At 39.7% G+C, this 47,803-nt stretch carries 38 protein-coding genes, 1 tRNA gene and 1 pseudogene; 15 read left to right on the top strand and 25 right to left on the bottom strand.

Going from position 1 to position 47,803, the window contains the following annotated elements:
- The 20 genes and pseudogenes from LLF28_00710 to LLF28_00615 all read right to left on the bottom strand — a co-directional run.
- Positions 1–360 (bottom strand): hypothetical protein (locus tag LLF28_00710; GenBank protein MCE5193972.1); only part of this gene is annotated, 360 nt, incomplete at its 3' end.
- Between the two features lie 124 nt (positions 361–484).
- Complete coding sequence (gene guaB, locus LLF28_00705; protein MCE5193971.1) at positions 485–1,954, bottom strand: IMP dehydrogenase; 1,470 nt, start codon at positions 1,952–1,954, stop codon at positions 485–487.
- 134 nt (positions 1,955–2,088) lie between these two features.
- Complete coding sequence (locus LLF28_00700; GenBank protein ID MCE5193970.1) at positions 2,089–2,463, bottom strand: SWIB/MDM2 domain-containing protein; 375 nt, start codon at positions 2,461–2,463, stop codon at positions 2,089–2,091.
- 150 nt (positions 2,464–2,613) lie between these two features.
- Entirely contained in the window at positions 2,614–4,044 is a 1,431-nt protein-coding gene (locus LLF28_00695) for an NADH-quinone oxidoreductase subunit N (protein ID MCE5193969.1), read from the bottom strand.
- A complete protein-coding gene (locus LLF28_00690) occupies positions 4,041–5,564 on the bottom strand; it encodes an NADH-quinone oxidoreductase subunit M (protein ID MCE5193968.1) in 1,524 nt (507 codons plus the stop codon). The genes LLF28_00695 and LLF28_00690 overlap by 4 nt, the downstream gene beginning before the upstream one ends.
- A gap of 30 nt (positions 5,565–5,594) precedes the next feature.
- A complete protein-coding gene (gene nuoL, locus LLF28_00685; protein ID MCE5193967.1) occupies positions 5,595–7,523 on the bottom strand; it encodes an NADH-quinone oxidoreductase subunit L in 1,929 nt (642 codons plus the stop codon).
- On the bottom strand, positions 7,520–7,822 hold the full coding sequence (gene nuoK / locus LLF28_00680; protein MCE5193966.1) for an NADH-quinone oxidoreductase subunit NuoK: 303 nt from the start codon (positions 7,820–7,822) through the stop codon (positions 7,520–7,522). Before nuoK ends, nuoL begins: the two co-directional genes overlap by 4 nt.
- A gap of 22 nt (positions 7,823–7,844) precedes the next feature.
- On the bottom strand, positions 7,845–8,354 hold the full coding sequence (locus tag LLF28_00675; protein ID MCE5193965.1) for an NADH-quinone oxidoreductase subunit J: 510 nt from the start codon (positions 8,352–8,354) through the stop codon (positions 7,845–7,847).
- Positions 8,355–8,918, bottom strand: a complete 564-nt coding sequence (gene nuoI, locus LLF28_00670; protein MCE5193964.1) for an NADH-quinone oxidoreductase subunit NuoI — start codon at positions 8,916–8,918, stop codon at positions 8,355–8,357. It lies immediately after the preceding gene.
- On the bottom strand, positions 8,915–9,961 hold the full coding sequence (nuoH, locus tag LLF28_00665; GenBank protein ID MCE5193963.1) for an NADH-quinone oxidoreductase subunit NuoH: 1,047 nt from the start codon (positions 9,959–9,961) through the stop codon (positions 8,915–8,917). Before nuoH ends, nuoI begins: the two co-directional genes overlap by 4 nt.
- On the bottom strand, positions 9,958–12,534 hold the full coding sequence (locus tag LLF28_00660) for a molybdopterin-dependent oxidoreductase (GenBank protein MCE5193962.1): 2,577 nt from the start codon (positions 12,532–12,534) through the stop codon (positions 9,958–9,960). Before LLF28_00660 ends, nuoH begins: the two co-directional genes overlap by 4 nt.
- 9 nt (positions 12,535–12,543) lie before the next feature.
- Positions 12,544–13,797, bottom strand: a complete 1,254-nt coding sequence (gene nuoF, locus LLF28_00655) for an NADH-quinone oxidoreductase subunit NuoF (GenBank protein MCE5193961.1) — start codon at positions 13,795–13,797, stop codon at positions 12,544–12,546.
- A 15-nt stretch (positions 13,798–13,812) separates the two neighbouring features.
- Entirely contained in the window at positions 13,813–14,283 is a 471-nt protein-coding gene (locus LLF28_00650) for an NAD(P)H-dependent oxidoreductase subunit E (protein ID MCE5193960.1), read from the bottom strand.
- Between the two features lies 1 nt (position 14,284).
- Positions 14,285–15,475 carry an NADH-quinone oxidoreductase subunit D gene (locus LLF28_00645; protein ID MCE5193959.1) on the bottom strand — a complete coding sequence of 397 codons (1,191 nt, stop codon included), beginning with the start codon at positions 15,473–15,475 and terminating at the stop codon, positions 14,285–14,287.
- Between the two features lie 111 nt (positions 15,476–15,586).
- On the bottom strand, positions 15,587–16,120 hold the full coding sequence (locus LLF28_00640; GenBank protein ID MCE5193958.1) for an NADH-quinone oxidoreductase subunit C: 534 nt from the start codon (positions 16,118–16,120) through the stop codon (positions 15,587–15,589).
- A complete protein-coding gene (locus LLF28_00635) occupies positions 16,102–16,629 on the bottom strand; it encodes an NADH-quinone oxidoreductase subunit B (protein ID MCE5193957.1) in 528 nt (175 codons plus the stop codon). Before LLF28_00635 ends, LLF28_00640 begins: the two co-directional genes overlap by 19 nt.
- Positions 16,620–16,991, bottom strand: coding sequence for an NADH-quinone oxidoreductase subunit A (locus LLF28_00630; protein MCE5193956.1), 372 nt, complete (start codon positions 16,989–16,991; stop codon positions 16,620–16,622). Before LLF28_00630 ends, LLF28_00635 begins: the two co-directional genes overlap by 10 nt.
- Positions 16,992–17,140: 149 nt before the next feature.
- Complete coding sequence (locus tag LLF28_00625) at positions 17,141–18,931, bottom strand: O-antigen ligase family protein (GenBank protein ID MCE5193955.1); 1,791 nt, start codon at positions 18,929–18,931, stop codon at positions 17,141–17,143.
- Between the two features lie 266 nt (positions 18,932–19,197).
- Positions 19,198–19,296 (bottom strand): annotated as a pseudogene (locus LLF28_00620) (prepilin-type N-terminal cleavage/methylation domain-containing protein).
- Positions 19,297–19,482: 186 nt separating this feature from the next.
- Complete coding sequence (locus LLF28_00615) at positions 19,483–20,880, bottom strand: hypothetical protein (GenBank protein MCE5193954.1); 1,398 nt, start codon at positions 20,878–20,880, stop codon at positions 19,483–19,485.
- Positions 20,881–21,013: 133 nt separating this feature from the next.
- Here LLF28_00615 and ftsY point away from each other — a divergent pair, with 133 nt between their 5' ends.
- Entirely contained in the window at positions 21,014–21,919 is a 906-nt protein-coding gene (gene ftsY / locus LLF28_00610) for a signal recognition particle-docking protein FtsY (protein ID MCE5193953.1), read from the top strand.
- Here ftsY and LLF28_00605 read toward each other — a convergent pair.
- Positions 21,882–23,714, bottom strand: a complete 1,833-nt coding sequence (locus LLF28_00605; protein ID MCE5193952.1) for a penicillin-binding protein 1A — start codon at positions 23,712–23,714, stop codon at positions 21,882–21,884. The two genes, ftsY and LLF28_00605, sit on opposite strands and share 38 nt — an antisense overlap.
- A gap of 34 nt (positions 23,715–23,748) precedes the next feature.
- Between LLF28_00605 and LLF28_00600 the strand changes: the two genes are divergently transcribed.
- From LLF28_00600 to LLF28_00565, 8 genes are all read left to right on the top strand, one after another.
- Positions 23,749–24,177: an RDD family protein gene (locus tag LLF28_00600; GenBank protein ID MCE5193951.1), complete on the top strand. Its 429-nt coding sequence runs from the start codon at positions 23,749–23,751 to the stop codon at positions 24,175–24,177.
- A gap of 20 nt (positions 24,178–24,197) precedes the next feature.
- Complete coding sequence (locus LLF28_00595) at positions 24,198–25,226, top strand: rod shape-determining protein (protein ID MCE5193950.1); 1,029 nt, start codon at positions 24,198–24,200, stop codon at positions 25,224–25,226.
- Positions 25,226–26,008: a rod shape-determining protein MreC gene (gene mreC, locus LLF28_00590; GenBank protein ID MCE5193949.1), complete on the top strand. Its 783-nt coding sequence runs from the start codon at positions 25,226–25,228 to the stop codon at positions 26,006–26,008. The genes LLF28_00595 and mreC overlap by 1 nt, the downstream gene beginning before the upstream one ends.
- Positions 26,005–26,454: a hypothetical protein gene (locus LLF28_00585; GenBank protein ID MCE5193948.1), complete on the top strand. Its 450-nt coding sequence runs from the start codon at positions 26,005–26,007 to the stop codon at positions 26,452–26,454. Before mreC ends, LLF28_00585 begins: the two co-directional genes overlap by 4 nt.
- Positions 26,447–28,204 (top strand): penicillin-binding protein 2, encoded by a 1,758-nt coding sequence (gene mrdA / locus LLF28_00580; protein ID MCE5193947.1) that lies wholly within the window; start codon positions 26,447–26,449, stop codon positions 28,202–28,204. The genes LLF28_00585 and mrdA overlap by 8 nt, the downstream gene beginning before the upstream one ends.
- Positions 28,205–28,216: 12 nt before the next feature.
- Entirely contained in the window at positions 28,217–29,335 is a 1,119-nt protein-coding gene (gene rodA, locus LLF28_00575; GenBank protein MCE5193946.1) for a rod shape-determining protein RodA, read from the top strand.
- 137 nt (positions 29,336–29,472) lie between these two features.
- Positions 29,473–29,549, top strand: a tRNA-Met gene (locus tag LLF28_00570).
- A 274-nt stretch (positions 29,550–29,823) separates the two neighbouring features.
- The gene (locus tag LLF28_00565; GenBank protein MCE5193945.1) at positions 29,824–31,197 is read left to right on the top strand and encodes a hypothetical protein; all 1,374 of its coding nucleotides are present in this window, start codon (positions 29,824–29,826) and stop codon (positions 31,195–31,197) included.
- Between the two features lie 14 nt (positions 31,198–31,211).
- On the opposite strand, the gene typA is transcribed toward LLF28_00565, so the two are convergent.
- The 4 genes from typA to LLF28_00545 all read right to left on the bottom strand — a co-directional run bounded on the left by typA (position 31,212) and on the right by LLF28_00545 (position 35,624).
- Positions 31,212–33,020 carry a translational GTPase TypA gene (gene typA / locus LLF28_00560; GenBank protein ID MCE5193944.1) on the bottom strand — a complete coding sequence of 603 codons (1,809 nt, stop codon included), beginning with the start codon at positions 33,018–33,020 and terminating at the stop codon, positions 31,212–31,214.
- Between the two features lie 196 nt (positions 33,021–33,216).
- The gene (locus LLF28_00555) at positions 33,217–33,855 is read right to left on the bottom strand and encodes a peptidylprolyl isomerase (protein ID MCE5193943.1); all 639 of its coding nucleotides are present in this window, start codon (positions 33,853–33,855) and stop codon (positions 33,217–33,219) included.
- Between the two features lie 97 nt (positions 33,856–33,952).
- Positions 33,953–34,318, bottom strand: a complete 366-nt coding sequence (locus LLF28_00550; GenBank protein ID MCE5193942.1) for a hypothetical protein — start codon at positions 34,316–34,318, stop codon at positions 33,953–33,955.
- Between the two features lie 7 nt (positions 34,319–34,325).
- On the bottom strand, positions 34,326–35,624 hold the full coding sequence (locus LLF28_00545) for a tyrosine-type recombinase/integrase (protein MCE5193941.1): 1,299 nt from the start codon (positions 35,622–35,624) through the stop codon (positions 34,326–34,328).
- 514 nt (positions 35,625–36,138) lie between these two features.
- On the opposite strand from LLF28_00545, the gene LLF28_00540 reads away from it, so the two are divergent.
- The 6 genes from LLF28_00540 to LLF28_00515 form a co-directional block, all read left to right on the top strand.
- On the top strand, positions 36,139–39,102 hold the full coding sequence (locus LLF28_00540; GenBank protein ID MCE5193940.1) for a DEAD/DEAH box helicase family protein: 2,964 nt from the start codon (positions 36,139–36,141) through the stop codon (positions 39,100–39,102).
- A gap of 27 nt (positions 39,103–39,129) precedes the next feature.
- Positions 39,130–43,080 (top strand): Eco57I restriction-modification methylase domain-containing protein, encoded by a 3,951-nt coding sequence (locus LLF28_00535; protein ID MCE5193939.1) that lies wholly within the window; start codon positions 39,130–39,132, stop codon positions 43,078–43,080.
- Positions 43,081–43,085: 5 nt separating this feature from the next.
- On the top strand, positions 43,086–44,948 hold the full coding sequence (locus LLF28_00530) for an ATP-dependent helicase (GenBank protein ID MCE5193938.1): 1,863 nt from the start codon (positions 43,086–43,088) through the stop codon (positions 44,946–44,948).
- A complete protein-coding gene (locus LLF28_00525) occupies positions 44,945–45,766 on the top strand; it encodes a three-Cys-motif partner protein TcmP (GenBank protein ID MCE5193937.1) in 822 nt (273 codons plus the stop codon). Before LLF28_00530 ends, LLF28_00525 begins: the two co-directional genes overlap by 4 nt.
- Positions 45,766–46,917: a hypothetical protein gene (locus LLF28_00520; protein ID MCE5193936.1), complete on the top strand. Its 1,152-nt coding sequence runs from the start codon at positions 45,766–45,768 to the stop codon at positions 46,915–46,917. Before LLF28_00525 ends, LLF28_00520 begins: the two co-directional genes overlap by 1 nt.
- Before the next feature lie 7 nt (positions 46,918–46,924).
- Positions 46,925–47,803, top strand: an 879-nt coding sequence (locus tag LLF28_00515; GenBank protein ID MCE5193935.1) for a serine/threonine protein kinase, incomplete at its 3' end; no start/stop codon positions are given.

Genomic DNA, 47,803 nt, shown 5'->3' with positions numbered 1-47,803 from the left:
CATCTTCTGCGGTGTGCCAAGATGGTCATTGTGATAGAAATAATAATTTCCATTTTCAAGCATAAAGACTGGGTTTGTTCCCCAGATGCTGTTTGGCATCCAGCCATATGCTTTTTTGATGTTTCCTGTTGAGTCATATTCACCGATTAATCCTTCATCAGCATAGAGATAATAAGTGACTTGTCCGTTTATATCTTGCTTTATTCTTCTTCCAAATGGGTCGTAGGTGTAGGCTGCGATTCTGCCGTCAGGGAGTTCTACTTTTTCAAGTCTGTCTGATGAGTTGTATGTGTATTTTGTTATCTGGCTGCCATTGGTTTCCTGAATTGTGTTTCCATTTGCATCGTATAAATATGTTATGGCGTCTGTTGCAGTCAGTTCGTTATTTGCATTGTGGGTGTAGTTTATTTGTGTGTCTGTGCCTTTTGTCTCTGTTAAGCGATTGCCTCTGGAATAACTTTAATTACAGAAACAAATAACTCATCTACATCTCTGTCTGATAATTAGGAGCTTCTCTTGTGATTATGACATCATGAACATGGCTCTCTCTGAGCCCTGCATTCGTGATCCTTATAAATCTTGACTTCTGTCTCAGCTCAGACAGATTTTTGCATCCGCAGTAACCCATTCCGGATCTCAATCCGCCTATGAGCTGATTTACACTCTGGGATAACGGTCCTTTATATGGAACTCTTCCTTCAACGCCTTCAGGAACAAGCTTTTTGCTCTCGATTCCGTGCTGAAGATATCTGTCTTTTGTACCCTGCTCCATCGCGCCTAATGAACCCATGCCTCTGTAAACTTTATAGCTTCTGCCCTGATAGAGTATCATCTCACCCGGAGATTCATCTGTCCCGGCTAACAAACCTCCGATCATAACAGAATCAGCGCCGGCAGCAAGCGCCTTGGTTATATCGCCTGAAAATTTTATTCCGCCATCAGCTATCAAAGGAACTTTATATCTCTTTGCAGCCTCGCAGCATTCCATTATCGCAGTTATTTGAGGTACGCCTGCACCAGCAACTATTCTTGTTGTACAAATAGAACCCGGGCCTATCCCAATCTTCAAGCCGTCTGCGCCTGCCCTTATCAGATCCAGAGTTCCCTGCTTTGTTGCAATATTTCCAGCAATTACTTCTATACTGTAGCGTTTCTTAATTGCAACAAGCATATTTATCACTGATTTTGAATGGCCATGCGCTGTGTCTATTACAATCACATCAACTCCAGCCTTAACAAGCAGCTCAGCCCTGTGAAGCGCGTCTTCTCCGACACCTATTGCTGCGCCGACTCTAAGCCTTCCTACTTTATCTTTGCATGCATGCGGATATTTGCGTCTCTTCTCAATATCTTTTATTGTTATAAGCCCCTTTAAATTAAAATCCTTATCAACAATAGGGAGCTTTTCTATTCTGTGTTTATGGATGATCTTTGTTGCTCCATCAAGGTCTGTGCCGACACCGGCAGTAATAAGATTTTCTCTTGTCATTACCTGTGAGACTTTCTTGTTAAAAACTGTCTCGAATTTTAAATCTCTGTTTGTCAGCACTCCGACAAGTTTTCCATTGACTGTAACAGGCACACCCGAGATTTTATATTTTTCCATCAGAGCCATTGCCTCTGAGATGGGCTTGTCAGGAGAGATTGTTATGGGATCGATTATCATTCCGCTTTCGGATTTTTTTACTCTATCAACTTCCGAGGCCTGTCTCTGCTGCGACATTGCCCTGTGAATTATTCCTATTCCGCCTTCACGCGCTATTGCTATTGCCATATCTGATTCCGTGACTGTATCCATTGCAGAGCTGACAAGCGGAATATTTATCTTTATCTTTTTTGTAAGGTTAGTTGATATATCGGCTTCTCTTGGAAGTATCTCTGATTTTGCAGGCAGCAAAAGAACATCATCGAATGTCAAACCTTCAGGTATTTTATATTTGGATTTAGGAATCATTGATTATCTTTCACCTTATGAAAATTTTAAACATTTTAGCATTTATTTATAAGACAAGGCAAATCAATAGAATAAAAAAGGCAGGCAAACCATTTAGTCTGCCTGCCCTGCTAAAAACAAATTAATAAAACTTTTTAGCTCAGGTGTTTGTTGACCAGCTTGGTCATCTCGAACATTGATACTGAACCTTTTCCTCCGAATACTTCTCTCAGGTTAGCATCAGCATTGATCTGTCTTCTGTTTACTGAATCCTGGAGTTTATTCTTCTTGATATATGCCCAGAGTTTCTTTGTTACTTCTGTTCTTGGAATTGGAGCAGAACCAACTACCCTTGAAAGGGCAGTACTAATATGCATAGGCTTCATGAATGCTGCATTTGGTTTTCTCTTGGTTTTTGCTTTTGCAGGTTTCTTTTTCGCGACTTTTTTCTTTGCTGCTTTTTTTGCGGTTTTCTTCTTTACAACTTTTTTCTTTGCTACTTTCTTCTTCGCTGCTTTTTTCTTTGCCATATTCCCCTCCTCTATTTTTCTGCAGCATCATCATGATGCTTTTGAAATTATCAAAATTCTATTCTAGTGAAATCCTACCAGAGGAGAATGATATTGTCAATAATTTTTCTGCACTTTTTAAAGATTTTTTAAGAGTGATTTTTGTTGATTTTAAATAATCAGCAGTGCTGCTTGCGCAAGATTGATAAAATAGGATGGAAAAATTCCGATGATTATAACTGCAGCAGCTGTTATCATCAAAGCAAAACCCAGTGCAGGCGACAAAGATATTTTCTGAATTTCTATAGGATCTCTCATATACATCAGCATGACAATTCTCAGATAAAAATATGCCGACACAACACTGAAGATAACTGCGATTATAACAAGCCATGTGTAGCCTGCATTAACAGCAGATATGAAAATATAAAATTTTGCCATGAATCCGGCGGCAGGAGGAATTCCTGTCAGGGAAAACATAAACACAAGCATCAGAGCTGCTGCCACAGGATGAGTCTTTGCAAGTCCTTCGTAGTCTCTTATATTATCGCCTTTGAATCCTTCAGACCTTAGCATTACGACTACAGCGAATGCTCCAAGATTCATGAACGCATACACAAGCAAATAAAAGAGTACGCTTGATATCCCGTCAGCAGTGCCGGAGACTATTCCTAAGAGGATATAGCCTGCATGTGCTATTGAAGAATATGCAAGCATTCTTTTTATGTTCGTCTGCGACAGGGCAAGTATGTTTCCTGCTGCCATCGTGAGTATTGCTATGGGAATTAAAACAGCAGTCCATTCAACCTTTAAGCTGCTGAATGCAATAAAAAATACTCTTCCTATCACAGCAAATCCTGCTGCCTTTGGACCAACTGACATAAATGCCGTTACAGAGGTGGGCGCTCCTTCGTAAGCATCAGGAGCCCACATATGAAAAGGCACAGCTGCTATTTTGAATGAAAAGGCAATTACAAAAAAAATCATCGCGAGGATAAGCACAGGATTACCTGCGATGTTGTTTTTCTCTATGTAATTTGCTATCCCATTAATATCAGTCGTTCCCGCAGTGCCGTATATCATCGCAATTCCGTAAAGAAGAAATGCCGATGCAAAAACTCCAAGGAGAAAATACTTTATCGAAGCCTCATTTGACTTTATATCGTGTTTAATAAAACCTGTAAGCACATATACGCTTAAAGCCATGAGTTCGACACCAAGATAGAGAACCATAAGGTCTCCTGCCGATGCCATGAGCATCATTCCTATTGTGGAAAAAAGCATAAGACCATAATATTCGCCGTGATTTATATTCTCTATCTTTACATATCTGACTGACATGAGAATTGAGACTATTACATTCAGAATAAAAATCACTTTAAAAAATATGCTGTAGCCGTCTGAGATAAACATCCCGTTGAATAATTTCCCTCCAGAGCCTGCGAGAAAATAAGCGGCAAAGACAGCGCCTATTATGCCTATGAATCCAATCGTCTCTTTTCTCTTAACAAAAACCTCCAGAAGAAGAACAACCAGAGCAAGACATGTCATCAGCATTTCAGACAAAATCGGTCTTAGTTCAGCAATAAAATTCAATGTCATCTAATAATCTCCAGAATATTTTTTTCAATCATGGCAGAATTTCCTGTATGGGAATTTATGTGACTGATAAGATTTCTTACAGACTCATGCATTACAGAGAGAAATGCTTCGGGATAAATCCCGATCCAGAATATCAAAATTATCATAGGCAGCAATGCAACCGCTTCTCTGAGATTTATATCGTTTAATCCTTTAACCTTCCTATTGGTCTCCATGAAAAATATTCTCTGATAAAACCAGAGCATATATGCTGCGCCAATTACTACTCCTGATGCTGCTAATATGCCAATCAATTGTTTTGCCTTGAAACCTCCCAGAATTATCAGAAATTCTCCTATAAATCCGTTTGTTCCTGGAAGAGCTATGGCTGCAAGAGTTAATACCATGAATACTCCTGAATATACAGGCATCACTGATGCAACGCCTCCATATTCAGATATCTGTCTTGTATGCGTCCTGTCATAAATAATTCCTACGCTGAGAAACAGTCCTCCTGTAATTATTCCGTGATTAATCATCTGAAGTATTCCGCCTTCCATCCCCTGGAAGTTCAATGCAAAAATTCCTAATGTTACAAATCCCATATGACTTACAGAGCTGTACGCTATCAGTCTTTTCAGGTCTGTCTGTGCAAGGCATATAATCCCTCCGTATATTATCGCTATCACAGAAAGTATCATCATTGCAGGAGCCATTGCCTTTGATGCCTCTGGAAAAAGCGGAAGAGAAAATCTCAAAAAACCGTATGCCCCCATTTTTATCAGCACAGCAGCAAGTATAACGCTTCCTGCCGTAGGAGCTTCTGTGTGTGCATCAGGAAGCCATGTATGAACTGGGATCATCGGCACCTTGACTGCGAATGCTGCAAAGAATGCCCAGAAAAGCCAGAGCTGAAGTTTATAAGGATAAGTTTTTTCGATAAGTTCAAGAAGGTTGAATGTGCTGCCTGAATGGAAATAGAGGACTATTATCCCGACAAGCATCAGAACGCTTCCTGCCAATGTGTAGAGAAAAAATTTGATCGCAGCATAAATTCTTTTCTCTCCTCCCCACACGCCAATCAGCAGATACATGGGAATAAGCATCGCTTCCCAGAAAAGATAAAAGAGAACTAGATCAAGAGAGCAGAAGACGCCTATTATTGCGCCCTCGATTACCAGCAGAGATATATAGAACTCTTTTACTTTCAATGTAATAGAATTCCATGATATTAGAATACATAGGATTGTGATTAAAGCAGAAAGAAGAACGAAAAGTATGCTGATCCCGTCAATACCAAGATGATAATTTATATTCAGAGACTTGATCCATTCAGTATTTTCAACAAACTGCATAAGATAAGTGCCTTTGTCAAAATTAGTAAAAAGCGGGATCGAGATAATAAATGTTGCGATGCTGGTTACAAGACTCAGCCATTTAATCAAATTCTCTCTCGACCTGTTGATGAGAAGCAGCAACAGCGCTCCTGCAACAGGCAGGAATATAAGCACGCTGAGTATTGGATAACCCAGTTTATTCATCATCTCTCCTGTAAAAATTTCTTGCATGATCTACTTTAAGAACATGAATGCGGTAATAATGAGCATTCCCAGGACCATCATGACTGCATAATGCTGTATGAATCCTGTTTGTATTTTTCTCAATCTTTGGCTGAATGCGCCGATTGCATTCGGCAGACCGTTGACTACTGCCTCTATAATCCTTGCATCAGTAATATTGACAAGGATATTTTTTGCAAACCATATGCAGGGTCTTACAATTATCAAATCATAGAATTCATCAATATAATATTTATTGAAAAAAACTCTGTATGTAAATCTGAATTTCACGGCAATTCTTTGAGGCATATCTGTCTTGACAAGATAAAATAAAAATGCCAGCCCAATACCTGCAAGCCCTGCTATGACGGATGCACTCATAACGAACCATTCTTCCAAATGCGTTCCATTTGATGCTGAATGTCCCAGCACCGGCTTTAGAAACTCGGCAAATCGATCGCCTCCTCCGAGCAGATGCGGTATCCCGAACCAACCTGCTGCAACTGCACCGATGCAGAGCAATATAAGAGGGATTGTCATTGTCTTTGGCGACTCATGAAGATGATGCTCCTGTTCGTTCGTTCCCCTGAATTTCCCGTGAAATGTGAGAAATATAAGTCTGAATGAATAAAAGGCAGTCAGAAATGCAACTGCAGTTCCTGTAATCCAGACAAATTTTCCAACAGGGCTTGTGCCTGAATATGCAAGCCAGAGTATCTCATCCTTACTGAAAAATCCCGCAAACCCCGGAACACCTGCAATGCTCAGTGATGCTATCAGCATAGTAATGTACGTAATAGGCATGTGTTTTTTTAAACCGCCCATTTTCTGTATATTAAGTTCACCTGACATTGCATGCATCACACTGCCTGCGCAGAGGAATAGTAGCGCCTTAAAAAATGCATGGGTGTACAGATGGAAAACTCCCGCTGAAAAAGCTCCGACACCGCATGCAAAAAACATGTAACCAAGCTGGCTTATCGTTGAGTAGGCAATAATCCTTTTTATGTCATTCTGCACAAGGCCGATTGTTGCAGCAAAGAGCGAGGTTATCGCGCCTGTTAAAGCAACTATTATCATCGCTGTCTCAGAGAGATTAAATATCGGACTGCATCTTGCAACAAGAAACACTCCTGCTGTGACCATCGTTGCTGCATGAATAAGAGCGCTTACAGGTGTTGGGCCTTCCATTGCATCAGGCAGCCAGACATGCAGAGGCATCTGCGCTGATTTTCCAATTGCGCCGCAGAATAAAAGAAGCGCTATTAATGTCATAAGATGAATGTCGTATCCAAGAAAGCTAATAGTCGTTAATGCAAGACCGCTGGATTTTGCAAATACAGGTTCATAATAAAGAGTCCCAAATGTCAGAAAAATTATTATCACGCCCAGCCCAAATCCAAAATCGCCGAACCTGTTTACTATGAAAGCTTTTTTACCGGCATCAGATGCAGATTTTTTATTAAAGTAATATCCAATGAGAAAATATGAGCACAAGCCTACTGCTTCCCATCCAAGATAAAGCTGGAGAAAATTATTTGCCATTATGAGCATTAGCATTGAGAATGTAAAAAGACTCATGTACGCGAAAAATCTGTAATAGCCTCTGTCATCATGCATGTAGCCCACTGAATATATATGAATTACAGCGCTGCAGGTTGTCACCACAAACAACATCACTGCTGTTAACTGGTCAATTAAAAATCCAATAGAAACTTTGAAACTACCTGAGACTATCCAGGAATACAAGTCCTGGTTAAAAGTTTTTCCTGACATGACATCAATAAGTGTCATCACAGACACTATCCATGAACCAACAACCGCAGGTATTGAGATCCAGTGAGCTTTATCTCTGATAAACCATCTGCCAAAAATGATATTTACCGCAAAGGCTGCCAGCGGCAGAAGCGGTATAAGCAAATAACTCTGCATAAAGTTCATCCCTTCATCTCATTCATTTCATCAACATAAACTGTCGGCTTATTTCTGAACAGCGCCATTATTATTGCAAGACCAATTGCTGCCTCTGCAGCTGCAACAGCAATAATAAAGAAAACAAAAATCTGCCCTCTCATGTCCTGCATATAGTGGCTTATAGCTACAAGGCTGATATTTACTCCGTTGAGCATAAGCTCTATTGACATGAATATTATTATCAGATTTCTTCTTGTGAGAAACCCGATCATTCCTATTATGAATACTGCTGTGCTGAGTATCAGATACCAGTTTAACGGCACCATCCTGCCTCCAATCTATTCTTGGTCATTTCTTAGCAAGAACAACCGCTCCCACTATTGCAACCAGAAGTATCAATGATGCTATTTCAAAAGGAAATAAAAATTCTGAATAAAGCAATTGTCCGAGAATTTTTGTATGTGTTTCCTTTTTTATAAGTTCGATCGTATATTGCCCTGAAGGAGCCAGTTCAAATGACCTCAAGACCGTCAGCATTATTACGAATATGCTTGATGAAAAAATAAGCGTTATCGGCCATAATTTAATATAGCTTTTGCCTCTTATCTCTTGTCTGAGATTGAGAAGAAAAACAACAAAGAGGAAAAGAACAAGTATTGCGCCTGCATATATGATTATCTGTATTGCAGCAATAAATTCTGCATTAAGGAAAAGATAAAGTCCTGCTATATGGAAAAACAAAAACAGCATCCATATAACACTGTGAACGGGATTTTTCCTCGTAATAACGACCACAGAAAGTATCAATATCACTGCTGAAAAATATGCAAAAAATAACTGAGGAGCTGTATTGAACATTTATTTCCCCTCTCCCTTTTTTATTCCTTTGAATACAGCCTGTCCTTCATATCCTGAAAAATCATCTTTTTTAGGACGCCATATTTTTTCAAAATATTTTTCAGCCTTATCGCCTGAAAAATACTTGTTCCAGTTTTCAAGGAGTTTTTCTTTTGTCATGTAGAAATCATCTCTGCAGTAACCTGAATATTCGTAATGCTCGCTCATTGCTATAGCTCCAAATGGACATGCCTCCACGCAAAAGCCGCAATAAACACATCTGAGGACTTCTATCTCATATCTGTCAACAACCTTATTATGATCTTCCCCGTCTCTGGTATATATGTATATGCACTTTGACGGACAGTATGAACTGCATAAACCGCATCCAACGCATTTCATTTTTCCATTCTCATCTTTTGCAAGCGCATGCAGACCCCTGTAGCCAAACTTGACCGGTCTTTTTACCTTGGGATATCTTCTTGTAACAGCATGCCTGAACATTGTTCTGAAGGTCAGCAGCATTCCCTCGGCTATATCGATGAATAATACTTTTCTTAAAATTTTTTCGAAGCCAGTTCTCATATAAGCCCTTTAATCTTCAGCACTGCTGTTATTAAAATATTAAATAGCGCCAAAGGAATAAGCATTTTCCATCCGATAGCCATAAGCTGGTCATATCTGTATCTGGGAAGTGTTGCCCTTACCCAATAATAAAGGAACATGAATGCATATACCTTTAAAAGAAACCACACAATTCCTGGAATGCTCAGAAGAAAAGGAAACATATCAGTTATAAATCTTGGGATCGTCCAGCCTCCCAGAAAACATATGGCTGAAATGGAAGCCATTATTATCATTGCTGTATATTCGCCCAGAAAAAAAAGCGAGAATCTGAAGCCGCTGTATTCTGTAAAATATCCTGCAACAAGCTCGCTCTCAGCCTCAGGAAGATCAAAGGGAAGCCTGTTCGTCTCAGCAAATGCAGCAACAACAAAAACACAAAAACCCAGTATCTGAGGTATCGCAAAGATACCAGTCGGATAACTGTGCTGAGCCCTCACAATATCAGAAAGATTAAGAGAGCCTGCCATTATCATCACGCCTACAAGACTTAGTCCCATAGCAATCTCATAGCTTATAACCTGTGACGCTGATCTTAATCCACCGAGAAATGCATATTTTGAATTAGACGCCCATCCGGATATCACAATGCCGTATGCGCCCAGAGATGACATTGCAAAAATGAATAGCAGTCCTATATTTATATCTGCTATAACAAAATCCTGAAAGAACGGGATAACGGATAAGGATGTAAGCGCTGAGACTGTAAATACAACAGGCGCAAAATAAAAAAGCGGTTTGTCTGCATTAGCCGGTATTATGTCCTCTTTAAAAAAGAGTTTTATTCCGTCAGCAATCGGCTGGAGCAGGCCGTGATATCCTACTTCCATAGGGCCGATTCTCAACTGCATGTGTCCTATGACCTTACGCTCGAAATATGTTGCGTATGCAACATGAATCAAAGCTGTAACAAGAACAAAAACAGCCTTAATAAGTATCAGTCCAATACTTATGATGAAATTCAGGGTTTCTACTCCGATTAGGCCTTCAAAAAATCCGCTCATCTTCCTGCCTTTTCTATCTTTATATCATTGGCATCAATACATGCTGCGCCTGTAACAGAGTCAACTGAATACTCCACAAGACTATACGCTCCCTTGTCCTCAAAATTATTCGACAGCATAATGCAATTATCATCAAGCGAAGAATCAACATTCAAAGGCAGCTCTATAGAATTAACCTTAGTCGTGATCCTCATCATGCCGCCTGCTTGCAATGAAAGCCTATCAGCAGTTCTCTGATTTATCTTTACCGATGCATTCGGATAAATTTTTAAAAGAGCAGGAGCCTTTCTCGAAAGCGTGCGTGAATGGAACAAGGGTTGTTCAACTTTAATATATAATCCTTCCCTTACGGATATTTCATGTTTAGACGCATTAACATCCACAATAGCCATGTCAGAGGAACTGTTATACGGATACATCACATTCCCTCTCTCTATATACTTGTACTTTAACCCCTTATATAACGGGGAGACTCTGCTTATCTCGTCAAATACAGATTCAGTGTCAGGATAAATAAAATCATATCCGAGTTTTTCCGAAAGTTCGCAGATAATCTTCCAGTCATCCTTCCCGTCTCTATGAACCGCTTTTTTAAGACGCTGTATCCTTCTCTCAAGATTTGTGAATGTGCCTTCCTTCTCACCCCAGCTGAGCGCAGGAAGAACAACATCCGCCATCTTTGCTGTCTCAGAAAAAAAGATATCCTGCACAACAAGGAACTCGACATTTCTTATAGCTGCCTCAACATTTTTAGAATCAGGGATATTGAATACTGGATTTTCTCCCATCACGTATAATGCCTTTAACGAACCTTTTTTTGCAGCATCTATCATCTCAAAAATCGTAAGCCCCTTTTCATTTGGGAGCATGCTCCCCCAGTCACGTTCATATTTTTTTCTCTGCTCTGAATTTGCAACCTGTCTGTATCCCGGAAGCATATCAGGCATACAGCCCATATCCAGAACACCCTGTTCATTCGGAAGTTCCGAAAGCAGATATATTCTTGCATTTAAGATATAGCTTATTGCTGCCAAGAGCAGCAGATTATATGCCCCGTTTTTTGTCTGGACAATATCCCTGCCTATTACTACACATGCTGATAAAGACTGCGAGAGAGAATCAACAAATTTCCGAAGTTCATCTTTTGAGATACCAGATGTTTTTTCAACATCATTAATTGATGCATTAATATCAGCAATCTTTTTCTCAAGAGATGAATTTGTATTGTAAAGCTCTTTTTTCTTTTTAAGCTCTGTGAGAATAAATTCCAGAACAAAAGTATCTGTTAAATATGCAGGATTAAGTGTTATTGGATTAAAATATTGAAAGCCTTTAATATTACCCAGCGTAAAAATCTTTCCGCCTTTTTTAGAACATGCCCTTATCTGAAGACCTAGCACAGGATTGACTGACAAAGGGTCTCCGCCGGCAATAAATACAGCATCGGAATTTGAAAGACCTGATATGATATTTGCCGTTGATCCCTGCCCTAGAATATTTTCTATAAATCTCTGAGCCCCTGCGTACCATGATCTTGCAGTGCTGTCTATATTATTCGTCTTTAGTGCCACTCTCATGAATTTCTGGAAAACATAGTTGTCTTCATTTGTGCACCTTGGCGATGCAATACCGCCTATTGACTTGGAGCCGTATCTTCCGCTGATCTCTGAAAGCCTTCTAGCAACTAGACTTATAGCTTCTTCCCATGTGCTTTCAAGAAGCACGCCTCTTTTTCTTATCAAAGGCATTCTGAGTTTTTCAGGGTTCCTGACAAATTCATAACCGAACATGCCCTTAGAACATATTAATCCGTCATTAACGCCTTTCCCTGCTTTTGCTATAACACGTCCGATCACATTAGAACGAACCTGTAGCGTAAGCGTGCAGCCTACACCGCAATAAGGGCATATTGTCTCCACAGTATCTGATATGAACCACGGTCTGTAATTATGTCTGTGAAGTCTGGACATCATTGCGCCTACAGGGCATACTGCAATGCACAGACCGCAGTATTCGCAATCATATTTTCCGCCTGAGAAAGGTTCAATACATGAAAGGCCTCCCCTGTTCACCACAGAAAGAGCTGATGCTCCCTGAACGCCTGCGCACATTCTCACGCATCTGGTGCACATTATGCATCTATCAGTATTTCTTACAATGAGTGGATCTTCTAGGCTCTCAGTTTTTTTTCTTTTTTCTTCTTTGAATCTGCTCGATGAAGCCCCGTATTTAACAACTAAATCCTGCAGTTCACACTCGCCCGCCTTATCACAGACAGGACAATCAAGCGGATGATTGATGAGCAGAAATTCCAGAACGCCTTTCCTCGCCTCTGCAATCTTTTTTGTCTCTGTATTTATAACCATTCCGTCTGCTGCCATCAGGGTGCATGATGTTTGAAGCCTTGGCATTTTCTCCACTTCAACAAGACAGATCCTGCAGCCTCCATATTTTTCCAGCCATTCATGACTGCATAGCGTAGGGATCTTAATGCCGGCAGACTTTGCAGCCTCCAGCACTGTCACAGGCTTTTCAATTTTTATCTCTTTACCGTTTATAGTAATGGTTATCATTTTATTGAATTAAATCCTTACCGAACATTTCTTTTTATTTATGTGATCTTCAAACTCCGGCCTGAAATGTTTTATAAAATTCTGGATAATGGATGCAGCGCCTTCTCCCAACGGGCAGAAAGTCTTTCCCATCATATTGGATGAGATTGAAAGGAGAAGTCCGATATCCTCCTGTGATCCATTGCCATTTTCAATTCTTTCAAGTATTTTTCTGAGCCACCCTGTGCCTTCGCGGCACGGAGTGCATTTACCGCATGATTCATGTTCAAGAAATTTTAAAGCCCTCCAGCACACCTTTACAAGGCATACTGTCTCATCCATGACAATCACAGCACCAGAGCCGAGCATGCTTCCGTATTTTGGCATGCTTGCAAAATCCATCGGACAATCAATCTTGTCAGGAGGAAGTATTGGGGTTGTTATTCCTCCGGGAATAACTGCCTTTAATTTTCCGTTGTCTTTAATTCCCCCGCAGTGAGTGAATATTATTTCACGGAGAGTCGTTCCCATTGGCAGTTCGTATACGCCTGGCTTTTGAACGTGCCCGCTTACACAATAAAGCTTTGGCCCCGGGCATTCAGGAGTTCCTATTTTAGAATAAGCCTCTCCGCCTATCTCCAATATATAAGGAAGATTTGAAAGCGTTTCTACATTATTTATAACCGTAGGTTTTGCCCATACACCTGCATTGACAGGAAAAGGCGGTTTTATTCTCGGTTGTCCTCTGTCGCCTTCTATTGATTCTATGAGCGCTGTTTCTTCTCCGCATATATAAGCGCCAGCGCCAAAATGAACTGAAAGATGAAACTTTTTATTTTTGCCTAAAATATTATTTCCGAGAAATTTATCGTCATATGCCTGCGCTATTGCCTTATTAAGAATATCTCTTGATTTTGGATACTCGCCTCTCAGATATATATATCCGCATTCAGCTCCAAGCGCATATCCGGAAATTATCATTCCCTCTATTAACAAATGAGGGTTTTTCTCAAGAATAATTTTGTCTTTAAAAGTTCCTGGTTCGCCTTCATCAGCATTGCAGAGAAGATATTTGGGAAACTTAGGGTCTGCTGCTGCAAAAGACCATTTCATTGCAACCGGAAAACCTGCCCCGCCTCTTCCTTTTAAACCTGATTTTTGTACCTCTTCGATAATATCCTTGGGCTGCAATTCAAGCGCTTTTAAAAGGCTGCTGTATCCTCCAGAGTTCTTGTAAACATTAATGTCTGCAGAATCCGGATTATCGATATTTTTTAAAAGCACTTTCCCCATATAATTTTATTTGTATTTCTCCAGAATATCCTCTATGGATTTCTCTGACAGATTTTCGTGAAGATCATCATTTACAAGCATTGCCGGCGCTGTTCCGCATGCACCGATGCATTCCATTATCATGAGTGAAAATCTTTTGTCAGTAGTCGTGCCTCCCGGTTCAAGGCCATATTTATTTTTTAAAAAATCAACAAGCCTTTCAGCGCCTAGTATCATGCATGAAACATTTGTGCAGAGCTGAATCAGATTTCTCCCTGCAGGCTCGTGCCTGTACATTGCATAGAATGTTCCAACACCTTTTACTATTGTCCGAGGCAGGTTAAGCGCATTTGAAACAACTTCGTAAGCATCAAAAGAAAGATAACCGAACTCTCTTTGGACAATGTAAAGCGCAGGCATAACAGCGCCCGTTGCCTCAGGATACTTTTTTCTTACTGAAACAATTTCCTTTAATACATCTTCGCTTAAAACAGTCATCTTATCTGTCGCACTCTCCCATAATTATGTCTATTGTGCCGATATTTGCTATTGCATCTGCAACAAGATGCCCTTCGCAGAGTTTCGGCAGTACTGAGGCATGGATAAAAGAAGGGGCTCTTACCCGCATTCTGTAAGGTGTTCCTGTCCCGTCACTGACAAAATAAAAACCCAGTTCTCCTCTGGGGGTCTCTGTTGACATATAGACTTCGCCTTCAGGCACACTAGGCCCTTTTATTATTAAGACAAACTGGTGTATAAGATGCTCCATGTCTTTTAATATCATTTCTTTATCAGGAAGAATATATTTGGGAGAATCCGCAAGAACAGGACCAAGCGGAAGTTTTTCTATGCACTGTTTTACTATTTCATTTGACTGCCTCATCTCCCCTATCCTCACAAGGTATCTGTCATAACAGTCGCCTTTTTCACCAATGGGCACATCAAACTCTATTTTGTCATAAGCATCATAAGGAGCAAATTTTCTTACATCATAGTTGACTCCTGATCCTCTTAACGTAGGACCTGTAAGCCCCCAGTTTATCGCCTCCTGAGCAGTTATAATGCCGATGCCCACTGTTCTTTTTCTCCATATCCTGTTTTCAGTAATAAGAGTCTCATAATCATCAATCTTAGAAGGGAACTCAAGGACAAATTCATAAAGAGTATCAAGAAATTCCTGCGTGACGTCATTTCTTACCCCGCCTATTCTCGGATAACTCACAGTGAGTCTTGCACCGCAAAGCATCTCGAATAAATCGAGAATGCGCTCTCTTTGCCTGAATGCATATAGAAACGGGGTTGTTGCTCCGATATCAAGCACATGCGTGCCCATCCAGATAATGTGGCTCGAGATTCTCCCCATCTCACAAACCATCGTCCTTATGAACTTTGCCCGCTCAGGCGCCTCTATTCCAAAGAGCTTTTCTACAGCATTCACATATCCGACATTGCTGTTCATCGAAGCTATGTAATCCATACGGTCAGTAAGTGGCAGCGCAGAAAAATATGTCCTGTTTTCTCCTAGTTTTTCAACGCCGCGGTGAAGATATCCGACATAAGGAGTGCATTTGATAATAGTTTCTCCTTCAAGGTCAAGGACAAGCTTCAATACCCCATGTGTCGCTGGATGTTGTGGTCCCAAGCTCACTGTCAATTCTTTTGTTTTTACTGTCTTTTTCTTTTCTTTCATCTCTGCCTTTAAATTTAATTCAGCATGCTTTAACAGGACATAACTTAGATAAAACTCAGATTAATTCAGAAAAATAAAAAAAATTTGTCAAAAAATATTAGCGTGCTTTATCTATTTATGCCACTCGAAATTCTTAAATCTCTTTGCCCTGCTTAGAACATCCAAGAAACCTGACCAGTCTTTTTCATGCCCCTTTACAGGATAATCTTTTCTCAATGGATAACCTTCCCAGTCATCAGGCATTAGAATTCTCCTCATATCCTTATGTCCATTAAAAAAAATGCCGTACATATCAAAACACTCCCTCTCGTACCAATCAGCGCCAATCCACACAGACACAACACTGTCAGTATAAAGCTCGCTCTGCGCTATCGGAGTTTTGAGTCTTATCATGTGTCTGTGTTTAAGAGAATATAGATGATATACAATCTCAAATCTCGTGTTTCTTTTTCCAAGATAATCAACACCGCACAGATCAACAAGATAATTAAAATAAAGATCAGGGGCATCATTCAGATATCTGCATATTTCTGTTATCTTATCTTTGTTAAGAGTAACAGTGGCCTGCCCTCTGAATTCAGATATATTACTGACTTCATTTGGAAATTTATCTTTTACCTTTTCTGCTATCTCCAACGGCTCCACCTGAAACGCTCCTTCTTTATTTTCTCCTGAAGTTTGATTATTCCTTCCATCAATGCCTCAGGTCTTGGCGGACAGCCGGGGATATAAACATCAACAGGCAGAAAACTGTCGCATCCCTGAACAGTACTGTATGTATTGAAAATTCCTCCGCTGCACGCGCAGCTTCCCATTGATATCACATATCTGGGTTCAGGCATCTGGTCATAAACCCTTCTGACAATTGACGACATTTTTTTTGTCACTGTGCCTGCCACGATCATCACATCTGCCTGACGCGGAGAGCCTCTGAATATAATTCCCATTCTATCAAGGTCATAATGGCTCGAGCCTGTTGTCATCATTTCTATTGCACAGCACGCCAGTCCGAAAGTAACCGGCCACATGGAGGAGCTTCTTCCCCAGTTAATAATTTTATCCATCGAGGTGATAATGATATTCGGAGCAAGTATCTTTATCCCTTCCTCAACCTCAATGAGCTTGCCTGAACATTTCTCATCAATTAATCCCAATCAAAAGCCTCCTTTTTCCAAGCATACACATAACCGACGAGAAGTATCGCTATGAATATGAGCATCTCAATTAATGCGTATAATCCAATCTTATCAAATACAACAGCCCAGGGATACAAAAACACTGCCTCAACATCAAATACAACAAAAAACATTGCGATAATATAAAATTTTACAGAGAAGCGCTGTCTTGGCTCGCCGATAGGAGGATTTCCTGATTCATACGGCATAAGTTTTTCAGGATAACTTCTTCTTAATCTGAATAATAAGCCTATTACCAATGTCCCCAACCCAAAAGCTGTTGAGATCATCAGAAAAATAAGGATAGGCAGATATTCTGTCGGCAAATATGTTCCTGGCATCAGAACTTTTTATACTTCAAACTTAAAGGTTATGTCAAGAAAAGAAGATGAAAAACAATGAATACTGTGATTGTATTTTTTTATGAGGTTATAATTTTATTTTTACTCGCCATGAATGCAAGAATATATACTTGCATTATCTGAAAAGTTTAAAGAATTTTTTTGCTCTTAAGATCTTTTATTAGCTCTTGAACCATTTTCTCGTCAGGATACTTTTCTTGTAGTTTCTTAGCTGCGACAGCAGCTTCTTTTTTCTGGCCTAAAAAAACAAGGGTACGAGCATATTCAATATTTACAATTCCTGAATGCGGACTCCACAGGTAGGTATGATTAATCCAGTCTGATATTTCCTTGTTATCTGCAGGTTTCTTCAGAAGATTACGATGGTCTCGGTTTAATCTTATGCCATCTAAAAAATTATCCATAAAATATGGATTTGCTTTCATACCTTTTCTGAAAATTTTATCAGCCATCTCTGCTAAATCGTTTCTTTGCATATCAACAGCCTGGGCACGCAATATTATGCCTTCTGAGAAACAATAAAATGCTTCATATGGAGCAAGTCTTTGAGCAAAAGCCAAATACTTGATTGCAGATTTTGTTTCTCCCTTTTTAAGCAGGTCATTGCTATAGCGAAAAGCATATTGCGCGATTACTGGCTGTAAAAGCCAGAGAAGAAAAATTCCTATGACTAATGTTTTAAATACACTATATCTGATATTAATACGCTGAAATATTTCTTTAACAGGAATTCTCAGATGCTCCATAGCATCCTTGTCCCTAAAAATCCCGTTAATAGTTCCGAGATATGCTCCGAGTAAAAACTGTAATGCTGGAATATAAAGCGGAAAATCCACGAGGGCATGAACAAACATCGATGAAACAGCAGCGCAGCACGCATATATCCAGAATGATTTTTTTGAGTTGTCAAAAAATTTCCTGTTCCTGAAAATAGTGATATAAAAAACTGCGATCAATGCTAATAATGATAATAAACCTAAAATTCCTGCTTCAAGCCATATCTGAAGATAGTCATTATGCACGAACAAAGTATTCCACTCATGAAGCGGCGGTGCCTTATATCGCTGGAAAAGAATTCCAAAATTTAAAAATCCATATCCAAACACAGGGTTTGTTTTTATAACTTTCCACGCAATCGAATACAGTTGAGTTCTATAAGTGTTTTCCAATAAAAAAGTCTCTGCTTTAAGCCTGTCTACATTCCAATGTGGAGACAGCTGAAATATTAAAAAAACTATTAAAAACCCGAGAATAATTTTCTGCCATTTTATTTTAAATTTTCGGATGTTAATGAAATAAGCCAGAAAAAACAGTCCAGCTGCAAATCCAAGATATCCGCCTCGGCTTTGAGTAGCAAGAAGTCCTGCAAAAAATAATATTGCCAAAATATAAACATATTTGGAATAAAATCCGAGTAAGTACGCCGCTATTAAGGGAAGAAGAAAAAAATTTATTCCAGTAGCAAAGGTATTTGGCGTATAAAAAATCGCATTTGCCCTCCTATACATCTCAACCATATATCCAAATCCTGTGAAATGCTGGACAAGTCCCCATATAACTAAAAGTGAAAAAACAAATAAACTGCCCTTAAAAAATCTTTCTATGGTCAGAGTGTTAAGACGTGAAAAAATAATAAAAGCCAGTGTAAAAAAAAGAAGATTAAAAATAACTTCTATTTTGAAAGTCAGACTTACGAGATAATAATGTATTCCCAAAAAGATAACAAATGATAAAAAAGTTATTGATAAAAATGTCAGCGGAAATGGATTATCAGGTTTTTTAAAGAAAAATAAAACCAGACATGCTGTCCCAGCCCACCATAATAGCATCTCCCGAGTGAAAACAGATATAGGAATGATAAAAAAAAGCGCCAGCAAAAGAAAAGAAGGAGGCCCAAAGCCTCCTTCTTTTCTAAACACAACTAGATACTCAAAAGATCTTCTTATCCTGAACAAAATGCGCTGTCAATTGTGAAAGATTTTGTAGTTGTTGCTGCATAACCTGAATAAAATGCTGAACCATTACATGAGCTGCCTAGGTTTACCTTATTAGCATCATAAACTAAATTAGCTAATATTGTCGCAAAGGTTGAACTTGTTTTTTTAGAAGCATAAAGTATAGTCGCTGATGACTGAAGTCCGCCGATTGTCCCGTCCACAACAGCTACCTGCGCATCGTGCTGCAGATCAGCATATTTTGGTATTGCAACTGCAGCCAAGATACCAAGAATTACGATGATCATAACAAGCTCGATAAGTGTAAATCCGCTTTTGTTCTTTAACATTCTTATTCCTCCTTTTTTTAAAATTTAAACACTGCTGTCTTAATATGATAGCAATGTTTATGCCAAAAAATAACGCTTTAAAATCAGCATGTTATTTCTAAAGTTCCTTTTTCTGGGTAATATTTTACCCAAAATGTTACAGTTAAAGTTTATTTAAAATATATCTTAATCTCAACAATATCATAATTATAAGAGTTCTGCAACTGCAGACTGCGCAGAATCCGAGCTCCAGTAAGCAGATATTTTTGTGCAATTAATATCATTGAACAGATACGGGTTTCCAAAAGATATAAAAGCATCTGCCTTGCCTTCTAATTTTTTTATGCTCTCAGAAAGCCACCTGCTCCGGCCGCCTTTCCATGCCTTTACGCTCGAAAAAACAGCAGCAATTATATATCTTCCTGTCAGATCATCTAATGAAAAAACTTCATCTCTTTTATAACTCTTACAGATAATGTTTTTATACTTTGTTTTTAATCCTGAGGTTAATACATTCCCTTTATCATCCATATCATCATTCAGGATTATCAATGCAGGGTTTTTAACAGGCTTTATTGCACCTGATATTTTTACAGCCATTTTTGCAAGTTTCCTTGAAAGCTCTCTGTTTTTTTTGAATTGCAGCCTCGAAAATCTAAAAGGCACCGTGTTTAATTTATTTCTCAAGCGTGAAATCCTTTCGGCATTAGCAGAAAAGTTTTTCTCCTCAAGATAATATGCTGTTTTTTCAGGATCAGAAGGATGGAGCAGGATATCCACGCCTGCCTTAAGCGCTATAAGCGATGCCTCTTCTTCGGAATATTCTCCGATGCCCCCCATATTAAGAGCATCAGTTATTATTATTCCATTAAACTTCATTTTTTCTCTCAGGTATAAAACAGTTTTTTCAGATAAAGAAGCAGGCAGACCTGAAGAATCAAGCGCAGGCGCTCTGAGATGTCCGAGCATTATCATCTTTACTTTTTGTTTTATCGCATCTCCAAATGGAATAAATTCCAGCTGTTCAAGAGCAGATAAACCTTTTGATATTGTCGGAAGACTTATGTGGGAATCGACCTTTGTGTCACCGTGTCCTGGAAAATGCTTTCCGCATGAAATAATCTCGTTTTCCTGCAATACGTTAATCATTTCCAAGCCAAAAAATGATACTGTCTCTGGGTCTTCGCCAAATGCCCTTGTTGAAATTATAGGATTTCCTGGATTGGTATTAATATCGAGCACAGGCGCAAAAATCGTATTAATGCCTGCATATCTTGCCTCTAGTGCAATCGCCCTGAATGCTTTTCTGAGCAGTCTTATGTCTGATTGATTCTTCTTTATTGCTGATGCAACACCCATTGCAGGAGGGAATAACGTGCCGCCCTCAAGCTGCTGTCCCAATCCCTGTTCCAGGTCCGAAGAAATAATTAACGGCTTTGCAGAATTTTCCTGAAGTTCTTTAATCCCTTTTCTTACATTATCAAGTCTTCCGCCAAAAATAATGAAACCGGCAATCCCTTTTTTAACAAGCCTCAGATAATAATCAAAATTGTTTTCGATCTCTTTGCCGTTGAGTCTTGCAATCATAAATTTATAAAAATTCATATGATATTATACCAAGACATAGTCCATGTTATGCCTATATAGTTTTAGAGCGGATTTATCCTGTAGACGTTCAATATTGATAATTGATTAATATTTACAAAAAATTTAGAATCAGGATTCTAAAGGAGAGATAATGGCTATTTTCGAAAAACTTAAAAACGGGTTGACTAGAACAAAAAAAGGGCTGATTGAAAAAATAGAATCTGTATTTACCAGAGGAAAAATCAGCAGGGAAGAATTGGAAGAGCTTGAAGAAATACTTGTCTCAGCAGATGTAGGAATTCATGCTGCTCAGGAAATAACCGCCTCTCTAAGAGAAACGCTTTTAAAAGATGAAAATGCAAAAGAACAGCCATTAATGAAATTCCTTAAAAATAAAATGTCTTCTTTGTTAGGATCAGCTTCAACAATACAATTATCAGGAGAAAAACCTTTTGTAATTATAGTTGCAGGAGTAAATGGGACAGGCAAGACAACTACAATAGGAAAACTTGCGCACAGATTTATTTCAAACAACATTTCAGTCATGCTTGCAGCATCTGACACATTCAGGGCTGCTGCAATAGAACAGTTGGAGATATGGGCTGAGCGAACAGGCGCATCAATCGTAAAACATCAAAGCGGAGCTGATCCCGCTGCTGTTGCTTTCGATGCCATAGAATCTGCAAAACACAAAAAAATTGATGTAGTTATTATTGATACAGCAGGAAGACTCCATACAAAAAGTCCTCTTATGGAAGAGCTGAAAAAAATCAAACGCGTATCCGGCAAGGCAATGCCCGGCGCTCCGCACGAGGTGCTTCTTGTTGTTGATGCAACAACAGGGCAGAACGCATTAAGACAGGCAGAGTTATTTAATAAGGAAATCGGGATAACAGGAGTGATACTTACCAAGCTTGACGGCACAGCAAAAGGCGGGATTGTTTTTGCAATAAAAAAAGATTTAGGAATTCCCGTAAAGATGATCGGCATAGGCGAAGGAATGGATGATCTTCATAACTTTAATCCTGAAGAATTTGTTGAGGCGCTTTTTTCATAAATTCTATCCACATTGGCAAGGCTGTTCTTGATCCGGCCTCGCCCTTGCCGATTGGCGTGTGGTCGTCTCTTCCAACCCAGACACCTACTGCAAGCGTGTCATCAAATCCAACAAACCACGCATCTGTATAAGCATTGGTGGTTCCTGTTTTCCCGTAAATCTGCCGCTTGATTACCTTTGCCTTCTGCGCTGTCCCTTCAGTAACAACTGCTCTGAGAAGCTTTTTTATCTCCTTTACATCGTCTTCGCTAAGGAGATTTTCTACAACAGGCTTTGTTTCTGCAATAACCATTCCATTACGATTAAGTATCTTTTCATACAGCAAAGGTCTTGCCCTGTTCCCGGATATAAAGGCTGAATATGCTGAAACCATATCTTTTAATGTAACATCAAAAGATCCTATTGCAAGCGAGATATACGGCTTAAGCTCGCTTGTTATTCCCAGTCTCTTTGCCATCTTGACTACATTATTTATTCCAATGTCTGAGGCAAGCCTGATAGTCGCTGAATTAAGCGATTGTGCCAGCGCAGTTTTCAGAGTTACTGTCCCATAGTATTTGCCGTCATAATTTTTGGGGATCCATACACTGTCAGGAGTCGAACCTTTAAATGTTATAGGCGAATCTTCCACCTCATCGGAAGATGTCATTCCATTTTCTATTGCAGTTATGTAAACAAACGGCTTGAATGCAGAACCCGGCTGTCTTAATGCCTGAACTGTCCTGTTAAATTGATTCTTCCAGAAATCAGCTCCGCCCACCATTGCCTTTACATGACCTGTTCTCACATCTATCGCTATAAGCGCTGCCTCTATAGGAGGCTTTGCCCTTTTTTCAATAGCAATCAAGCCTTTTCTAACTTCCTCTTCTGCGATCTTCTGCATTTCCATGTTGACTGTAGAATATATTTTATATCCTGCTATATAGAGATCATTCCCATATTTTTCCTCCAGCTCCTGCCTGAGAGTTTCGATAAAATACGGCGCATCGTATTTCCTGAAATTAGGAACTGTCGGCAGAGGCGTATTTTCTGCCTCTTCGCATTCAGCTTTTGTTATGAAGTTGTTTTTAAACATTTCCTTTAGAGCTACCGACCTTCTCTCCTTTGCCTTCTGCGGATTCTTAAAAGGAGAATAAAGGGACGGCGCTTTGGGAAGAGATGCAAGAAGAGCTGCCTCTGCTACATTCAACGCTTCTGTTGATTTTCCAAAATATGTCTGGGCTGCTGCTTCAATGCCATAGGCCCTTGTTCCAAAATAAATCTGGTTTAGATAAAGCCCAAGTATTTCATCCTTTGTGTAATAACGTTCTATCTCTATTGATATAGCAGCCTCTTTTATCTTTCTATCAAGACTCTTTGCAGGTTTCAAAAAAAGCATTTTAGCAAGCTGTTGTGTTATGGTGCTTCCACCCTGAACAATGCTCCCTGATTTTATGTCCTGGTATAAAGCCCTGAGGATCCCAATTATATCAATTCCGCGGTGACTGTAAAATCTTATATCCTCAACCGCTATAAATGCATTTTTAACACGCTCAGGTATCTTCTGGTTAGGAACAAAAGTTCTTCTTTCCAGATAGAATTCTGCGATTAGTTTACCGTCTGACGAAAATACCTGGGAGGATTCAGCAGGAGCATATTCCTCGAGAGATTTAATATTTGGCAGATCAGAGAGGACCCAGAAAAAAAATCCTACTAAAATACCTATTAGGATAGAGAGAACAGCAAGGGCTGTCAAACCCCAGCGTTTTTTCGTGCTTTTTTTGAAGAATCCCAAGTTGTTTTTTGGATATGTCATACTCCTTTATTATAATTGAAAAATAGGGTACATTTTGTTAAAATCACGGGTGTCTGAAGAAATAAAAAAAGCTGGACTTCTTCTTAGAAGCATAGCAAAAACCATTGACTTAATCGTGGTAGCCGCTGCTGCTGAGATAATTCCAAATACAGGTTTTTTTGCCGGGCTTGTATATATACTTATAAGCGACGGGCTTTTCGAAGGAAGAAGCATTGGCAAATATTTAACAGGCTTGAGAACAATTTCAGTTTCTTCAAACAAACCATGTACTATTAAAGAGTCGATACTAAGAAATTTCATACCCGGCATTGGCGTAATGCTTTTCAAACTTCCTTTTGCAGGGTGGATATTGATGCCTGTTATTTTGCTGCTGGAATTTATAGTTCTTCTGGGAAGCAAAGAAGGAATGCGCATAGGCGATGAAATAGCAGGCACGACAGTTATAGAACAAACAACAATTTAATTTTCAGATAAGGAGATAAAATGTTTTTTAATAATGTACTCGGATGGTTTTCGAATGATCTTGCAATAGACCTTGGCACAGCAAACACATTGGTATTCGCCAAAGGCAAGGGAATAGTCTGTGACGAACCTTCAGTTGTAGTTATAAGAAAAGATACAAAAAAAACCATAGCAGTCGGTGTTGATGCGAAAAAAATGCTTGGAAAAACTCCATCAAACATAATGGCAATAAGGCCTATGAAAGACGGTGTTATTGCAGACTTTGACGCTACTGGAGAAATGCTTAAGTATTTTATTGCGAAAGTTCATAACCGCCACAGCTTTGTATCACCCAGAGTAATAATTGGTGTTCCTTCAGGAATCACACAGGTAGAACAAAGAGCTGTAAAAGATGCTGCGCAGGCATCAGGCGCACGCGAGGTCTATCTTATAGAAGAACCAATGGCAGCAGCAATCGGAGTTGGTCTGCCGATAGGAGAACCTTCAGGGAATATGATTGTTGACGTAGGAGGAGGGACAACTGACATAGCTGTAATATCTCTCGAAGGCATTGTATACAGCAAGGCTGTAAGAGTTGGCGGCGATAAGATGGATGAATCAATAATCTCATACATGAAACGCAGATACAATCTGATGATAGGCGACAGGACCGCAGAACAGATAAAGATGGAGATAGGTTCCGCATTTCCGTCCAGCGGAGAAACACGCGAGACAGAAATAAAGGGCAGAGACATAATAACAGGAATTCCAAAAACCATACTGATAACAGAGGACGAAATAAGAGAGGCGTTGAGCGAACCCGTGACAATAATAATGGATACAATAAAAGTTTCACTCGAAAATACCCCTCCAGAGCTTGCAGCAGACATAGTTGACAGAGGGATTGTACTTGCTGGAGGCGGAGCTCTATTGAAAGGGCTAGATCTGCTCATCAAGGAAGAGACAGGGCTTCCTGTTATTGTTGCAGATGATCCCCTTACTGCTGTTGTAAGAGGATGCGGTAAAATGCTTGATGAAATCGAACTCCTGAAAAAAATATCAATTAACTGATGTCTAAAAAAAGAATTGCGCTCGTTGCTTCCATTATTCTTTTCTCATTCGTACTGATGACATATCAGACAAGAATGGGAGGAATCAATCCGCTTAAAATAATAAGTTATCCTGTCAACTATGCAAATGAAATAATCAGTTCTGTTTCTTTGGACATAAAAGATTTTTTTAGGAAACTGAAGCTGACTGGCGAGGAAAATAAAAAATTAAAAGAACAAATTGACGCGCTCCTCATAGAGGAGCAAGGATACCAGGAGATACTGCTTGAAAATTTCAGACTGAGAGAGATCCTTAATCTTAAAAAAACCGAAAAAAGATCTGTTGCTGTTGCAAAGGTTATTGCAAAAGGAAGCAACAGATGGGTTAATACGCTCGTTATAAATAAAGGCACTGCGCACGGGATAGAAAAAGATATGATAGTGATAACGCCGGAAGGGCTTGCAGGAAAAATAATCTCTTCCACTGAATCATATTCATCCATATTGCTTTTAAACGATATTAATTTTTCAGTATCAGTAAGACTTGAAGACAGCAGAGTTGAAGGGATACTTTCAGGCACAGGGTCGAAAACATGCGTATTGAAATACATTTCTCATGAGATTGAGGCAGCTGAAAATGATACGGTTATAACCTCGGGGCTCGACGGGATTTTTCCTCCAGGCATACCTGTAGGAACAGTCACAAAAATTTCAAAAAACAGTCCAGGACTTTTTCAGGATATAACAGTCATTCCGTTCCAGGACAACTCCAAGCTTGAAGAGGTGTTGGTAGTAAAAAAATGAGAATAATCTTCAGCCTCTGCGCAATTATCCTTGTATATGTTTTTGAAAGCCGTATAACAATACTAGATGTATCGCCAAATCTTTCTGCAGCCATAGCATACTTCTTTGGGCTGAGAAATGGAGAGACAAAAGGGATTTTTCTCGGCTCTTTTGTGGGACTTCTGGGCGATACGCTCACTGGAAACTTTCTAGGCCCGAATATTTTAAGTAAAGGGCTGGTTGGATTCTTTGCATCATTTCTATCAGGCAGTTTTTTCAGGTGGACACCAGTTCTGGGAATAGCAGGCATTTCAGTCCTCACAGCAATTGATGGGATTGTTGTTTTTATAACAATGTCCGCATTTCAATACACTCCAACATCAATTGTTAATGCAGGTTCAATAATACTTATATCCTCAGGAATTAATTCCATACTAGGGTTACTGCTGCGACCAAGACATGGATAACACATCAAGACAAAGAATCATTATATCTGCTTTTATTATTTGCGGTCTTTTTTTCTTCTCTGTTGTAAAACTGTGGCAGCTTCAGATAATACAGGGCAGTGAATACAAAAAAATATCCATAGAAAATATGATCCGCATTATCAGATCACCTGCGCCGCGCGGAATAATCTATGACAGAAACGGCATCCCCCTTGTTAAGAATACGCCTTATTTTTGCGCTTTGCTTATGCCCGAACATCTCGAGAAAATAGACATTTCTACTCTTGCGCAAATCCTTAGCATGGATAGTGACGATATCAATTATATTATTGATAAGAGCAGTCTCAGTCCTTTTGAACCAATAAAAATAAAAGAAAGGCTTACATTCAAAGAAGTAGCTTCACTAGAAGCAAGACGTTCTGATTTCCCAGGGCTTGTCATATCAACAGAAATGAGCAGAGAGTATTTGTACGGAAATGTCGGAGCGCATGTCATAGGTTATCTTGGGAAACTGAACCAGCAGCAGGCAAATGATCCTGAATACAAGGAAGTTCCCCAGGATGCATTCATCGGGCAGTGGGGAGCAGAGCATCTTTTTGATAAGACACTAAGAGGCAGCGCAGGAGAAAAAATAATTGAGATTGATGCTCTTGGCAGAGAAATAAGGCTTCTACAGGAAAAAGCTCCTGTAAAAGGCGAAGACTTAAATCTCAGCATTGACATTAATGTACAGAAATCAACTGAGGACGCTTTTGAAGGCAAGGCAGGTGCAATGGTTGCTATGAAACCTGACACAGGAGAGATACTTGCTCTTGTGAGCAGGCCATCTTTTGACCCGAATATATTTGCAAAAGGGATCTCATTCAAAGAATGGCTGGCCTTGAATCAGGATAAAAAAGTTCCGATGCTTAACAGGGCGCTTCAGAGCCAGTATCCTCCTGGATCAACTTTTAAGATAATTACAGCAATAGCCGCGCTCAGCGAAAAGGTTATAACTCCAGAAACAAAAGTCACATGCACAGGAGGAATTAAATACGGCAGCTGGGAATTTGGATGTTGGAAAAAAGGAGGACACGGAACCATATCTTTTCACCGAGCTATTGTTGAATCATGCGATGTTTATTTTTATGAAGCTGGAAAGCGTGTCGGCATAGACAAGATTGCAGAGTATGCAAAAAAACTCGGACTTGGCAGCCCTACAGGTCTGCCTTTAGTAAAAGAAAGGCCTGGCCTTATCCCAGACACCAAATGGAAATATGAAAATAAAAAACAGCCATGGTATCTTGGAGAAACATTCCATTCGTCTATCGGCCAGGGATATGTAGCTGCAACTCCGATACAGATGGCTCAGTTAATGAGCATTGTTGCCAATGGCGGATATATTTATAAACCAACCATACTCAAAATGGAAAAACCCCCTGAACAGGTACCATCTATTGGAATAAGTCAGAAAATCCTGGAACTTGTAAAAAGCGCTTTATATGGCGCTGTTTCTGAAGGAGGAGGAACTGGCGGAGCTGCAAAATCATCACTCATAAGTGTAGGTGGAAAAACAGGAACTGCACAGGTGGTTGGCATTAAAAAAAGCTCAAGCAGTCTTCCTGAGAAATACAGAGACCATGCATGGTTTGTTGCATTTGCTCCTGTTGAAAAACCTGAGATTGCCCTTTGTGTATTCGTAGAACACGGCGGTCACGGAGGCGGAGCAGCAGCTCCAATTGCCAAGCGTGCAATAGAGAGTCTATACAAAGAAAATAAGATTAAAAAATAGAGGCATATCTCAATGCAGATAGACAGAAGATTAATTAAAAATTTCGACTGGGTAAGTTTTTCCATAGTGCTTATGCTTTCAATAATAAGCATCATGACAATATTCAGCACAACCCGCGCAGTTATTCCAGGCGAAGAAACCAGCTTCTACATAAGACAGATCATCTGGCTGATAATAGGAATTGCAATACTCTTCCTTATCGTATCCTTTGATTACATATGGCTTAGCAGATATGCATACCCATTATATATTATCGGCATATTGCTTCTTATTTCTGTTCTTATTGCAGGCAAGGTCGGCATGGGTGCAAAGAGGTGGCTTTATCTGGGTTTCTTCTCATTCCAGCCTTCTGAATTTTTTAGAATTATCTTCGTTATTTTTATCGCAAGGTATTTTATTGGCATATCTGAAAACATGGGACTCTATTCTTTGTTTAGTATTTTTATAATATTCGTATTTATCCCTCTCATAATGATATTGAAGCAGCCAGATCTCGGGACAGCGCTCATGATCCTTATAATCTTTCTCTCTCTAAGCCTTATAAAGGGGTTGCAGAAAAAAGTTGTAACGTTTCTTCTCATTGTAAGCATTGTATCAATTCCTTTTATTGGGAATATCGTATGGGATGGCTTGAAAGACTATCAGAAAAACAGGCTTGTTGCATTCATTGACCCTGATATTGATCCCGCAGGTATCGGCTATCATATAAATCAGTCAAAGGTTGCAATCGGCTCGGGTGGATTTGCAGGCAAAGGCTATATGCAGGGAACTCAAGGGCCTTTCAGATTTCTTCCTGAAAAACATACTGACTTTATCTTTGCTGCATTTGCAGAGGAATGGGGATTTATCGGATGTTTTTTATTGCTTTTGCTTTATCTGGCTTTCATACTTCGAGGCATTGACACTGCAATCAAGGCAAAGGATGAATTCGGCAGGCTGCTTGCTGTTGGGATAACATTTATGTTCACGGTTTATATAATAATCAATATAGGAATGACACTCGGATTAATGCCTGTTGTCGGCATCCCCCTTCCATTTATGAGTTACGGCGGCACAGCGCTTCTTTCAAACTTTATTGCTGCAGGCCTTCTTATAAATGTCCGCACAAGACGCTTTGAACTCTTTTACTAACTGAAAAAGTTAAGAAAAATATTCGACATAGAAGTACAGGCATTGCTCGGGCTGAGTATACTTCTTTAAAAATCTTTCACATCAGCAGTTGTCATTAGAAACGCCACTTTGATATAATTCATCTCTGCTTTAAACCAGGCGGTGTAGCTCAGTTGGTTAGAGCATGCGGCTCATATCCGCAGTGTCCGGGGTTCAAATCCCTGCACCGCCACCAATATCTCGATAGCATTACTGGAAATCTTAGCAGTCAATTCATCTTTTTAATTCAATTCTCCTATTCGTTATTCAAACATTCTCCTTGTAAACCTGGAAAAAATTCTCTATACTTTTCATTAATTCAATCACTTTTATTTTAATGAACAAATTTTGCAAAAAATAATATGAAAAACAAATTAATTTTAAAAACTTTTATCTTTATTTTAGTTTTGACTTTTTCTTTTATTCCTAATATCTCCGCAGAAGATAAGAATCAGGAATTGCTTCAACAGATGGAGGATTTAAAAAAAGCGGCTGAGGAGATGAAGAAAGCAATGGAACAAATGGGAATAGGCTTGCCTAAAACCCCTCAGGAAAAAGTTGACATAGTGATAGAAAATACAAACAGGGCATATCGCGATCTTATGGCAGGGTTAAGTAGAATTGAACCTAAAGAAGGTTTGGTGATCCCTGTTCTTATGGCTACAAGAATCAAGGGATATGTTATTGTCAGCGGAAAAGATTATGATCCTCTAAGACATGGCTGGAGGCCATTTGAGCTAGAGTATAAAATAAGAGAAGACTTTATCGGATGGATGATAATCACTGATTATTATGATACCAAGGCTCGGCGTTTCACAGGCAAGAAAACATACATGATAGGTTCTGTCTCCACTGACATTAAAGTAATGTCTCAAAAAGGAAAACAATGCGTGGAAACCGACCATCTTCTTCCTCCAACTTGTAAAGAGTGGCAACAAATCACAACACATGATATTGACAAGGGTGATGTATATCCTGCTATGCACGATTGGACAATACTGGCTGACTCTGATGAAAAAAAGATAACTATTGAAGTTGAATCACCTGGCATTTATTTTCATTCTCCTGATAAACAGGCTGGCAGATCGCTTGGCTGTTTTGGAACTAAGATTGAAAGAACTATGGAAGAATTTAAAAAAGATATGGAGGCTCACAAACTGAGTGTGGCAAAAAAAGTCGGTGTTGTTTCAGGCGGCACTCCGAGATGTGATATAGGCTCTGAGATCGAACTGAATATGGAATTATGCGATCCGAAAAACTTTGCTGATATTGATAAATGCAAACAAACAGAACTGCTTCTTGAAGACCTGAAGGTGATATTAAAGATCCGCGATGCATTCAAAGACATGGCTCCAGGAGCAAAAGACGTGGCCCATCTTCTGGATCTGGTGGGTCTTGAGATAAAAACCGCATACCCCGGCATGGATATACAGAATGAGGAATTTCTAGCAAGATACAGCGCTTCATATAATATATGCACAGGCGAGACAGTGATCCCTGACACATGCAAAGAATGCGCACCAAGCCCCTTATGTAAGTGGCGGAAAAAAGGACTTGAGATACACGAACAAATTCATGACAGCGATATTCAAAATAATCCAAAGATCAGGCAGCTATTCTGCGATACCCAATATCAGCTTGAAAACTTTCCTGATGTGAATTTCTGGGAACGCCTGCTGGCAAAGACATATGCAAAGATGGACTATGATGCTTACAATGAACAGGCAAAATATCTCAGGGATATTATTCAGGAACAGCTAAGCGGGAATGTTGACTGTACATTCAAGCCGGAATTTTTCTCAGAATTCCAAGAGGCTATCAGCAAAATAGATAAGAACAGATAAAAATAAAAGTCTTTTTACTCTTTCTTTGCCTTTGGTCTTTTGTTTACATCCAGAATTTTTTTCCTCAGACGTATTGACCCCGGTGTTACTTCAACGAGTTCGTCATCACGAATGAACTCGATTGCTTGCTCAAGGCTCATGAGATGGGGCGGAATAAGCTGGAGCGATTCATCAGAACCAGATGCCCTCATGTTAGTGAGTTTCTTTTCCTTTGTGACATTCACATCAAGGTCATTGTCCCTCGAGTTCTCGCCTATGATCATTCCTTCATATACAGAAGTATTGTCATTTATAAACAGCACGCCTCTCGGCTGCAGATGAAAAAGTGCATATGTTGTTGATCTGCCTGTTCTGTCAGAGACCAGCGCACCTGTCTGGCGTTTTGTTATCAGTCCCTGCCACGGTTCATATCCGTCAAAGAGATGATTAAGAAGTCCCGTTCCTCTTGTGTCAGTCAAAAACTGCGAGCGAAATCCAATTAGACCGCGAGAAGGGATTCTGAATTCGAGCCTCACCCTGCCAAAACCGTTGTTCTGCATCTTCTGCATTTTCCCGCGTCTCATACCGATCTGCTGTGTAACAACCCCGACAAATTCTTCAGGAATATCTATAACCAGAAGTTCCATCGGCTCATGCATAACGCCGTTTATTTTCTTGGTTATAATCTCAGGCATCGAGACTGCAAGTTCGTATCCTTCACGCCGCATCATCTCTATAATGATCGCAAGCTGAAGTTCTCCCCTGCCCATTACTGTGAATGCATCTGTATCAGAAAAATCAACTTTTATCGCAACATTATAAAGAAGCTCTTTTTCGAGTCTCTCTCTCAGATTTCTTGATGTAACGTATTTGCCTTCCTTGCCTGCAAATGGAGATGTGTTTACCATAAAGACTATTGCAATTGTTGGCTCGTCAATTTTTATTCTTGGCAAAGGCATTGGAGTTTCAGCGCTTGTGATCGTATCCCCGATCGTAACGCCCGGCAATCCTGAAAGAGCAACAATGTCACCGGCGTATGCTTCTTTGACATCAGCGCGATTAAGCCCCTTAAAAGCATAGAGCCCTGTAATCTTAGTGCGCTCTATTGTTTCATCAGACTTTATCATTGCTACCTGATCAGCTGTCTTGACTCTGCCTGAGAATATCCTGCCGATTGCGAGTCTTCCTACATAATCGTCATAGTCAATGTTTGTTACGAGTATCTGGAGCACTTCATCGCCTTTCTCCTCTGGCGCTGGGATTGTGCTTAGTATTGTCTCGAACAAAGGCTTGAGGTCTTCTGATGGATCGTCAAGCTCGCGCTTTGCCATGCCTGTTTTGGCATTTGTGTAGATTATAGGGAATTCAAGCTGGTCTTCAACAGCATCAAGGTCTATGAAAAGATCATACACTTCATTAAGCACTTCCTGTATTCTCGCATCCGGTCTGTCTATCTTGTTTACAACTAGAATTGGAACCAGCTTTAACTCAAGGGCTTTTTTAAGAACAAATCTTGTCTGGGGCAGAGGGCCTTCTGATGCATCAACGAGCAGAAGAACTCCATCCACCATCTTCAGGGTTCTTTCTACCTCGCCTCCGAAATCAGCGTGTCCCGGTGTGTCAACAATATTTATCTTTACGCCATTGTATTCAACCGCTGTATTTTTTGCCATGATAGTAATGCCTCTTTCTTTTTCAAGGTCATTGCTGTCCATGACGCGTTCTTCAATTTTCTCATTTGCACGGAATATCCCTGCCTGTCTTAACATTCCGTCAACAAGCGTAGTTTTTCCGTGGTCAACATGTGCGATTATCGCAATGTTGCGGATATTTTCACGTTTCATTATAAAACTCCTCTTTCTGATTCTGCTTTGATGCGAATCCGGTCATATTAGGCAATGCCACATGGTGGGACAATGCTGATGTGTATATAATAATCCATCTAAGGCAATAAAAGCCAGCTGACCATTTTTAAATAAGAAAAAAATCATCCAGAACAGAGACAAAATCTCGATCTATGCAAAAAAACCAGTCTTGCAATTATTTCTCTACAATGCTTACCTTTATATCTATTCTATCCAGCGGATTATCTCTTGCATCTCTTGGCTGATTCACGATTTTATCGACAACATCCATTCCTGATACAACTTCACCGAATGCAGTATATTGTCTATCAAGGAAAAACGCATCAGCAGCGCAGATAAAAAACTGTGAGCCGGCGCTGTCAGGATGTCCAGACCTTGCCATAGAAAGAACACCTTTTTTATGCTGCTTGTCGTTAAACTCTGCCTTCACAGTATATCCCGGTCCTCCCATTCCGTGAGTTGATTTGTCAGGATTTTTAGAATTAGGATCTCCACCCTGGATCATAAATCCTGGGATGACTCTATGAAATGTTGTGCCGTCGTAAAATCCTTTTTTTGCAAGCGTGATAAAATTACTCACGTGATTTGGAGCTGCATCAGGGAAGAATCTGAGTTCTATTTTTCCTAATTTTGTCTCGATAATTGCCTTTGTCTCAATCATTTTTTTCTCCTTTGAAGTAACTGTCTTGTTTTCTGAAGAAACAACTGCCTTGTCTTTAGTAGAATCAACTGTCTTATTTTTTATTCCAAAATAAACATAAACACCAGCCGTTATTATTAATACTGTCAACAGAGCTATTTTAAAAAATTTCATCAATCCTCCGTTTTTTAATTGCAAAAATTTAAAGTCATTAAGTTTAAGATTTTATCTTAAAACTTTCAACTGTTAATTTGAAAACTGAAGAATAATTCTACTTAAATCCCTTCTGTACTTTGCGAATCCTGTCTGCAAGTTGTCTTATTGCATCAATCATGGACACGCCTTTATGCATCTGGCTTTTTACGAATGACGCCTTGGATAAAATATTTACCACATGATCATGTGAGTCATGTATGAGACAGACATTCTTGCCTTCAGCAATCTGCTGTGTTATGCAGCTTTCAATCTGCTCTGGCGTGAATTCCTTTGCAAGAGCGCGTATCTCTTTTATCTGGCTTGCATCTTTTTTCTTATGTCCGTGGCTGTCAGGCATCTTCAATTTTTGGCGGGAGCGCGTGGGAATCGAACCCGCACACGCTACTTGCAACTCATTGATATATATAGATAATATTACCACTTAGAAATCATTGTTGACGGTCTGTTGACGATTTTCTCTTGGCTGCCTTTATATTAACCACCTCCGCAGGTTTTCTCAATGACAGCTTTGAAATGGCTAACCTCTTATTTTCTATCTCTATATCGTCGGCATGATTGTATACATTCTCGGTTATCTTTTCTGAGCTGTGCCCTACGAGTTTGCTGATCTCGCTGACAGGAAGACCAGCTTTTCTCAACTGAGTAACGAATGAATGACGAGACACATCATATAACCTGACTTCCTGAGGTATATTCAGCTTTGAACGAACGCTCACAAAAATATTTTGGAAAGCGTCTATCATGTAAGGTCCGCCAGTCTTCGGTTTAACAAAGATGAAAGCTTCGGGATGGTTCTTAACTCTTTTTTTGAAAAAATCGACCATCTCAGGATGTATAGCGATTGAGTAGGGTTTAGATTTTTTCCCTTTTCGACGCAACCTAAGAGTATTTCTTGAATATGTAGACTTGATAGTTATGCTCAGGGTTTCAATATTTACATCTGCTACTCGGAGCGCCCTGGCTTCCCCAGGTCTACATCCGTGAAGCATGAGAAACCTTACGATCTCCCTATCCTCTTTGCCTTCAATTGCATCCAGAATACTCATCTGATCTTCAGGCTTAAACCAAACATAATGAAAGGGTTTCTCATTCAATATAATCTCTTCCATCCTTCTTTCTACCTCTTTTTCTGTCGGGAAGTCAGGCACAGCGTTGATTAGTTGCCGTTCTTCTTTCAAATACATCATGAATGTCTTGAAGTTTGCAAAGTTATTAAGGACGGTCTTAGACTTAAGCGGTACAGCTCGCACATTTTTCTCATTCTTTAGAAACTCAAGGTATTTGACAACATCGTCCTTTCTCATTTCTCTGACATCTGAATTGCCGAAATGCTGCTTGGCTCTTTCTACCTGTTTCTTATATCCCGAGTGATATGAAGGTGCTATCGATTTCAACTTGTCCTGTAGGAATTCCTTAAGTAGGGTTGATGCATAAAATTTTCTTCCTTCAGCGGCTACATACTTCGTTGGGTCAAAAATGTGCTGGTCAACTTCATGTCTGATATTTGAGAGCAAATCAGTGGCTCTCCGATAAGTATCTAAAGGCTGACTTTGCTTGTCAGAGCATATACGGGTACGCTGCCCTTTCCAGTGCATATCTATGACAAACTTCCTAGGAACAGTCTGACAGTCAGGACAAATATAGCCGATTTTTATAATGTGATGGAAAGCCTTAAAACACTTGGGGCACTTACTTTCTCTTGAAGTTGGACGTATGGTTCCATTCATCTTCTCATCCTCACGCTCAAAAGAAGATAAGCGATACTTTAGATATTTGTCAAGGCTATGCACTGGTTTGTGAATCTTTATTTCAATTGAAATTACGACCCGTGAAGGCCTCCCGAAGTCTGCAACGATTTAGAGGCTCAATAACTGCGAAGTACCTCTCCGAGTAAATAGATTTGAGCACTCGGAACGGTTATTTATTTCTCACAGAAGTCAACAGCCAAGAGCATACCGAGCATTCTGCGGAGTACAAGCGGAAATCGATACATAATCACATCTAAATCTTCGCGCCTCCGATGTTCTTGTTTCTCGCTTTGCAACGAATGCGAGCTTCAGCAACTCACGGACAATCTCCTTGAAGCGACAGTTTAATCCTTGAAAAAATGCTATGAACCTGATACTTTAATCCATGTCTGAAAAAGAGGCAGGAAGACATAAACCAATCACAGACCTTACCTTTTTTACAAACGAGCTAAATGCAATTTCCCTTTATAGATTCAAAAAAACCTGAAAATTTATGAATGGCCCTCAATTACGTAATATCTTCGTCCCCCCATTCCATCAAAAAGTCCTTGCCCACGAACTTACACTAAAGCGCCCGTCTCATGAATTAAAAAAACTTAGTCAAAGCCTTGCGTCTTCCGCAGTTGATCTTAACCCTCATCAGATAGAAGCAGCTCTATTCGCTTTTAACAGTCCCCTTTCAAGAGGCGCAATACTTTGTGATGAAGTGGGGTTGGGCAAAACAATCGAGGCAGGGTTGATTATAAGTCAGCTATGGGCAGAGGGGAGAAGAAAGATCATCATTGTTGTGCCTGCATCCCTTCGGAAGCAATGGCAGAATGAGCTTATAGAAAAGTTCGATATCCAGAGTGTAATTGTAGACGGTCTTGAATATAAGATAATAAAGAAGGAAGGCAACTACAATCCTTTTGACAGGGAGAACCTTATTGTTATTGTTTCACTTCCTTTTGCCTTTTCTAAAAGATTTGAAATAAAAGCTATTGCCAAATGGGACTTGATCGTAATAGATGAGGCCCACAGGCTGAGAAATGTCTATAAGAAAGGAAATAAAACAGCACAAGGCTTGAAAGAACTATTTGAGAACCAGCCAAAGGTACTTCTTACTGCAACTCCTCTCCAGAACTCCCTTATGGAACTCTACGGACTGACAAGTTTCGTTGATGATAAACTCCTTGGCACAGATTATTCTTTTAAAAGTAAATTCATGAGCGATAGGCGGGGGCTTGAGGTGGACAATCTCGATGAACTCAAGTCCAGGCTGTCTGCCCTCTATATAAGAACACTCAGAAAGCAGGTACAGGAGTATATTCCATATACAAACCGAATTAGCATGGTGGAAGACTTTACCCCTTCAGATGAGGAATACAGGCTTTACGAAATGGTATCAGAATATCTGCAAAGGCCTGAAGTGGCCGCGATAAAACACAGTCAGCGTGCTCTCATGGTTCTGATATATAGGAAAATTCTTGCAAGCTCAAGCTTTGCTATTGCACAGACCCTCGAAAGTCTTATAGGCAATCTTGACAGGCAAATAAAGGGGCTTCAGCCTGAATCGGTAGAGAGTTTTATTAAAGACGTTGACGGCTATGAAGAAGAATTAGAAGAGATTGCAAAGCAGGAAAACGGCGAAGCCATAGAAAATGACAGCGAAGTGCCTGAAGAAAAAGAAGCAGATTTTACGCCTGAAGAGATCGAAGCTGAAAAACAGGAATTAGTCGGTTTTAAAAATCTTGCGAAATGCATCAATAAGAACTCAAAAGGCGAAGCGCTGATTATTGCCCTCAGAAAAGCATTTGAACATAATAAGAAGATGGGGTGGCCTGAAAAGGCGGTTATCTTTACAGAATCAAGAAGGACGCAGCAGTATATTTTTCATTTGCTCTTGGATGCCGGCTATAAAGACAGAATAACCCTTTTCAGCGGAACCAATGAGGGTCCGATTGGCAGGCGCGCGTATGAGCGATGGCTGAAAGAAAGGGTCCGGCATGATAAAGAACTCAGACTCTCTAAAGATGCTTCTATCCGGGAAGCCCTCATTCATGAATTCAGAAATCACACCAACATACTTATCGCTACAGAAGCAGGGGCAGAAGGCATCAATCTTCAGTTCTGTAATGTTGTAGTCAACTACGACCTTCCATGGAATCCGCAGAGGATAGAACAAAGGATAGGCCGCTGCCATAGATACGGACAGAAGCATGATGTTGTTGTCCTGAACTTCCTAAATAGAAAAAATGCCGCAGATAATCGCGTATTTGAATTGCTTGATAAAAAACTCAGGCTCTTTGACGGTGTATTCGGAGTTTCGGATGAAGTTTTGGGAGTTATAGGCTCAGGTGTGGATTTTGAGAAACGCATTCTCGATATATATCAATCGTGCCGTACAGCGGAAGAAATAAATAAGGCTTTTGATGCTTTGCAGTCTGAGTTGGCAGAGCAGATTAAAGAGACCATGCTTCATGCAAGGTCAAAACTTCTTGAAAATTTTGATGATGAGGTAAGGGCAAGGCTCAGAACAAGAAACGAGGAGATAAAGAAGGAGCTTACAGCATTTGACGTGATGCTTTTAAAGTTCATATGCAGCAGTCTTAACGTAAATGATTACAAATATGAAGACAGCACATATTATTTCGATATTCCCTCTTTCCCGCCGTGGATTATCATGAATATGCCCGGGGATGTTATGCCCGGAACCTTTTATATTGGAAAGGGAAAGGGCGAAAAGGAATCAGCTGCAAGACTTCATCTCGGACATCCTCTTGTAAGGACTGCGATCAGGGCAGCTAAAGAACTCCCTACTGAAAAGACATGTTCTGTAACGCTTGCTTATTCAGCAGCAGGTCACAAGATTTCGCCCTTAGAGCATCTTCTTGGCAAGTCAGGTTATTGCATGTCCTATAAGCTCTCATTCAAGGGACTGGAGGAAGAAGACCATTTAAGTCATCTGTTTTTTATCAGGGAAGATGAGCGATGGGAAGCTCTTTCCAATGATCTCTGTGAAAAAATGATGACAGTAACAGCTTTTGAGTGCAAAGACATAAAGCATGAAGTACCCCCATCTGAATTAGTGGATAGCGCCTTAAAGACTTTTACTGATGAGCTATTGAAGGAAATCGGCCTCCGTAATGAAGATTACTTTGAAAGGGAAATGGATAAACTGGAGACCTATTCTGAAGAAGCAGTTCTAAAAATGCAGGATGATTTAAAGAAGCTTGAGGATGCATGGAAAGAGGCAAAGAAGAAGAGACAGAAATCTCTGTCGTTTGAAGAGCGCATGTCTGCAAGAAAAGAAGTTCAGCGGCTTGAACAGGAATATAGTAAAATGGTTGATAAAATAGCAGTTGAAAAGAAGAAGCTGTTTGAGGAAAAGAATCAGGAGTTAAAGAGCTTGGAGAAGAAATTGAAGATAAAGGTTGAGCGGGAGTTAATAGCTCAGGCAATATGGAGGATGGAGTAATGCCAGAACAGGCCAATCTCTTTTTTTTTGAACAATCAGAACCTTTTCTCAAAGAACTACCTTGAACATCGCCTGCCGAATACTGATTTATGGAAGGAACAAAAAGAAAAGGTCTCAGATGTTTTTGATGTTATAAAAAAGGCGTATAACGAGACTAAGACTTTAAAGCTTGGCCCGGGAGAAGAAGCAGGGCTTGAGGATAAATTCATAAGGCCGGTTCTTCAGGTTCTCGGTTACGAATGGGACGTACAGCCAACTACCAAAAGAGGGCTGAAAAAGAAAAGACCGGATTACGCCTTATTCAAGGATAAAGCTTCCCTTACAGATGCGCGGAATGAGAAAGATAATTTAGTTAGATTCTTCAAACATCCTGTAACTATTTTAGAAGCAAAGTACTGGCGCAGAAGACTCAATGATACAGAGCCGAAGGACACTCTCGACAAGCGAGACCCTACAGCGCAAACAGTAAAATATCTCGATGATGTGTACCATGCCTCTGAAAGCCGTATTCAATGGGCAATCCTCACCAATGGAAAACACTGGCGCCTATTCTATTACAAGGCGGCATCCCGCTCCGGCAATTTTTTTGAGATTGATCTTGAGGAAATAATCACAAGAAACGACAAAGAAAAGTTTCTCTATTTTTATCTTTTCTTTTCAAAAGATGCCTTTATCCCTGATTCAATTTCCGGAAAGACATGGCTTGACCAGCATCTAAAAGGGACTGAGGATTATGCCTCAAGAATAAGCACAAAACTGAAAGACCTTATTTTCGACAAGGTGTTTGAAGGTCTCGCAGAAGGTTTTGTTCATTACAGGATGTCTGAACTTTCAGCAACAAAAGAAACTGATGAAAGCAAAAAAGCTATTTTCAGAGGATGTCTCACCCTTCTTTATCGCCTGCTTTTTGTGCTTTATGCCGAAAGCAGAAATCTCCTGCCTGTTAATGAAGACCCTTACTACAGGGTAAGCCTTTCAAAGCTCAGGAGGGACATTAATAAAGATATTTCTGGCACAGGGCTTGATAAAATGAGTAAGAGGTCTTATACCTACTGGGCGAGGCTTCAAGGACTTTTTGACATTATTGCAAAAGGCGATCCTGCGCTGAATGTCCCTGTGTATAACGGCGGTTTGTTTGAAACCCCGAAGGATGGTTTTCTTTCAATTCATAAACTGCCCGACCCTTTTCTTGCAGATGCAATAGAACTTCTTACTGTTGACCATGAAAGCATACACACGCCTGATGCGCCTGCCTTTATTGACTATTCATCCCTCAGCGTCCGTCATCTCGGCGATATATATGAAGGCATACTGGAATTCCATATTCAGGTTGCAGAGGAAGACGTGGTTGAAATCAGGAAAGACGGGAAGTCTTTATGGGAGAAGGCATCAGCAATTAAAGAGGGGTTTAGGATTTACGGCAAAAGGACAAAAGGCGAGGTTTACATAGAAAACTCCAGGCATGAACGGAAGGCAACAGGTTCCTTTTACACGCCTCATTTCAGTGTCGAATATATCGTGGGCAATACAGTCGGGCCTGTGCTTGACGAAAAACTGAAAATCGCCGATGGGTTGCTGTCACTATTTGTCGGTATGCAAAAAAAGTCATTGAATAACCAATTGTCGGCGGATAGTATTCGGGGTTACAAAGCGAAGATCAGAGATCTTGAAGATGAGATATTCAAGACTGTCTTCGGTATCAAAGTCCTTGACCCTGCAATGGGGAGCGGACACTTTCTTGTGCACACAGTAGATTATATTTCTGACAGGATAGTCGCATTCCTTGCCGGTTATCCTGATAATCCTGTTATTAAAAAAATTGCAGAATTGCGGAATGAAATACTTGAAGAAATCAGTAAGCAGGGAGTAAAGATTGATGAGAGCAAACTGACAGAGGTCAATCTCATTAAGCGCATGGTAATGAAACGCTGCATCTACGGCGTTGACCTCAATGAAATGGCGGTAGAACTTGCGAAACTTTCGTTGTGGCTTGACTCCTTCACGCTTGGCGCGCCGCTGTCATTCCTCGATCATCATCTGAAATGCGGCAATAGTTTGATCGGGACCAATATTGACGCATTGGGAAAAGCTCTAACCGGACGGCTCTTTGCGATAAACCTTGAACCGCTAAAAAGGGCAATGAGAGATATGATTTTCGTTTCCGACTTGCCGGATGCGACTGTAGCGCAGGTGAAGGAGTCACATAAAAAATACGGCGATGCAAACAAAGGACTTGAAGGTTACAGAATTCTACTCGATATGCTCGTTGCAGACTACTTTGGAATTCCTGATGCGAAAAAGATGCTTGTGTCGGACTTCGACAAGATTGACCTTAATAACCTTCATGCCTCGATTGCAAAACTGCCTGATAAAGACAGGAAGCTGATAGAGAAAGTTGAGACGATTACTGAAGAAAAACGGTTCTTTCACTGGGAGATTGAGTTTTCAGAGGTATTTTACGAGCAGATGTCAGGTTATGAGCAGAAGGTTCAAATGAAAAACAATCCGGGTTTTGATTGCGTGGTAGGCAATCCGCCATGGGTATCACTAAAAGGACGTTTCCGTAAAAGCAATGAAAAGGATACAAATGAAATAGATTATCTTCACTGCACATATGGTTCTAATACTTATATGCCAAATTATTATGAAAATTTTGTGCTTTTGTCGACACTATTGCTAAAAGATAAAGGTAATGCATCATTCATTATCCCAGATAGACTTGCAACAAATATGTATTATTCTCTTACACGTAAAACTATTTTAAATAGGTGTATAGTTAGGTCATTGAATTACTCGGTTAAATTCCCTGGCGTTATAGCTGATTGCCTTATCTACGTATTCACCCGTGACAAACAAACAGGTCATAATTATGATGTTGCAATTACATCTAACTTTAATTTTCAACGCTTGGCAAATATATCAGAAGTTCAACCCGATGAATATGTTTTTCCAAGAAGTTATAGCCTAACGGCGCTGCCGATATTAATCAAATGCGAAAAAAATGGAATATACCCGCTTGGCACTGAAATTATGACTACATCTGGTTTTGGTGCATCTTCAGACAAAATTACGACTGAATTTGTAAATAAAAAACAAGTTCCGGTTCTTAAGGGAGATAATATTGACCGATATCAAATAGATGGTTGCTATTATAATGATTTTCAAGATAATCCAATTACAGGCAGAACATGTGATATGAATATTTTGAAGAAAAAACCTAAATTATTATTACGAAAAACAGGTTTGCAATTAATTGCTACCGTTGATAATAGCGGAACAATCGTGGAACAGTCTCTCTATTTTTTGTACGACAATAATACTGATTTTAATTTCTATTTTCTGCTGGCCTTGCTCAATTCAAAGTTATTAACCTTTTATTTCCAAGAAAAACTTATAACTAATAAGGAGTCAACTGCTCAAATAAAAAAAATGGATCTTGACAGGTTCCCTATTCCTCCCATCTCCTTCACTACCCCTGAAAAAGAGCGGAAGGAGTTTTTTAAAGAGGCTGTTAAGCTGCATGAACGTTCCAAATATGATGACATTGCAAAATGGACAGATTATGAATTTGCCATGGGCAGGAACGATACAGTCCATAACTTTATAGCCTATCTCGCAGAGCAGATGATCGAGATGAACAAGGCCAAGAACGAGGAGAGTAAGGGATTTTTAAAATGGCTTGAACGTGAAATCGGAGCCGGAATCGAAGACTTGAGCAATAAGACCGCAATCAAAGAATATCATGAGCATGATTTTGACCACTTCCTTGAAGTCCTCAAAAAGAACAAAAACAAACTCTCTATAGACCCATCAAGCCGAAAGACTCAGGAACTTCTTGAAAAACATTTCACAAAAAGCATGGCAGTGCTTGAGCCTTTGAAAGAAAAGATTAAGGCTACTGATGAGTTGATAGACGAAATTGTTTATAAGTTGTATGGATTGACGGATGAGGAGATTGAGATTGTGGAAGGGCATTAGTTAATATGGAAGATACCAATAATAACAGAAAATTTGATGAAATCTTAAATTCAACCGCAAAACAAATTTGTGTTATTGCTGGTCCCGGAAGCGGCAAGACGACTGGCATCTTAATTCCTAAAGCCAAACAAATTATTGCAGATTCAAGCATAGCACAAAAAAATGTTCTTCTTCTGACATTTTCGAGACTATCAGCGATTGACCTCCAGAATAAGGTTAAGAGTATAGAAAAAGTGCCAAAAGCCTCAACATTACATTCTTTCTGTTTATCTTTTTTATTGACTGAAGACAATCACGAGATTAGAAAACGGGTTAATTCAATAATAATGGATTTCGAAAAAAAGGTAATGATTTCCGATCTCAAATTAATATTAAAAAATGACAAGAAGAAACTGCGAGCCATGCTTGATGAATTTAGCGCAGGTTGGGCTATTAAACCGCATGATGAAGTATTTAATGAGGATGATGAAAAAAGACAATTTAAGGCAGCAATTCTAAATTGGCTTAGTGAACACGAAGCAGCCATGATGGAGGAAATCGCTTATCATGCTGTCGATTTAGCAACTAAGATAGATTCTGAATTTATTGCTGAACCTCAATATATTTTTGTTGATGAGTTTCAAGATTTGAATGAGTTAGAGCAGAGGTTTATTGAAATTCTGGCAAAATCATCGCAGCTTCTGATAGTAGTTGGTGATCCAGATCAATCTATCTACAGTTTTAAGTTCGCATATCCTGTCGGGATCACTAAATTTGCTGACAAGGAAAATACAGAAAATCATACACTACCTTTTTCTGGAAGATGCTCCACAAAAATACTCGATCTGGCAAATAAATTACTTATACAATTTGATCCGACAAGAAAAAAGTTAAAAACTCTTCCTAATGCTATAACTGGTGAAGTTCAACTCATTCAGAAACAATATCAAGATGAGGAGTTCGAAGAAATACTGACGCTAATTGATACGAGATTGAACTCAGATGCCTCGCCAAAAGATATTTTTATTCTGGTCCCTCGGAAAAAATTGGGCATAGATTTTGTAAAATTCGCCACTGCTAAGAAAGAAAACCACCATATGCTTGTGGATATTGTCTTTCGCTTTGCAGTTAAAGGCGCGTTCACAGATAGAGAAGCAGAAAGCGTATCGCTTTTAGGCATCATTGCGAACCCGGAGGGTTTACTGCATATTAGATCTTATTTAGGAGTGGGAGACGAGAATCATTTTGCAAATGAGATTAAGGTGATAAAAAAGAAATATGGCAGTCTTAAAAATGCAATTCAATCTGTAAATCCAAATGACTTTGATAAAAAGAGTAAAAGAGTTCGTCATGTATGCGAGAAAATAATCAGACTCAAAGAAATCATTGCTTTATACAAAAATGAAGTTCCTATCGAAAAGGTGATAAATGATTTATTCCCGGATTCTGTTGAAGAACTCTTAGATATTAGGCAAGTATTATTTTCTCTTAAAGAAGTCGATGATACGATCAAAAGTCTTTATTCAAAGTTTATTGACTACACAAGAACAATACATTTTGACAATAACGTAATCAAAGTAATGACGCTAATGGCTTCTAAAGGATTGGAGGCTGATCACGTTTTTATTTTAGGCTGTAATGATGGTAACATTCCTGGCAAAAATCGGTCAGCTCATTTAACAGACCATGAACACAAGCAAGAACAACGTCGTTTACTTTATGTCGGTATTACGAGAGCTAAAAAAACTTTAGCCATAAGTTGGAGCCGGGATCTTCCTTTCAGGCAATCAAAAGGCCATCACACTGCAAGTATAGGGACAGTTAAAAGAGACGGGAAAACCTATAGTAGAGTTGGTCTATCGGAATTTTTGCAGGATATCAGCTTATGAAAATCGATAAAATCGGTTCCTGGTCTGAGATAAAATTGGAAATTATCAAGAAGTACGCCAGTGCTTATACCAGTATCATGAGCAAACAGTCATGGTGCAAAGGATATATTTACATAGATGCATTTGCGGGGGCGGGAAAGCATATCAGCAGGAAAACTAGAAAGCTTGTCCCAGGGTCTCCTCTTAATGCTTTAAATGTGAAGCCGCCGTTTACAGAGTACCATTTCATTGATCTCGATGAGGAGCGTGCTGATGTGTTTAATGAGATTGCAAAAGAAAATCCGAGCGTACATTCCTACCATGGAGATTGCAACGACATTCTTATAAAAGACATTTTCCCAATATTTTTATATGAGTCTTTCAGGAGGGCATTGTGCATTCTTGATCCATATGGTCTTCAATTAAGGTGGGAAACGATTAAGGCTGCCGCCGAACTGAAAACAGTCGATATATTTATAAATTTTCCGATTATGGATATTAATCGAAATGTTTTGTTTGAGGATCCTGCAAAGGCAAAACCAGAAAATATTGAAAGGATGAATGCCTTCTGGGGCGATGAAAGCTGGAGACAACTTCTTTATAGAGAGCAAAAGACTCTTTTCGGGGAAACCCAACATGTAAGAGTTGAGGATTATCAGGCACTGGCAAAAGAGTTTTGCAGACGACTCAAAAAAGTCGGTTTCCAATATGTCCCTGAACCTATTTTAATGACAAATGGGAAAAATGGCCCTCTCTATTATCTTTGTTTTGCGTCACAAAAAAATGCTGCAAACGACATAGCAAGGGATATTTTCAAAAAATATAAAGGAATGAAGTAATGTCAAAGCATGTCTCTTATAAAACAGATAATCAAAGCATTAAGATGGAAATAAAAGAAAAAGCGGTGAGCTATGGACACGATTTCCTAAAGCAATCTCTTGTTTCTGAACTATGGGCAGTTCGCGGACACTGTGATGAATTGCGTGCCAAGAAGATTGCTAAACGATCAGGCTTATCATTGAAATGGTTTGATACCGCTCCTTCTTTAAACGGGGATAAAGGGTTGAAGAAGCTACAGGCTGAGAGGGGAGTGCTGCTTTTGAGAAACCGCACAAGCTCATTCATCGAACAATTTCAGCATCCAATCGGCAGGTGCTCGAAATTTTACAAATTAACAACTTATAACAACTGCAATTTCTGGTGTGAGTACTGCTATCTTTATCTCACTTTCCGCAATATGCCGATTTCAACTCACTTTGTAAACTATGACAAGATGTTTAAAGAAATAGTAAGCTTTGACAAATCGAAGATCCCTGATGTCTTGCGGGTCTTGAACCTTGGTGAATTGTGCGATCCACTGGCAGTTGAAAATGTCACGGGCTTTGCTGAAGAGCTTATCTCCTTTGTTGCAGAAGAAACTCAAAAAACAAGGCTGCTTTTCCTGACAAAGAGCGACCGTATAGATTCTCTTCTTGACTTGGACCACAAAAACAAGTCAATTATGTCATTTAGCGTCAATACAAATATGGTTTACCAGCAGCTTGAACATAGAACCGCTTCCCCTGAAGAAAGGTTAAAAGCGGCAGGGAAGTTGCAGCAGGCAGGATACGAGATACGCTTAAGAATAGACCCGGTTATTCTTTATTCAACATGGAAAAAGGATTACATTAATCTTGTAGAAAAGATATTCTCTTATGTCAAACCCGAACGAATTACTATAGGGGAATATCGTCCATCGAAAGGACTTGCCTCTCATATCAGTTCCCGTTTTCCAGAGTCTCCACTTTTAAAGATTAACTCCGGACTGATTAGCGAAGGAACTAAGCTCAGATACCCTGACGAACACCGCTTGGCGATGTTTAAAGTAATTGTCGACACCATAAAGAAACATGACAGGAAAGTAAAAGTTGCTCTCTGCAAAGAGGACATTAAAATTTGGAAAAGCCTTGACATGACGATAAATGGCTTGCAGTGCAATTGTTTAGGATAAACTTTAAATGCTTAACCCCGGCGATATTTTAGAAAATAAGTACCGCATAGACCAAGCGCTAAGCAGGGGCGGTTTTGGTCGTGTTTGGAAGGCATACGACACTATTCTTGAACGTGAAGTTGCAATTAAGGAGTTGATTGAGGTTAAGCAAGAGCAGATTGAAAGTTTTATCAAGGAAATGCAAACTCTTGCAAAGCTTGATTGTGAGAAAGTAATAAAGATTAATCAGGCTATCCCTTCAGAAAACAATTTTTTTCTTGTAATGGAATATTGTCCTTTAGGCAGCTTATGGAATCTTCTTAAAGCGGAAGGGAAGTTGCCGATAGAAAAAGCTGTAGAATATGCGATCGAAATATGCACAGGCCTTTCAATTATCCACAAAAATAAAATCGTGCATCATGACATAAAACCGTCAAATATTCTTCTCGGAAACGACGGGCATATTAAAATCAGCGATTTCGGGGTGGCTAATACCCGTCTTGGAACAATCCAATATCTTGCGCCTGATCAATTTAAAAGCGGAGCTAATCCTAAAGACCCGCGAACCGATATTTATGCTTTGGGAATTACTTTATACGAAATGCTGACAGGCGAAATGCCTTATAAGGGCGATGATGCGCAAATTATGAATGCCCATATATATGAGCAACCCTCTTTCCCTGCTTCTGTCCCGGACTGGATGTGTAATATTATTCTCAAGGCGATTGCAAAACAGCCTGACCTTCGTTTTCAGACTGCCGAAGAATTCAAGAAGGCTTTGGAGACTAAAAAGGCGCCCTCCATCCTTAAACCTGAAATGCTAACTGCTTCTATGTGGAATGCTGAGGCAGAGAAACAGATGAAAAAAAGACAATGGCGAAAAGCAATGACATATCTGGGAGAATCT

The sequence above is a fragment of the Nitrospiraceae bacterium genome (assembly GCA_021373015.1).
GTDB lineage: Bacteria > Nitrospirota > Thermodesulfovibrionia > Thermodesulfovibrionales > UBA1546 > JAJFTJ01.
This window is presented reverse-complemented; position numbering and strand designations above follow the sequence as displayed.

Coding starts and splice junctions, on each gene's coding strand:
- typA (MCE5193944.1), bottom strand. CDS start 33,020: ATGAAACGTGAAAATATCCGCAACATTGCGATAATCGCACATGTTGAC.
- LLF28_00565 (MCE5193945.1), top strand. CDS start 29,824: ATGGAGGATTTAAAAAAAGCGGCTGAGGAGATGAAGAAAGCAATGGAA.
- LLF28_00695 (MCE5193969.1), bottom strand. CDS start 4,044: ATGACATTGAATTTTATTGCTGAACTAAGACCGATTTTGTCTGAAATG.
- LLF28_00540 (MCE5193940.1), top strand. CDS start 36,139: ATGAATGGCCCTCAATTACGTAATATCTTCGTCCCCCCATTCCATCAA.
- nuoH (MCE5193963.1), bottom strand. CDS start 9,961: ATGAGCGGATTTTTTGAAGGCCTAATCGGAGTAGAAACCCTGAATTTC.
- guaB (MCE5193971.1), bottom strand. CDS start 1,954: ATGATTCCTAAATCCAAATATAAAATACCTGAAGGTTTGACATTCGAT.
- ftsY (MCE5193953.1), top strand. CDS start 21,014: ATGGCTATTTTCGAAAAACTTAAAAACGGGTTGACTAGAACAAAAAAA.
- LLF28_00690 (MCE5193968.1), bottom strand. CDS start 5,564: ATGAATAAACTGGGTTATCCAATACTCAGCGTGCTTATATTCCTGCCT.
- mreC (MCE5193949.1), top strand. CDS start 25,226: ATGTCTAAAAAAAGAATTGCGCTCGTTGCTTCCATTATTCTTTTCTCA.
- LLF28_00555 (MCE5193943.1), bottom strand. CDS start 33,855: ATGAAATTTTTTAAAATAGCTCTGTTGACAGTATTAATAATAACGGCT.
- LLF28_00675 (MCE5193965.1), bottom strand. CDS start 8,354: ATGTTCAATACAGCTCCTCAGTTATTTTTTGCATATTTTTCAGCAGTG.
- LLF28_00700 (MCE5193970.1), bottom strand. CDS start 2,463: ATGGCAAAGAAAAAAGCAGCGAAGAAGAAAGTAGCAAAGAAAAAAGTT.
- LLF28_00520 (MCE5193936.1), top strand. CDS start 45,766: ATGTCAAAGCATGTCTCTTATAAAACAGATAATCAAAGCATTAAGATG.
- LLF28_00605 (MCE5193952.1), bottom strand. CDS start 23,714: ATGACATATCCAAAAAACAACTTGGGATTCTTCAAAAAAAGCACGAAA.
- LLF28_00530 (MCE5193938.1), top strand. CDS start 43,086: ATGGAAGATACCAATAATAACAGAAAATTTGATGAAATCTTAAATTCA.
- LLF28_00630 (MCE5193956.1), bottom strand. CDS start 16,991: ATGCCAGGAACATATTTGCCGACAGAATATCTGCCTATCCTTATTTTT.
- LLF28_00545 (MCE5193941.1), bottom strand. CDS start 35,624: ATGAATGGAACCATACGTCCAACTTCAAGAGAAAGTAAGTGCCCCAAG.
- LLF28_00650 (MCE5193960.1), bottom strand. CDS start 14,283: ATGACTGTTTTAAGCGAAGATGTATTAAAGGAAATTGTTTCAGTAAGA.
- LLF28_00595 (MCE5193950.1), top strand. CDS start 24,198: ATGTTTTTTAATAATGTACTCGGATGGTTTTCGAATGATCTTGCAATA.
- LLF28_00525 (MCE5193937.1), top strand. CDS start 44,945: ATGAAAATCGATAAAATCGGTTCCTGGTCTGAGATAAAATTGGAAATT.
- mrdA (MCE5193947.1), top strand. CDS start 26,447: ATGGATAACACATCAAGACAAAGAATCATTATATCTGCTTTTATTATT.
- nuoL (MCE5193967.1), bottom strand. CDS start 7,523: ATGAACTTTATGCAGAGTTATTTGCTTATACCGCTTCTGCCGCTGGCA.
- LLF28_00615 (MCE5193954.1), bottom strand. CDS start 20,880: ATGAATTTTTATAAATTTATGATTGCAAGACTCAACGGCAAAGAGATC.
- nuoI (MCE5193964.1), bottom strand. CDS start 8,918: ATGAGAACTGGCTTCGAAAAAATTTTAAGAAAAGTATTATTCATCGAT.
- LLF28_00585 (MCE5193948.1), top strand. CDS start 26,005: ATGAGAATAATCTTCAGCCTCTGCGCAATTATCCTTGTATATGTTTTT.
- rodA (MCE5193946.1), top strand. CDS start 28,217: ATGCAGATAGACAGAAGATTAATTAAAAATTTCGACTGGGTAAGTTTT.
- LLF28_00660 (MCE5193962.1), bottom strand. CDS start 12,534: ATGATAACCATTACTATAAACGGTAAAGAGATAAAAATTGAAAAGCCT.
- LLF28_00645 (MCE5193959.1), bottom strand. CDS start 15,475: ATGAAAGAAAAGAAAAAGACAGTAAAAACAAAAGAATTGACAGTGAGC.
- nuoK (MCE5193966.1), bottom strand. CDS start 7,822: ATGGTGCCGTTAAACTGGTATCTGATACTCAGCACAGCAGTATTCATA.